This window comes from Salmonella sp. NW1250 (assembly GCF_051812965.1).
In the GTDB taxonomy this organism is placed as follows: domain Bacteria; phylum Pseudomonadota; class Gammaproteobacteria; order Enterobacterales; family Enterobacteriaceae; genus Salmonella; species Salmonella enterica.
On record NZ_JAMNDD010000011.1, the window covers coordinates 112733 to 158145 of the forward strand.

Below are 45413 nucleotides of genomic sequence, written 5' to 3' on the forward strand. Positions count from 1 at the left end.
TTCCACGCTTTATTATCTCGAATATGCAGGAGAATTCCTGCATAGCGGCCAACGAGACGTCGCCGATCAGCATCAAGAAACGCGCGCCAAAGTCGGTTAGTGAAAACCTGCTTAGTTTTGGACTCCCAAGACGTTTCCATGCGTGTTTCATCTGACTTTTCACCCTCAATGATTTCAGGGTTTGACTGCCAGCATTTACCAACAAGCTTTTCTACGGCACCGTGAGCTATACCACCGCGGCGGTAGAGCTTGTAAAGGTCATCGAAGGTTAATTCTTCTTTGAATCCGTATTCACACCAGGCTGAATTACGCTTAGCGTCCAAACCCATTGAAGGATTAAGTAGCCCCATGCGGGCGCGAGCAAGCCTGACGTCATTCAGCGCGTGATTGACGGCTAGTGTTAATTTGTCAGTCATGGATTGTCCGTTATGGTCGTTTAGGTGGTGGAGCAATTCCCCTGGCAGGATATTTGGTGGCACATGGCTGATAACCCGGCCCGCCTTTTCTTTTGCGTTCGCAGCCAGGGCATTTGCATTTGTTTTTCATGATTATTTCCCCCTAAGGCGCTTAGGAATCATCATCCCCATCGATTGAGGTTTGCGTTTGATATACCCGTCAAGACCGTATCGGATTCCATCCCAGCAGTGGTTGTACTTATCCTCGATAATCGGCAAGACTTCGCCAGTGATACGGTCTGTTTTGTACGAGTAAAGCCGCGCCTCTTTCGCTGTTTCTTTGCAGCGAGGATGGATGATGATCTTCTTAAATCCACGTAGGAAAGTGATGCCGTCCTCTACGCTACCCTGCCATTTCTGAGCAGCTGAGATGTTGAATCCCTGCCCTTTGATATGGCTGATAGTTTCTGGCCTGGAGTTGTCGGCTTTGATGGGCCATTTACGCGCTTCAGGGATACCGGGGAATTTCGCATCGTCAGTGACCTCCCAGTCCTCAAGCTGTTTCGGCGTGGCATCGGTTTTGCCTGCATAAAACTTCCACATATCGTCGAGCTCTACGCCATTGCCGTAGGCCTCGTATTCGATGTAGAGGTTGTTATCCAGAATGAACATGCGAATAAGCGTGCTGGGGTCTTTCGCGAATCCGAAGTCAGCACCGAACAGCAAGCGCTCTGATTTCCTCCATAGATTGTCTTCGAAGCTCTGCACGACGTATTTGTTAGCCAGCACCTGCTTATCTGAGTTTTCGAGGTAAGCCCCCTCCCATATCCACGCGTAATCTGCGTAATCAAGGTTTGCCAGGTCTTCCTGTCGCTCTTCCTCAAGCACCGCGGGGAACCATGGATTGTCAACATAGTTCATCTCGACAATAATTGAGCTTTTTGGGGGATTCTTTCTGAAAAGTTTGTCGGTGGCGCTGCCGTCCTTCTCCGGGTTCCACGTAACCCAGATTTCTGAGCCTTCTTCACGAACGGTCGGGCGAAGCTTTTTCCACGCAGTCGAAGAAACAGACTCGGCCTCGTCAACCCAGGCTACAAGAATTCGCGCTTTTGATTTGATGCTGTCTAGGTTATGGCGAAGACCGCAGAATACATAGCTGACCTTGCGGTTCTTTGTCCTGATGTATTTCTCTCCAATGTCGAAGTAATCGTCAAGCCACGCCACGGAGCGAATTGCCTGCTTTACCTCCTCCATGGAGGATTCTTCCAGCGAGTTCATGTATTCTCGAGCGCACAGGATAACTCCACTGATATTGGCTTCTGCCGCTTGATACGCTTTGACGGCAGTCATTAGTGCAAAAGTACGCGTCTTAGCAGATCCACGTCCACCGTGAGCACCACGATAACGGACTCCTTCTGTCGCGAATACAGGAACTAACTTGGCAGGTATCTGGAGGTCAACTTGGCTTTCCATTGGCTGGGTCAACTCCTACCAGGCGAATAGTGGTTGGCTTCGTTGCCATGGTTCCATCAGATGAGGTGTGATCGATAATCTGCTTATCAAGGCCGACCAGCTTAGCTTTGCCCATTGTCGCCGCTACAGCTGCAGATGATTGTGGCGTCTCGGCGCTTAAGGCTTTTTGTCTGGCCTCTTCCAGTTCAGCGAGGAGAGAATCGACGGTGACGTTATGGCGTTGCTTAATCTCGCCCCTCAATTCTTTTATCCTTAGGGCTATCTTAGGGTTATCCTGCAACTTACATGCTTGAACATGTACTGCCTCCGGCTTCATCTTGTCAGCAGCATACGCCGTCCGATAAGCCTCAGAAGCATTACCCGTTTCGATGTATGCCTGACAGAAAGCTTCTTGCTTAATTGTCAGACCTGTCATATTGGAATATTCCACTAGTTATTGAGTATCATGCCTACAGGCACACATAAAACATATTCTGCTTTATCGAGCCTTTACGATAGAAAGCTCTGTAAAACACTCTCGATTTCTTCTACCCCCGCATCGAGATGGCGAGCAATGAGGGATAAACCAGCCATCGAAAAAGCTGCAAACCCCGGTATGCATCGTTATTGATTATCATTGCACACTCACGCAGAAGGAGCTCCCATTAAGGGCTGCGGTCATTGTTAATGCGATGATACTGCGACGATACAACGCTGTTATTTACCCCACTTACTGGCTTGGGTTGTTTCGCGGTACTGCTGCTAATTGGTGACCTGGAATAAATTCCGGTTTCATTATCAATCCCACCCGTAGATGGGCTTTGTAATGGCTACTTCGCTTTTGATTCCGCTCGCTTACGCCGGCGCTCTTCTTTCCTCTCGGCTTTTGCCATGTCCATGAATGCCTGCATGATCGAGTTCCGCATCATGTAGCTAACAAAGTGATGATTGACACAGCCGTTGAGGCGCAGCTGCTCGCCAAACTCATCCACCGAGGCCAATGCTTCCATCATGCCCTTCTCACCTTTCATGAACTCTGAGAAGTCGCGCCCCGCTCTGGAGGCGCATTCAATGACACGATCACTCATCCCGGAAGCCCTGGGATCGTAATCTGCAGCTGGTTAGCCAGGGAGTTAATCTCGGCGACCAACACTGGCTTCGTATAGCGCCATGCCGCCAGCCCTTGTCCACAGAAGCTCGCCATATCTTTTTTCTGATCAAACTCATGACACTTCATATTGAGCTGCGCACTTAAGCTGTTCCGATGATGAAGCTCTCCGGTGAAGTAGTCATCGAGGACTTTATAGGCTGCATATTTAAATCCAGGGTTTAGCCATGCTGCGTAATCATAAGCAACGAACTTTCCGCCATAAGTTCCACCGTGCACACCGCGTTCCGTAAAAACCACAGATTCGTGGTTTTTCTCCAGCTCGGCTAAGAACTCTTTGGTCTGCTTGTTTCTCAGGTAGTGGTACGGCGATTCAGATTCACTTTTACCACTAGCTTTCCACATGTCAGTGAGGCAGATCATTCCTGATTCATCAACACGGATCGGTGTATTAAAAAGCGTGATTGCTTTCATAGCGTCTTTACCTTTTAGAAAGTGAGCCTGTCTCACAGAAAAGCCGCCCGAGAGAGGTCGCCACCTATAACGGCAATTCTCAGGCTCGCTTACTGAAAGGCTCTCGTTGATATGCGCGTGAGATGCGCGGTGAAATACCGATACAAAAACGCCCCGCATCGCGAGGCATTTTCCTGAAAGTCACTTGTCAAATTTCTATGCGAGGGAAATTATTTAAGGCATTGCGCCCTGATGTACTCCTGAAGCGTTCTCAGTGCTGTTTGGTCACTGATGATTCCGTCCCGGATACCGAGAACGTTTCGTCCAGCAACTGGAGAGAGTTCGACGGTGGCATCATTGCCCATGCCGGAGGCGCTGGAGGTTTCGGCTGAGGATGACACAGGGCATTTTCCTTTGACGAGCACCCGACCACCATTATCAAGCTTGCGCCGAAGAGCATCATTTTCAGCTTTCGCATCAGCGAGTTCCTTTGTATATCTTGCATCGAGGGCAGCAACGTCACGCTGGCGCCCCTGCATGTCGTCAATCGTCTCGTTCGCCAGTTTCAATTTATGGGTGGCGGTATCGCGCTGGCCTTTGTAGGTGATGGCGTTATCACGGTAATGATTAACAGCCCACCCCATTGAAACCAGCAGGCAAATAACCACAGCGCAGATGATTGCGGTTAACCGACTCATGACATCAACACCCCAACGGCCAGAAACCACGGCCACGCATCGTTGCCATTGAATGCGAGCAACGCTGCCATGAAAAAGCAAATCATGCTCATTGCTGCCCCCACAAACAGACTTCACGCTCAATCTCACGGCGAGTCATCAGCCCTTTCCATTGCTTACCGCCAGCGTATGTCCAGCGCCGTATCTGATCACATGCGCCTTTGATATCGCCCTGGTTTATTTTGCGAAGAAGCGTCGATGTTCTGAAATTGCCAGCACCCACGTTGTAGACGAACGAGTAAAGAGCGCCGCGCGTTGTTTCCGGTATATCGACTTTAATGTACGGGTTAATTTGTCTGGCGACCGTGGCAAGGTCTTTATTCAGGAGGGCTTTGCATTCTGCTTCGGTATACGTTTTACCGAGCATGATGTCTTTTCCGGTGTGTCCGTGACATACAGTCCATACACCAACAATATCTTTGTATGGTATGTAGCTGACACCTTCCAGACCATCATTACCAGTTGGCCCAGTAATCAGTGCAGAAGCTATTGCGATAGCCCCACCACCAACGGCTGCCAGTACGCTTTTTCGAAGGGTGCTGTTCATCAGATTTCCTTTGGTGCTTTCTGACCGAGTTCGGCGATAACCGTGGCTGTAGCTGATGGATTTCTGGAGTCGGTTTTATTCAAAATGTCCTGCAGTATCTTCGTTCGCTTCATTTGCTCACGCTTGTTGAGCCGGTAAGTCAGAACGCCGAGGATAATGCTGAACGCGACGCCAATGATGAAGCCCCAGTCCTGTAGAGAAAGACTGGCAAAGAAAGCCGCAAGACCAGCGCTACCGTATGAAGCATTGCTGTATCTTTCGTCCATCTTCATTTTCTCACCCCCTGAGTGCGGGGATCTGTTCAATTTAGGAATTAACGTGGTTGTTGAGTGAACAAATCCAGGATACGTTTATCAGTAACGTGGTTTGCTCGTTATTGCTTTCGCGAGGAAATCACTGGGGGTACTGTTGGTGCAGTATCCCCACCCATCGCATTTAACGGACATTAATGGATGCACTCATAAATGCATCCTGTAATGAGCATTCTTAATTTTGTTAATCTATAACCCAGGACTTATTGTTAACAATGCATGAAATTGTTGCTGTTGATACGCCGTATTGTTTAGCAATACCCGTTTTCGTCATTGATTTGCAGTCGCGTATTTCTTTCACCTGATCCATGGTTAGCTTTGCCCTGCCATTTTTCTCTCCTTTGGATGACATAAGGCTATTAGAAAACGCATGCAGAATATTCTGTTGTGCCGTTACCCACTATAGGTTAGATACGTTATTATCAGTCTTTATTCCATTCTTGTGGTTTACCTGTGGGCACAATTTTTTATTATCAATGAATGTTTCAGCTACCAATCTATGCACTTTATGTTTCTTTGCTACGCCTTCCGAGTAGAGGGATACCTGCAAATATCCATAACCATCTACATTCGGCTTAAGCCAGCGCCCTTTCCTTAACTTTCCGCCATCATCAACTCGAGAATGAGAATAAACTCGCCCATCAGTCGTTACAGCGTACTTACCTTCGTAACCTGCGATATCTTTTGCGCTTTCACTCAACATGAGCTACTCCTTTTCACGAAGCCCAGCCAAGCGCTGGGTTTTTCATTTGTGTAAAACGTCCTACCCCGTCGCCACGAATGAGCAAGGGTATCTGGATGTGTTCTGGTGATTGGTGATAGGGCGCTTTCAGAAATGTCGTGCTTAAAACGCAAAAAGCCCCGAGCTATTAACTCAGGGCTTCGAATGACTGCACTACTCCATCATTGGTTTCAGGTTAAACAAATATCGCCACTTTGTAAAGTGTTATTTTCTAGATAAATCCTATTTCGTAGAAAATATTTACTATCGAGTGACTTTGCTCAGCATCTGATTTGCATATTCCTCTTGTTTAATGCACTCACCTACCAGGCTTTCGAAGAAGTCCTTGTAAGACCTGCGCCATGTGGTTTCAGGAACATCAATCACCGTTGCGCAGATGTATTTTCGAACGCTATCAGGCAGCAGACGAGCATATCCACGCCCATTACAGCGTCCGCAGGTTTTATACGCAGGAACGCCACCTTGTAGAATAGTTTTCTCTTTGTCTACCACTACGCCTTTGCCATTGCATTGGCAAGCGTTGGTAAGCACCCCTTTCCCTTTGCATTTGCGGCACAGAACTTTAACCGTCTCTTTACGCTCTTCCAGATATGGTTTTCCGATGCTTTTCATCGTCATGACTTCAGCATCGATAAACTTCTTGCCACCACAGCAGTCACAGGTTCGCGTACTGGCAGCGCTACGTGAGTAATCAGCAAATGCGAATGTTGCGAGCACTTGCATTACCTTTGGCTTAATATCGTTTTCGAGCTTACGTAAGGCGGCAACCTTATCGCAGTGCTCAAGTGCATATTTGGTCAGCAGTTCAATAGCTTTCTCACGGTCATTGCTGCTGATTTCCATCTTCCCAAGAAACGCGCTGTAACCTAACGATGCGCGACTTTGAGTCATACCCATAGCTGCCATAACATCAGTGCCAGTTAACGTTTCTGAAGCTGTTGCGCGAGGGATATCGTTTATCTGAGTAGATTTTGCGAAGTGAAACTTCACTACATTTTCCAGATTCATGCAGCATCGCCTCCCGATGTCTTGTTCAATCCAAGCCGGTTCACCAGTTCGCGCTCTCGCTCATGCAGATAATCCATCGCCTTCTGGTGTTGCTCCGTCATCTCTCTGACGCTGCGCAATTCAGCCTCGTCACGTTCACGCTGCTGTTTCGCCTGGTTAATGCTGGTTATGCTGCACATTGAGATTCCCCCATGCGGAGTTGAATTCCGTCCTGATACCAGTCTGGCAATGTGAAATCGATGCGCCCTGTAACACCCTGCGCCCTTAGCTCCTGTAACCGCTTCAGTTCGCTCTTCATGTGCTGGTATAGCTCATCCATCTGCCAAGGCTTTAAGCGCACAGGAATGCACGCCAGACGCGCTACACGCTCTATTGTCATCTCCCCATAGACAATCTCCGCATGCGCGGTGAATTCGTATGGGTCTTCTTCAAGTTTTCGGTGACAGCCAATACAGTGGGCGAAGGCGTTATAGGGATGGTATCTGGTGGCTTTGTGCCGTCGGGATTTGAAGTGGGAGCAGTGGAGTTTTTGTCTTTCGTGATGGAATGATCGTCCGCAGTAATCGCATGTCCAGTCCGTTCGCTCCCTAACCAGTTGGGAGAAAACGTCATCAAACTTATCTCTCTTTAGCGCCATTTCTTCCACCTTTTGTCATTTTTTCAGCATATTCAGGCCAGTGCTTTTTAAGTATTCCGTAAGGAACTCTCAGGCTTATTCCATGTCGATTAGCCCAGTTAACCAGGCTGTTTCTGGTTCTTCCTATGGTGGATGCCATAACGTCAGCAGGGACTTTTCCGGCAACCCTGCGGATATAATCCTGCTCGTTTGGTGAATACATATTTGTGTTAGCCATCCTTATCTCCTGTCATATCTGAATGTGGATCGCGATATACCAGCCATTCGTTGACGCATTCTGCACAGGCGTAAATTTCATCAGGTGCCAGTTGCTTGTTACATCCTGCGCATAAGGCTCTCGCTATACTTTCCTGTTCGTAACTTCGATTTTGGTCAATCACCTTGTTTTCCTCGCACGTTCTCTAAGCCACCGGATATCCCACAGGTGAGCCGTGTAATTGAAGGTTTTTACGTCAGATTCTTTTGGGATTGGCTTGCGTTTATTTCTGGAGCGTTTCGTTGGAAGGTATTTGCAGTTTTCGCAGATTATGTCGGTGATACTTCGTCGCTGTCGTGCCATACGTCCTCCTTCGTCTCTGGAAGCGGGAAATTACCTAATGGCGACCGCTCACATCTGATACACCATTGGTGCCAATAAGGTTGATTTGGCCGGAATCGATAATCGTCTTTGCTTTCTCCGCAGCGGTAACATCGTTTCATGCAACTCTCCCTGTTCGTTGTGACCACTCGTACTCTCGCCGGGAATCATCACTCCATCGCACGTTACGTTCTGAGCCGAACCAGAACATAATTTCGATAAGCTCTGTCATGCTCGCCTTCCTCATCTTGCTGGTACGTACCCCAAGAAGAACAACACCGCCATCAATACCTGGTACACTTCTTTGCTCCAGCTTTTTAGTCTTGAGCCACAGCGCGGTGAAGATGTCTTTCCAGTCTTCCGGAGACAGTCGTTGACCATGCCAAAGCACCTGACGGGAGACGTCCTGAAGCATCGGCCACATACGGTCGTTCTGCGCTTTGGTTCGCTTAGGTTCTTTGACGTGGACTTCGTGGGGTGACTTGTCGTCGATTGGTAGTGAGAGAATGGCGTCTATGGCGTTATTTCTGATTGCTTCGTTGCGAAGCAGGAATAATTGCTTCACTTGCCCTCCTGCTCTTCTCCTTGCGCTTATCCGCGTAATACCGGTTTAATTCGTCAGACATCCTCTCTCCGATAAGCGGCCATGACTCAAACCTCGCATTCGCAAAATTCTCAAGCCATCTCGCAAAATCATCCAATTTATCTGCTAACCAATAAACAAAATCTGACAGCCATACTGCTGAAGCCAAAAAGATACGATGCGGATTAAGGATGAAAATAAGCGATATTTTCATTCCTCTTGATACTTTACTCATACTCACTCCTTCACTTTGATTCCAGCGGCGATGATGGCTCTCTCAACATCGCGCTCATATCTCATTGGTTGAAAGACTCCATCAATGAAATATTCGTCGTCAGCACATGCTGCCGGAATTTCAATTTCGATTGTCTTCCTGCCAGCCTGCCATCCCTTCCATGCTATGTGCAGCACATAATCCAGATAGCAGTTTCGCCTTTCATCCCATCTAAGGTCATCAGACGTGAACTGCATAACTTCTAGCGCCCATTGCTCGAAAGCCTTTCTTGATTCATCCATATTCCTCTCCATCAATGAACCTGCTCGCCATCGCTAACTTTCAGACGCATTGTTCCGTCTTCCCATTCGTGCAGATACTCCTTCTTGTTCTCGGCAGCCATAAAACCACGGGCATAAGACAGACAGTAATTCAATGGGCTTTCTCCGACCTTAGCCAACGCATCCATAGCATCACAAAATAATTTCTCTGCTTGTTTCTTTCTCATCATTTTTCTCCACCACAAATAAAAAGGCCTGCGATTACCAGCAGGCCTGTTATTAGCTCAGTGATGTAGATGGTCATCAGAATCCTCCTTTCTTCTTGGACTGCGGTTCCTCGCGTTCACGGCGTCGCATTTCAGCAGACTGTTGGTCTGTGTCATAAATAGCGCCATTTGCCTGAATGCAATACACCGTGCCGGTATTGCCATGGCGATTTAGACGAAGGATTAGTTCGGTTTCACCAGGCGGAACGCTGTCATCAAAAGCACCTTCACGATGGATACCAACCCAATAATCGCAATCCTGTTCAATCTGCCCTGTATCTCGGGAGTCGCTTGGTAATGGGCGTTTATTGGTTCGGCTTTCCAGTGCGCGGTTAAGCTGCGTCAGAAGCACAACAACGCAATCAAGCTCTTTGGAAAGGTTCTTCAGTCCCTTAGTAATCATGCCGTAAGCAAGGTCGTTACGATCGGCCTTTTCAGCGGTCATTAGTGTCAGGTAATCGACCAGAATCATGCCAACACATCCTTTTTCTCGCTTGATTCGACGGCTTTCGCTGATGATTTGAGCCAGAGATAATCCCGGCGTGTCGTCGATGTAAAGCAGGTCGATTTCACTCAAGCGATTGGCTGTTTCGATCGCCCTGTTGAAGTCACCATCGTAATCACCCTGATAGCCGTCATCAGCGTCATTTGTCGCCGGAAGGTAAAAAATATTCGGGTTAACACCTGACTTCTGTCCCACCAATTTTTCCAGTATCTGGTCACCTGGCATTTCAAGGCTGAACATCAGAGCGGGCTTTTTCTCATGCACTGCGCAGTTGATTGCCATCTGGCTGTATAGCGTCGTTTTCCCCATCTTAGGGCGAGCGCCAATGACAAACAAAGAGCCTTTCACCAGACCTTTCGGTGACAGCATCCTGTCCAGCGATGGGATCCCTGTGCTCATTCCTCGTTGTTCGCCTGACGGGTCAAATCGCTTCTCAAGGTCGCTAACCCAGTCTTCCATGACCTCACCAAATGAGCGAAGGCCGCGACGCGATCCGGTTTTTGCATGGTCTGTCAGTTGCGTGAAAATCGCCTGAATAGCTTCGTACTTCTGCGTTGCAGTCATTCCGTTGCGGGAATAGAGCAATTCCGTCGCTTCAGTCATGCGGTTGATGGCGTAGCGCTCCATTGCGGTTTCGCGAACCTGCATTGCATAGGCAACGATGTTTGCTGCGCTTGGCGTGTTCTTTGCGATATCAGCGATATAAGCAAAACCGCCAACTGACACCGTTAACGATTTACGCTCCAGTTCATCGAAAAGCGTCAGGCCATCTACTGGCTTTTGCTCCCGGTGCATTCTGGTTATTTCTTCGAAAAGGATTTTGTGTGGTCGGCTGTAAAATGAATCAGGCTTCAGCATCGCCAGAACTTTCTGGACGCGCTCACTACTGTCATCATCCAGAAGCAATCCACCAATCACCGCCTGCTCCGCCTCGATGCTATGTGGCGGCGCGTAAAAATTATCGGTCATCGTGTTCACCCTCACGAACTTTCAGGTAGGTATTATCGTTAAGCAGGAAATCAAATCCCTTTTTGTGCCAGACGGTTCCGCGTTGATGGTTTTGACGCTCTTCGAACATCCATCGGCAATTTTCGCCTACGTAACTCAAATAATTTCTCCAGTCCTGCATCGTGAACCCATGACCATCAAGCTGGCGGGTTATCACTCCGGCTTTTCGCCAGAAAGTTCGGATCTGGTTTTTACGTTTGTCATTCAGTGCGCGAACCCTGGAAGCTTCAGGAAGTAATTCGTGGTAAGCATCGACAACATCCTGACAACTGAGAGCTGATTTTTTCTTGTCAGGATTTTCGTCTGCTGCGGTACTCTCTAATACGTTAGTATTAGAGATATTATTTATATTATTGTTTATGGACAATCGTTGGACATCCGTTGGACAACATTTGCTGTGAGCCTCGTCATTACTGGTGTTTGCGTTGGACATCCGTTGGACATCCGTTGGACAATTTGGAGCCTGAAAATCATCATATTTCAACACTGTTATCAGGCTGAATTTTCTCCCTTTCGACTCGATACGAATCATTCCATTCCCTTCAAAAGAACGAAGCAAACTTTTTACTTTGTTATCCGGGATGAATGTTTCACTTACCAGTTTTGGCCGTCCGGTAATTAGCTGTCCTCGCTCAACCAACATCTCACCAATGTCGGTATTTACGACTGCCGGAGAGTGATTGGCTTTCAGTATCAGATGCAGGAAAAGATGCACAGCCTGAGAATCCTTGTATAGCTTGCTATCCATGAATTGGCGGTGAATCAAGGCAAACCCCTTACCGCCATTTGTACGCGGCTTCTGGAGCCTTCTGGCCTCTCTGGCTTCGGCTAGATTGGATATGTTACTCATGACCTTTCCTCTTCAGTATTAGCTTCACTTTTTCCAACTCAGCCCGAAATCGACCAGGCTGTTTGAAGCTGGATAAGAACCGATCACGTAGTATGTTTTTGTGTAATTTGTCCTGGTCAGGACTGAGTTGTTTTGTCATAATTACTCCTGTGGATTGATCCAGTCTTTCTACATCAGGCCTCGAAGAATTCGCCGTTCTTCGGGGCTTTTTCTTTTGTCAGGTAGGTAGCAAGTCGCCTGGTGAGCTCTGCCATTTCCTCGTCTTCGATTCCATACTCCAGAACCGCAAGCATCATGCTGACCTGAGAGAAGAAACCGTTCTTCCATCGGCTTACCTGGTATTCAGGAACACCCATAGCTTTAGCGAATGTCTTCTGGCCCATCATGGCTAACTTGTTGAGTAAAGTGGACTCAATGCGAGCCGCCTTCTTGCTTTTAGTTGCAACTACGTTCATTCAAAATATTCCTTAGAAATTAGATAGAGTTGGATTCGCAAATACACGCAAATCCGTTGGATAAATTTACCGCGTTGTCGGCGGTTCAGATTGGTAAAGAGCGGTACTGCTTATGCTGATTGGTTAGGCTTAGGGAAAAGCCATGGAAGATCTGGGCGAATTTGATATCCCTGCACCTTCCCACCCGTGGCTTTCACCACAGAAAAAACGTTTTGTGGCGAAACTTTCGCCTTGCCGTATAACCATTTCTGAACCGCTGCTTGACTAACACCGCATGCCTTAGCTAGCTCTTTCTGCGTTCCAACAATGGCAATAGCGGTTTTAATAACTTGGTTCATAAAACCACCTCCACTTTTTATAAAACCAATATACAACCAAGGTTGTTATTTTTCAAGTGCTGGGTTGTTTGCCATATAACAACTGAGGTTGTATTTTTGTAGGATGAACATGACTCTTTCACAGCGATTAAAGCTTTCTATGGAGAAGGCGAAGATTAATCAGGTGACCCTGGCCGAAAAGGTTGGGGTTTCGCAGGCTGCTATACAAAAACTGACCTCAGGGAAAGCTAAAAGCTCGAAGAGGATTGTTGAGATAGCTAGTGTGCTTGGTGTAAGACCGGAGTGGCTATCTGATGGCCGTGAGCCGATGTTCGTTGAAGAGAGTTATATGGCAAAAGGTGAGTCGGATAAGTTAGCAGAAGACGTGTTTAGAGTTGACGTACTCGACCTGACATTTAGCGCAGGACCGGGATCATTTATGATTTCTGAATTTGTTGAAGTCCTACATGCCATCGAATTCACCACCGAGCATGCGCGCTCACTATTCGGTAACCGCTCTCAGTCAGACGTAAAGGTAATGACCGTCGATGGTGATAGCATGTGCCCAACCATACAGTCTGGAGATCGGTTGTTCTTTGATGTTTCTGTTAGGCACTTCAAGGTAGATGGGGTATATGCGTTTGTCTTCGGGCAACACTTTCATGTCAAGCGCTTACAAATGCAGGGGCTTCAGTTGGCTGTATTGTCAGACAACCCAGCATATAAGGATTGGTATGTGACGGAAGATAATCAGGACCAGCTCTATATCATGGGAAAAGCGCTTATTCACGAATCGATAGTTTACAACAAACTGTAACAATGGCCTGATGAGATATTCGGGTGATGATGGATAAGGGATTAAGTGTGATGAATACAATCACGATTGATAGCGTGGATGCATTAGAGGGTGTTTTTCATCGCATCCAGTCGGGTGAAGAGATTCTGATAGAACAGTTAAAAATTGAGCTATTCGAATCTGTTAAATTTAAGATTTTCGGTGATGAAACACGCTACAATGGTACGCTTCCGGCATCTTTGGCTCAAGGCATCTGTGAGTTTCAGAATGAGATGTATAAGGTTTATACTCTAATTAAGTATAAAACCGATAACTTGCAAAGACTGGGCGCACAGGATAGAGAAGATTCGGAGATTGTATTCTCTATAAAGCCAGGCTGCACAGAGATCATCACAGCCCTGAAAGATTTAGCTGAAGCTTGTGGTAATGCATTTGATAAGGTGACACAAGGGATGAGCCCAACCCAAAAAACAACATGCTTCTTGTTCGCTGTTGCCCTATTCGGTGGGGCATGGGTTGGCACGTCTTATCTAAAATCTGAGGCTGAAATTGCAGTAAAGCAGGAAGAAACAAAGCAGCAAGAAGCTAAGATAAAATCGGAGAACGAAAGGCTTACCATTCTTAAGGATGGGATGCTTCAGGCCATGAGATCAAATGCTGGAGTAGATACTATCGAAAGAGCGGAGGGTATCCAAGAGCACGTTTCCAAGGCATATACCGGAGTGCTCAAATCAGTAAGCGATGCCGATAGAATTGAAATTGATGGTGCGACAAAGCTCAACCTTTCTCAAAAAGATGTGCATGAAATAATCAAAAACCCCATCGAGAAGGCCAAAAAAGAAGAGCGTAATCTGGAGTTAGTGATTGATAGTATCAAGCGTACCGCAGAAAAAATAACGTTAAGCTGTCGCGAACCATCCAGTGAAGAGAGCTTTCCGGTTTCAGTTGACACTTCGTTTATAGATGACAAAGATGAAATCGCTTTATTGTTTGACGCCATGAAAGAAAACAGAACAGTAAAGATATTAGGAAGCTACACGATACGAGCTGGCGTAATCGAAAATGGAAACGCATCAACTATAGCTCGCCCATAATCTCAACCCGGCCACCGCGCCGGGTTTTTACTGCCTGTCGAACCCTACGTAAACCATTCGCCAGCCAACGTAACTCATTGATAATTACGCCAACGTATAGCTATTTACTCCATTTGCCCGCCACCTTGTAACCACAAAGATATCTACTCTTTCGGCAGTGTCAGAACATCAATAGCCAGTTCTACGGCCAAGTCCACATCATCTTCCTGCCACAGTACCTGAATCATTTCTATCAAAGCTTCACGCGAAGGTTCGCGCTGCTCCACCAGTACCTGCATCAGCGCAGTACCGAGAACCTCAACCACCTGCGGGTGAAGCTCCGCAAAGAACTCATCCTCACTTTTCACACAGATTCCTCGCTCGTTTTTTGTTCAGAACAGTATGGCATAGAGGATTTATAAAAATAAATACCCTTAAAATACAACCACAAAAAACATTTTTTGATAAATATACAACCTTGGTTGTTGACATAAATACAACCTTGGTTTTATATTTACCCCATCAGCAGGACGCTGGTAGCCAAACGGAAAGGCAACGCTCTTTAACTTCGATGATGCGCTGACAAAGCGCGACAAGATACCAAACGAGATGGGTTTGGACTGGCGTGTGGTGGAGCTTAGGCCTAGCTGTACCGATCGGGCCGGACTGAGAAGCCACTTGAAATCAGGAAATTGAGACAGGTTCCTGCGCCAGTACCAAAGCCATTTCACATGAGGGTAAACAGATGCGTAAGCCAAAAACCACTACAAAAACAATTATTCATTTCACCTTAAAGCGTCGTCCTGAAGGCAACAGAAATGGAGACGAGCGAGGTCGTGTTTGGTTTCACAAATATTCGTTTTTAGATAAACCATTTTACCGGGCACCACGCCTGTTACGTCGTCTTTCTTTTAACTTCAACCAATAAAATATCTTTAGGGATCAATCATGACGGTAATCGTGTACGGGAAGTCAACGTTTGCAGGCAATGCTAAAACTCGCCGTCATGAACGGCGCAGAAAGCTAGCCATAGAGCGCGACACCATCTGCAATATCATCGATTCAATTTTTGGCTGCGATGCTCCTGATGCTTCTCAGGAGGTTAAATCGCATCGTGTTGACAGGGTAACAAAAGCAGTTTCACGTGCCGGGAACAAGGTTAAGCAAGAGAAAGTAGAGCGCAAGCAGAACCGAATTTACTACCACGATGCTAATCCGCTCGGAAATAAAATCCACGCCGTACAGAAGCAGCGCGGAAAATCAATTCCGGCTTATTACGATTGAGATGAGATATGGAAGACGAATTTGAAGAGTTCGAAGAGCATCCTCAGGATGTGATGGAACAATACCAGGACTACCAATATGACTACGACTATTGATACCAACCAATGGTGTAGTCGCTTTGTGAAATGCAAAGGCTGCAAGCTTGATGCTGAATGCATGGTGAAGCCTGAGGAAATGGCTCTGGTGAGAGAAGATGGAAAGATTGTCGATAAATGGGCAATTAGAACCACGGCAATGATTGCAAGAGAACTGGAAAAACTAAAGGCTACATAGTCGGTCTTCTTTTATCTCACTTCAAATATCTAATCAGGTCGCAATGCGGCCTTTTTTATTGCCAAAATTTAAGGAATAACAACATGAATTCAGCAGATTTATCGAAGATTCTTGAGTATGAGCCTTCTACAGGAGTTTTCCGGTGGAATAAATCTAAAGGAACAGCATTGGCTGGTGATGTCGCTGGTTCTGTCAATCATCACGGTTATCGAGAGATAACAATTGATGGAAAAAAACTACAAGCAAACAGGCTGGCATGGTTATTCGTTACTGGTAGGTTTCCTAATGGCGTAATTGATCACATAAACAGAGTCAGGGATGACAATAGATTCTCTAATCTAAGAGATATTTCAGTTGCTGAAAACAATCTAAACAAATCCATTAGGTTAGATAATAAATCTGGAACACCTGGAGTTAATTGGGATATTAAAAGAGAAAAGTGGAGAGTCACTGGACAGATCAATAGAAAGCAAAAGCATCTTGGGTATTTCAAAAACATTAATGATGCAATAGAGGTCAGAAGGATATTTTGCAGAAAATATCATTTAACAAGTAAAGAATATGCGTATGAAGTTACTGAGTAAGCGTATTTTTGGCAGCGAATAAGCACCTATAGCAGATTTACGAGTCTGCTATGTGAGCAATATCGCTCGTAACCAAGCGAGGACGACGACTCGTTCTGGTTAATCGAAAAATCATCCCTTGATGTTATTTGCCGCTCGCAGTCAGGGCGGCTTTTTTACCAGTATATCAATAGCGCTTCATATCGAGGCGTTTTCGCTATGCCAATAAATAAAAATGGAGAATCCCACGATGACATTTGCTATCGCGGGCGGTGCCGTCATGGGTATCGCACACCTTAATGAATCACTTTTAGAGCGTATCACCAGAAAATTACGGGCCGGATGGAAACGTCTCGGTGAAATTCTTAATCAGCCAGGAGTGCCACGCCATGACCATTACTCCTGTTAATGGAACAATTCTTGTTCAGCAAGGAAACAGGGAGTTCAACAAGCTATATGAGAAAGTATTTCCGGATACAAAACAGGGAATGTCTGATGCGTATACATGGGCTGCCGGAATAGCTCTTGGTTGGGATAAGTGGCAGGACGAAGAATGGGAGGCGCGTCATGTTGCATGATTTTGATGATGAAGAATTTATTGCTCTCAGTTCTCCTGAAATTGAGGAAGAAGTGGAGCAGCAAATTAACTTAGCCGCAGAACGGCAGAATCCGGTTATTAGCTGGGATGAATTTGCAGGGTATTACTCATGAATCTGGATCAGTTAGATGAGCCGTTCGCAGCTGAAGATATCGAATGGCGAATACAGCAAAGTGGTAAAACACGCGATGGCAAAGTGTGGGCTATGGTGCTGGCTTATGTCACAAACAGGGCAATCATGAAACGCCTGGACGATGTTTGCGGCAAAGTAGGATGGCGCAATGAATACCGCGATATTCCCAACAACGGTGGCGTTGAATGCGGCATATCAATCAAGATTGATTCCGAATGGGTAACTAAATGGGATGCTGCTGAAAACACACAGGTAGAAGCCGTCAAAGGTGGTCGCTCCGGCGCAATGAAGCGTGCTGCCGTTCAGTGGGGAATTGGTCGGTATCTGTATAACCTTGAGGAAGGTTTTGCGCAGATATCCAGTGATAAGAAACAAGGATGGCACAGGGCCAAACTGAAGGATGGAACAGGATTTTACTGGCTCCCTCCATCGCTGCCGGACTGGGCCATGCCAGCATCATGCAATCAACCATCACCAGAAAATACCAATCAGAAATCTCCATCGGTTGACTGCGAACAAATCCTGAAAGACTTCAGCGATTATGCAGCAACAGAAACTGACAAGAAAAAGCTAATTGAGAGATATCAGCATGACTGGCAATTATTGGCTGGTCACGATGATGCGCAGACAAAATGCGTTCAGGTAATGAATATCAGAATAAATGAGCTTAAACAGGTGGATTAATGAGAAGATTAAACATAACTCCAGCTGAGATGGAGTCAGTCTGCGGTCGCATGGTAGCTTGCCGTGCAGCAGAACATCTGGGCCTAAACATAAATCAGTTTTATTACATAGCAAAAAAACTGTCATTAAAAACGGCATTCGTTAAGCCAAGATGGAGCGACGACGAAGACAAAAGAATGCAGACGCTTATCTCATCAGGCTATACACAAAGAAATGTAGCAAAAATTCTCGGGCGAAGTGAAGAGTCGGTAAAAAGCAGGCTATCACGTTTACGAAAGAAATAACCCTATACGTACCACATTATTCGTATAACCTACCCTGGAGTAAATTATGCCAGCGCCTTTGTATGGTGCGGATGACCCGCGCCGCTGTTCCGGCAATTCCGTATCGGAGGTGCTGGATAAATTCAGAAAAAACTACGACCTGATAATGTCGCTACCGCAGGAAACGAAAGAGGAAAAGGAATTTCGCCACTGTATATGGCTTGCAGAGAAAGAAGAACGCGAGCGAATTTACCAGACATCCATCCGGCCATTCCGCAAAGCCACTTACACCCAATTCATTGAAATAGACCCGCGCCTTAAAAATTACCGTTCGCGTTACGGCGCTACCAGCAATAACTGAGGAATTCATCATGAGAGGTTTGTCCTACGACCCCGGAATCCTTCCATCGGAAATGATTATTCGACACCGCTTCAAGCCCATTAACGATATTCCACGCGAAGAAATGCTGGCGAGAAAGAGTTTTCCATCAGTGAATGAAAACAAATATCTGAATGCAATGTTGCGGAGTGGGAAGAAATGAAAGAAGTGAAAATATACACGATTGTCAGTGACCAGTTATCACCACCAATAACAGGAGAATCATTCTGTACTGACATGGTGCGTCATAGTGATTATGCGGAGCTTGAGGATAAATACGCGGCGTTGGCGGCGGATAACGATAAAGCAATGGAGTCACTTAAGCAGGCTGATGCAGTTGTTAAGTTGGCACACGAGAAGTTTTCGGCGCTGGCTTCGGAGAATGCGGCTCTGAAAAAATCAGAGGTCGAATTCAACGAATATTGTCGTCGCGAGTGCGAGGACGTTGGCGATACGTGGGTAGACGATTTCACTGAGACCCCGGCGACAGACGCCTTTCTGGCTGAGGTGCGGGCTAGTGCTCGTAACGAGGGCATCAACTATGCCGCCAGCCGCCTCGCTGCCGCATTCAATCACGGATTCCTCGATAAACCTGTATCAGAAGTTCTCGACGTGACACGCATGATTTTGTCGGCAAAAGAGGATTTAGCCAATGACCCACCGCCAGCGGATAACGGTTTGTCAGGTGAATACGCGGAGAAGGCGATAGAAGAATGGGCGGACCAAATTCGCAAAGGAGTGCAGTCATGAGCAACCCATTTTTTATCAAATGCCTCAAAGATACAGAAGGATGGTGGACTGAGGGCGAGATTTACGAAGCCTGCATGGTTGACGGTGGTTTTGTGATGTTTGGTGATGATAACGATCCTAACGAAAAAGAATGGAGCGCAACCCCTGTGGAATATCGTGAAGATGGTTCGATCCTTTATCAGATTGGTGGCATTGAGGGAGAGGTTTTATTCGAGGAGGCAGCCCAATGATCGCACTTAACAAACAGGAGCGTGCAGCATGACAGTGCATACAATTAAGCAATGCCGTCCTGACCAGAAAGAAACCGAGTATTTCTGGAAGTTGTTTCATGCGGCACAACGCAATGACGCTCGCTGGCACGGTAGTGAAAGCAGCATTATTGCTGATGAGCTATCCCGAACGGATTTAGATCGTAACCAAAAACTGTTTCTTCTGCGCGCCTGGCAAGTGCTTGTAGACGACAAAGGTGGATTCGGGCGCTTTATGGGTGCCTTTGATACTTACGTCTACAACATGCAGGACCCGGATGATGACTGCGTAGCGTGGAAGCCAGAACTTAGCAAACTGCTGTGTGACGGGCAATTGTTGGACGTGGTTATCGATGCTTATCAGTCTGCTCGGCAGCGCATAGCAGAACTGGAGGCGCGGACGGTCAACCTACCAAAGCGCAGCGTCGGTGAAGTCATGCACATGAGCGGATTTAGCCGTGATTATGCTGAGGGTTGGTGTGCTGGTAATGACAATGCGATACACGAAATACGCACCGCTGGCATCAAGGTTAAGGGGGAGTGAAATGACAAAAATACTCCGGAAGAATTATCCACGTCAAAGTCGGTTTAAAGAGGCTCTATTTTTCCTTCTCTTTCTTATTTTAATGGTTCCAGTATCACCGATATTCTTCATCTGGTTAGCAGGCGTACAGGCAGAAAAAATAGCCGAGTGGTATAGCTCCATCGTATGGGGGCCATTTAACAAACTGCACAACAAATTAAATCCGTACAGGGAGGACTAACCCATGATCTCTATCACCTGTAAGGGGACGTGGCTATGTGGCGAGGATTAAATCGCGGCGGCAGCCAGATGATTCTGACTTCCTACGAATACGATCCGGAAACTCAAAAATCTCAGTCTGTTTACCTTCTACGGCATCACAGCAAGGTTAAGAAGACCACGCTTGAACAGAAACTGACAGTTAAGAACGACGCCTTCGGGCGGTTTAAGCCTTTCGTTGAACTTGAAGATTTTCCGGAAGGGCTTAGCGAACGCGAAGCAATGCTGAAATTAGCTGACTGGCTGCACCGACTTAGTGTGGCTATCGAAGATAACTGGAGTACACCATGACTATTACCAAAGAACGCCTGCTCAAAATTCAGCATTGGCGCGAAACATATGGAGCTGATAGCAACGTTATGCTGCCGGCAGAAGAGGCGGAGGAGCTGGCGCGTATAGCGCTGGCAGCGCTCGAAGCGGAGAAAGGTGCCGACCCCATTGTGTTCACCGACGAACGAAATCTTCGTCACATTGCCAGGGGGCGAGAAACCTCTTTGATTTGGGGTAAACAAAACCAGGAGGTGGGAGATATCCCGCTCTATCGCCACGCCCAGCCTGTGCCGGTAGACAAAGAATTTATCCCTAAAAATCTGGACAAGGCGTTGGGTGTTGTTGGTGTTGCGTTACCTGAATCAAAGGAAGAGTTTAATTTCCAGATAGAGCGCTGGATACAGCGTCTCATTGACCGTGTTATTCGTTATGCCGACGAATTCAAAGAGCAGCCAGTGCCGGTAGTGCCGGAGGAGTGGACTATTCAGGATGCTGTGAAGTTTTGCAGGGAAACTGGAAGACAAGATGCTGGCTCAGCCATGGAGGCATGGAATGCCTGCCGCACCGCCATGCTCCAGGGTAGCCAACCTGTAAGTAATCGTGATGAGTTGCCATACGCACAGGTTAAGGCAGTCGCTGACCTGTACGCCCTGTGCTGGCAGTCGGGAGAAGTGGTTACTTATACGCCTGACCCAGAAAAGGCGACCATCTGGATAAATAACTACTCGGGAACTTGCGTTCAGGAATACGTGAAGCTTGAACGACTGCAAGAAGCGCTGGCAGGCAACTCTCCGGTAAGTCAGGGTGGTTGGATAAGCTGTAGTGAGCGAATGCCAGATAATGATGAATCTAAACCCATCGCAATTTTTACCGGAAAATGTCTGGGTCAGGGGATGTTCGTTGCTACATACGACGATGATGGGTTCTTTGACTATTGGGAGGGTATGGAAATTATCGGTGTAAGCCACTGGATGCCACTGCCAGCACCACCGCAGCAATAACAAACCTCGCACTCGCGGGGATTTTTTTCATATGAACTCGCTACGGCGGGTTTTGTTTTATGGAGTGAATGATGGTTCTTGTTATCGGTGCCACCTATCTTTGTCGCCGCGGGGATATTGATGACGTGGTTTACGCAGGTATAGCAATTTTCGGATTTATTGAGCTTCTTGTAGAGATTGCTCTTCTCGCTTCAGTATTAGGAAGGTAACCATGGAATCACACAGTCTCACACTCGATGAGGCCTGTGCATTTCTCAAGATATCCCTTCCTTCCAAGTTCGATTCCCAAACCGGAGATAAAACCTATGCGCGAATTACGCGACGACTCACTTGTTGACTTAAAGTTCATGATGGAGGATTCTGGCATGGGTAAAACGTTCATTTACTCAGAAATCAAGAAAGGTAAATTGCCTTCCCCGCACAAAATCGGCAGCGCATCCAGGTGGGTTTATGCCGACTATCAAAACTGGAAACGCAGCCACTTCTCACCCCTTCAAAATGTCTCATGAATTGCCTTTGTGGGCATAAATGCGGGCATAAAATTCTTCACTTCTGTAATTCATCATAAATCCCCTGCACTTACGACATTCATTAGGTGTCTGCAGGGGACACCATTGATACCCAGGACATTCTCTTCTTGCTGCATAACCTTTCGAGCGGTTCCCCTTTCATGTTGCTTTTATTGCCCCTATGCAATATCACCGGACATGCCATACGTTCAGCAAAAAGTCGTCATCGGCCGGTTATGACCGATGACATCCTGATGTGGTCTAGAAGCGGTACTGCAACCCCGCGGTAACCGTATAGTTATTATTAGCTATACCTGCGGCATCGCCACCAAAATACGCCGTATCACCGCTGGTTTTATCTATGATTTGCGTACCGCCCTTACCTTCTTCATATTTACTGTAAGCGAACTCAGCAAAGATTTTTGCATTACTGGTAATATAATATCCGGCGTCAATAGAAGCGCCATAATATCGTGAATTTTCCGTTTTTTCACGGAAGGTAAGTTTGCGCATGTAGTGTTCGTCATTATCATGCGCATTTACCCAGTCGCTGTATTTAAACAGTACATTACACTCAAAGTCATTAATACGATAATCACCCGCCAGCCCGATATAGGGCATTTCAAAACGCTGGCTATAACCTATGCCGCGCACGCCATGAGGAAAATTACCAATATATCGACCATTATCATAAATATAAGACCCGCCTCTTGCCGTCCAGCTAAAACGGGTTTCCTGATAGCCCGCTGTTACGCCCGCCTTGTAGTTATCGCCCTGCAATAACCAACCTTTCACGTTCAAATCGTATTCATTAGCATAGTTGGAGCTGGTGTCCGGATGAATTGAACGATCGGTCCAGCCAGGCTGCTCACTGCTCATCCAGTCATGGTCAACCATATGACCCGATCCCGACGCCAAAGACGTCCAGCCGCGGGCGTCCAGCGTCATGAACGAATAGGGTTCCCATGATAAATCCCCCTGCAACGTGGCGACATTTTTTATTTTCCAGTCCAGTTGACTCAGCTTCCGCCCGGTGTCGGTATCATAAACCAGCTCCCTGGATTTACCATTTAACACACCCACGGAAAGGGATGTCGTGACGCTATCAGGAGAGACGTCCGGAATAAATAAGGTAGACTCCGCATAAACCGACTCAGAAAATACGGCGATCATCATTACTGCAATAGCATGTTTTTTCATTTCTCTTGTCCTCATATTCAGATGTAATCTGGAGAGGTGATGAAGTTTTCATCTTGTCAAATCGTCGGACAAGAGTACATTTATTACGCCAGAGAACTTGACGCATTTTTACCTTATATTGAAGTTAAGAAATAGAATTTGATGCTCAGGTGAATAATAAGCAATCTATAATCATGATGGAATGATTTACCATTACGGTGATGTGACGTTATCTGGCTAACGACATCGTTGCTGTTGTTGTCAGCCAGATTGAAAGTAACTGTAATATCAGAATTTATAATGCTCTTTACTTAGACCATATTTTTTCATGCGCAGATAAAGTTTTTTACGGGGAATTTGCAGGTACTCCGCCACTTCATTAATTCGTCCCTGATGAATATTTAATGCTTCGGTAATAATTTGTCGCTCATACTCTTCAACGCGCCGGTCAAGCGGGGTCGGCTCCTGCAGAAGCAACTGCGGGTTGACCGTTTCCGCCAGCGGCAGCACGCCAACAGCGAAAAGCTCCGCCGCATTAGCCAGTTCACGCACATTGCTTGGCCAGGCGCGTCGCATTATTCCTTTCAGTAATTCCCCCGCTATTTCCGGCACTGGATGATTGAGTCGCAGGCAGGCTTTTCGAAGATAATGGCGAAATAACGGCTCGATATCATCCGGTCGCTGAGAAAGAGACTGGCAGGCGATTTGGGTCATGGCGAAACAGTAGTAAAGCTCGGCCGCAATCTGGTTAGCTGCCGCCTGCTCCACCAGCGAAGCGCTGCCAACGCCCACCAAACGAAAAGGCCGATGCTCCAGGCTTTGTAAACGCGCCAGATGGTGCTGCTGTTCGCGTGTCAGATATTCGGGATGACTCAACACCAGCGTACCTCCTTGCGCCTGGTCGATGAATGTCTCCAACTGCCCGGCATTCTCCGGCGTGAGTTCATAGCGTACAAACGGCCCTTTCGCGTTACGCCCCAGTTGATGGAGATAACGGGCGCCAGTCATACGTCCAGTGCCATGCTCACCGTAAAACCATACGGCAATGTCCGTTTCCGCCAGTTGTTGTAACCGTTGTCGAAACTGATTCATCCACTCGCTGCGCCCAATCAGTTCAACCTGTAACGTCTGCTGGCAATATTGCCGCCGTGCAATGACCGACCGGCGCTGGCGTAGCGCGTCTTCAATTAATATCAACAGCTTGCCCGGATCGACGGGTTTTTGCAGAAAATCCCAGGCGCCCTTTTTCACCGCATCAACCGCCATCGGTACATCGCCATGTCCGGTAATCAATAAGATTGGCAGTTGATCGTCATCCTGATGAAACAGCGTCATAAGATCGATACCGGAACACCCCGGCATACATACATCGCTCAAAACGATCCCCTCCCAATCCGCTTTTACCCACTCTTTGGCCTCGAAAGGATGGGTAAAGCCACGCACGCGGTAGCCTGCCTGCTCAAGCATTTGGGTATAGGCGTCAAGTACATCAACGTCATCATCAATCAGCAAAATAGAACATTCATCATTCAACATCATCGACATCCGTTACCGAGAATTGCAGCACCACGCAAGCGTTACGCGTCAGCGTCGACGCCAGACGCAGGTCGCCCTTCATTTGCGCCATCAGCGACACGCTAATCGACAGCCCAATACCCAACCCGACAGCTTTACTGGTGGTAAACGGCTTGAGTAAAGAGGGCAACAGCGCCACAGGCCAGCCAGGGCCGTTATCTGCAATATAAACCTCCAGCGCCTCTCCCTGCGTCTGCCATGTCACCGCGATCGCCGCATCATGCGAACAGGCGTCAAGCGCATTCGCCAGCACATTCACCAGAACCTGCTGAATACGCACTTCATCGCCGCTAACCCATACGGTGTCGGTTGGCAGTGAAAGCGCTCCCTGCCGGGATTGGTGACGCATGGCTAATAACTCCCATGCCGCCACGAAGGTTTGGCGCAGATCAACGGGATACAATGGCGTTTCCAGCTCCGCCCGGCGGGTAAACTGCCGCAGCGAACGGATAATGGCGTCAATCCGGTTAATGAGCCCTTCCGCTTTGGTGAGCGTATTTCTCGCCTGTCCGCTCTGACCTTCTTCAATCGCGCGTCCCGCCGTAAATAAATACATTGAAAGCGCATTCAGCGGCTGGTTAATTTCATGCGCCAGCGTGGTCATGGTCTGGCCGACTACCGCCAGTTTCGCCGTCTGAATCAACTCATCCTGCATGGCGCGCAGGTCGGCTTCTATCTCTTTGCGTTCGGCGACCTCTTGTTCAAGCTGCCTGCGTTGCATATTGAGCTGGCCCAGCGTATGACGTAGCAAACGGGCTATCCGTCCTAGCTCATCGCGCCCGTAAACCGGGATAGTCGAGTCGGTTCTCCCCAGCCCTATCTGTACCACAGCCTGATTAAGCGCGGTAAAACGCTTCACCAGTCGGGAACGGATAAAATAGTGGTTGAGTCCCCAGGCCAGTAGCAACGCCAGGAGCGTCGCCACTAAAATAAGCCCGCCGCTAACGCGAACAATCTGTTCCAGGCGTTGATTGAACGTCTGCATTTGCTGGTGACTACTACCTAACTGCGCCTCAAGCAGCGTGCGAAAGCGCCCTAGCGTAGCCTCTCTGGCGCGGCTGGCGTCCAGTAAGGCTTTTTGCGCCGCAACATAATCGCGCATGGTATCGGGCATCTTATTTTTTACCATCCCGATTTCCAATAGTTCGTCGATGGTTTGCCGCAGCGTGATCGTACTGGGCCAGTCATCGAGCGCACGAATATTCTCATCCGCCGTTTTTTTTAGGTTTTCCAGATAGCGAATATGGGTCTCCACCAGCATCCCGTCATTATTGCCAGACTTGAGCTCATTCAATCTGTCGCGCAGGTCGTCAACAATCTGATTTTCAATTCGCGCCAGGGTATATACCTGCTGCTGCTCGTTCTGCACCTCGCGCGAACGTTGCAAGTACTGCGCCGCGTCGCCCTGATTCGCCTCAATTTGATCGAGTAGCGTCCCCTGCTGCCAGGTAAAATCCTGTACCAGCGAATTTAGCTCCGTGGTGAAATCATCATGGAGCCAGTCAATGCGAGCGGAAAGCTCGCTGACTTTCTCCCGCACCAAAAACATGTTGTAGAGGGCGTTGTCCAGCTCCGCCAGCAAGGTCCGGCTATCCTGTAAAATGACGGCCAGTTGCCGGCGCTCAGCAAGCTGAAGCCCCTGACTGAGACGCTCAATCTTATCCAGATGCTGAATAATCTGCGTACGTAACTGCAAACGTACCGTCGTGTTCGGCGCCAGCAAAAATTCATTGAGTTGATCCACGGCCAGATTCAGGTTCCCCTCAATTAAAAAAGCGGAGTGGATGCGAGGAAAATATTCATCAAGCGAATAGCGAACCTGCGAACTTTGCTCATGCCAGGAATAAAGGCTGACCATACTGACAATCAGCGTCAGTAATGCGCCCGTTAAAAATGCGCCCCGTAAACTGTTGCTGATACTGAGCTGACGAAGCCGTTGCAATAATCTCCCCTTCATTTCAGCTCTTCCAGTTTGTGAATCGCCAGCCGCTGATTGTTCAGAAACCAGATCTGCCACTCCATCATTTTTTGTTCGGCAAAGCTTTTATTATCAAACTGCGCCAGCCAGGTTTCATCTTCGCTGCTTGCCGCATCCACCGGGACGCTGGTCAATAAAGCTCTGATTTCAGGTAAGGGGCGTTTAAGCCGCGTTTCTGCGCTGTGCAACGCTCGCCATGCATCTTTAAGCTGCGCAAGTCGAAAACTGATCGCGGTATCAAACATGCGTTGTACCAGTTGCTGACGCTTCAGGATCAGACGATAGTTCAACGGCGGCTGGGCCATCAAACGCTGTTGTTGCGCGGCGCGAGGATTATCGGCGCTAAGCGGTGCGACGGGATACTTACCGGTATTCGCGTCAGCCAGTATCCTTTGCCCTTTCGGACTTAATAAGTAATGAATAAAAGCACGCGCTTCGTCTGCATGACGGCTGTTTTTCAACACCGCGACGTAAGTGGGCGACACCGCAGAATACGGGAAATAGGTAAAAGTAAGATTAGGATCGTTAAGTAGCAAATTAGCATAGTTATCAATGACCGGCCCGGCAACGCCAAGCCCGCTTTTGATTTTATCCGCTACGCCGAAACTGCGAGAGGAAATCGTGACCAGATTACCCGAGATTGCCAGCAGCGTCGCCCACCCTGCCGTCCAGCCTTTTTGCTGCAACAGCGACTCCACCATCAAATGATTGGTGTCTGAGCGTGACGGACTGCTCATTAATAGAGCGCCCTGGTAACTGGGCAGGCCCATATCCTGCCAGTCGGCAGGCGGCGGAAGATGGCGCGCAGCGAGCGCTGAACGATTGATCAATAGCCCAAATCCGGATACCGCTACCGCCACTGAAGTTGAGCGGATAGAACGCGGCACCAGCTTCTGGCTGGCGGCAGGCGCGCTATCTAATAGCGCCAGCTTTTGGTGCTCCTGAAGGTGTTGCAACAGCATGGGGGATGACGTCAGGATCAGATCGACATTTTCCGCATTCGCCGTATCAAGTAATTGCTCTAAAGAACCGCTGGTACGGTTGAGCGTACGAATCATGACGGAACCCGGCTCCGTCTGCCAGCGCTGGATAATCCAGGCGGTCGCGCTGGGTGAAAAGGTCGTTGCCATCACCAGCTCGCGGCTGTACGCCTGGCAAGAACCGAACATCGCCGCCAGCCATAGCGTAAAAGCGCCCACTCTGGCGAAACGACCACAGCATGAGAAAAGTCGATTTGTGATCCCGTTCATAAATATCGATATCACATAAAGAAAATATTGAGACAAAACTTACCCTTTTATTTCTGTTGGCATCCAGAACAGCGTTATTTGAATAATAACGGGTCCGTCGCTCGAAAACATCAATAAAGCGTATCAGATTACTGGCAGCAAATTTGTTAATATCCGCACATGCTAACGATAAAACGGCCATGCCAATAATTAAAGTTTCACCACACCCTTCAGGATGGGTCAAAAATAACCTTTAAATTCACCCAATTGAGTCAATTTTGACACATTTCTTCGACTTGAATTTTATTGTCACTCCTTTCACTCTACCGACAAAACCTCCTGATGTTCATCTCACTATTAAATACAGGTGACTCCATGTTAACAATATTAAAAACAGGGCAATCGGCGCATAAAGTCCCACCGGAAAAAGTCCAGGCTACGTATGGTCGATATCGTATACAGGCATTGTTAAGCGTATTTCTGGGATATCTCGCTTACTATATAGTCAGAAACAACTTCACATTATCGACGCCTTATTTAAAAGAGCAATTGGATCTCAGCGCTACGCAAATCGGCCTGCTGAGTAGCTGTATGCTTATTGCTTACGGAATCAGTAAAGGCGTAATGAGCAGTCTGGCGGATAAAGCCAGCCCAAAAGTCTTCATGGCGTGCGGTCTGGTACTCTGCGCGATTGTTAACGTTGGGCTGGGATTCAGTAGCGCATTCTGGATATTTGCCGCTCTGGTGGTCTTCAATGGCCTTTTTCAGGGCATGGGCGTCGGCCCCTCGTTTATTACTATTGCAAACTGGTTCCCTCGTCGGGAACGCGGACGCGTAGGCGCCTTCTGGAATATCTCGCATAACGTTGGCGGCGGGATCGTCGCGCCTATCGTCGGTGCGGCTTTTGCGATATTGGGCAACGAACACTGGCAAAGCGCCAGTTATATCGTTCCGGCCTGCGTCGCCGTCATTTTTGCCTTAATTGTTCTGGTCTTGGGAAAAGGTTCGCCACGCGAAGAAGGTCTTCCCTCCCTGGAACAGATGATGCCGGAAGAAAAAGTCGTACTGAAAACGAAGAATACGGCAAAAGCGCCGGAAAATATGAGCGCATGGCAAATCTTCTGTACTTATGTGCTGCGCAATAAAAATGCCTGGTATATTTCGCTGGTGGATGTCTTCGTCTATATGGTGCGGTTTGGCATGATTAGCTGGTTGCCTATCTATCTGTTGACAGTAAAACACTTTTCAAAAGAACAGATGAGCGTCGCGTTTCTCTTTTTCGAGTGGGCGGCGATTCCCTCCACGCTACTGGCAGGCTGGCTGTCAGATAAACTGTTTAAGGGCCGCAGAATGCCGTTAGCCATGATTTGCATGGCGCTGATTTTTGTCTGTCTGATCGGATACTGGAAAAGTGAATCTTTGCTGATGGTAACGATTTTCGCCGCCATTGTAGGTTGTCTGATTTACGTCCCGCAGTTCCTCGCGTCCGTACAGACAATGGAGATAGTCCCCAGCTTTGCCGTAGGTTCCGCCGTCGGTTTACGTGGGTTCATGAGCTATATTTTCGGCGCCTCGTTGGGCACCAGCCTGTTTGGCGTCATGGTGGATAAACTGGGCTGGTACGGCGGATTTTATCTTCTGATGGGCGGTATTGTGTGCTGCATTCTATTCTGTTACCTCTCCCATCGCGGCGCGCTGGAACTAGAACGTCAGCGCCAGAATGCGTTACATAATCAGGACTCGCTGCAGCTTGCGGACGCGCAATAAACGATTAGCCTTCCCGGGGAACAGAAGCGCCGACATTGTCGGCGCTATCTATTCGCTGACATCGTATATACCCAAAATAATTCGAGTTGCTTAAAGGCGGCAAGGGAGTGAGTCCCCAGGAGCATAGATAACGATGTGACTGGGGTGAGCGACAAATCTGCCGGGAGCAGATTTGAACGTCGCGTGCGACGGCCCGTCAGAGCGAGGCCCATCGATGGGCCGAGTAATCCATAGCCAACACATCAGCAACTTGAAGTATGAAGGGTATGTACTGACTAACGCTTACCGTAACCCACCATAAAGCGAATAATTAACCCACATGCCGGTGCGAGAAAAAGCAATAATCCGCTAACGATGTCATCGCCATCCTGCAGCCATACATTGAGTAAATAAATCAGCGCGGCAAGGATAACCATTCCCGTAAAAGAAGAAACCGCAGAAAAAGCCCCCATCACCTGACCGATATAGCCACTCACGGCAAGTATACTTATTGCAAGAAATGTCCATAAATAGATCATCTATAATACCTCCTGTCTATGGCAAGGCTTCCATATAGCCTTACGGTCCCTCTCACTTCTCCTTTAAGATAAACCTTATCAGCACGTCATTTCCATAACATTTATCTCACATTTTATTTTTCTAATCATTTTTCAATGACCTTCGTCTGAAATAAAATTATTACTGTAAAAACAATGCATTAAAAATAATGATTAGCTTATTTTTGCTACGGAAGAAATATTTACGCTTCTTGATAAAGAATTTCTGGGCGCGAGTAAATAACTGGTGGTACATTAGCCTGCCTGGCGTTCATGCCCTCGTGGTTTAGTACTGACTTAGTTTTACACTCCTTACGGGAACCATTGTCGTACATGATGGCCTAACTATACGTAAATCATTCAAGTTACCCTGATGAGCTTACTCAAGTAAGTGCTTCGGATAAGCGAACGCAACTTGAAGGATGATGCGTATTTCAGAGTGTACCGCTGCGGATAATGACTCTTCTGCGATACATTATTTTCGTATCTACAGAAGGTATTTTATGTTTCCTCAAAGCAAATTTTCACGCGCGTTTTTGCACCCGCGCTACTGGCTGACGTGGTTTGGCGTTGGCGTCCTCTGGTTACTGGTGCAGCTTCCCTACCCGGTTTTGCGTTTTTTGGGCACCCGCACCGGTAAGCTGGCGCGCCCCTTCCTGAAGCGACGTGAGTCGATCGCTCAGAAAAATATTGAGCTCTGTTTTCCGACCCTCTCCCGGGAAGAAAGGGAAAAACTGATCGCCGAGAATTTCCACTCTCTTGGCATGGCGCTGCTTGAAACGGGCATGGCCTGGTTCTGGCCTGATAGCCGGGTTCGCAAATGGTTTGATGTGGACGGGCTGGACAACCTTACCCGTGTGCAGGCGCAAAATCGCGGTGTAATGGTCGTTGGCGTGCATTTTATGTCGCTGGAATTGGGAGGCCGTGTAATGGGTCTCTGCCAGCCGATGATGGCGACCTATCGTCCGCATAACAATCCGCTCATGGAGTGGGTGCAGACGCGCGGTCGTATGCGCTCAAATAAAGCGATGATCGGCAGAAACAATCTGCGCGGCATTGTGGGCGCGCTAAAAAAAGGGGAAGCCGTTTGGTTTGCTCCCGACCAGGACTACGGCCCTAAAGGCAGCTCCTTTGCGCCATTTTTCGCGGTTGAAAACGTCGCCACCACCAACGGCACCTATGTACTGTCCAGGCTGTCTGGCGCCGCCATGTTGACCGTTACAATGGTAAGGAAATCCGATAACTCGGGTTATCGTCTGTATATTACCCCTGAAATGGAAGGTTACCCGGCAGATGAAAATCAAGCCGCTGCCTATATGAATAAAATTATTGAGAAAGAGATCATGCGCGCCCCGGAGCAATATCTCTGGATTCATCGCCGTTTCAAGACTCGCCCGTTGGGGGAAGCGTCACTCTACATCTGAAAAAGGCCGCAAGGCCTTTTATTTTGTCATTTCGCATTGCCATAATATTCATATCGTAAATTACTCATTCCTGCTTTCAGCGATAAGTCTCCTGTTTACAGGCGATTTTTACTGTGTCAGCGGCGTCGCTCAATAGCGATTCATCACTGTCAGAAATTAAACTGTCGCCGATTCCCGACACTTGTAAGTTACTAAAAGTAAATAAGAAAATGCCTCTTGTTTCACCTCATTTTTAGGCGTACATTAGCGCCGTCTGGAGCGATGACGCGCAGAATTCTGAGGTGATGCAGGCGGTCGAAACACGAATAATTCTCAATTTCGTGTTGTCCGGCATCAACTCTCTATAATCAGGTAAGTGTAAGTTCATTTAGGCGTACGACAGGTACGCGGAGAGATGAAACGTGAAATATTTCTTTATGGGCATTTCATTTATGGTCATCGTTTGGGCCGGTACTTTCGCCCTGATGATTTAAAAGTACAATGCAAAGAAAAACAGGAGCCATGGGGCTCCTGTTTGCTTTTCTACTCCGTGCTCGCTTCAACGGGTTTTGGATGTGACGGCAGCACGCCATCGGCGCGGAACATCGCTTTAATCCCTCTAACGGCCTGGCGAATGCGGTCGCGATTCTCTATTAATGCAAAGCGTACATGGGTGTCGCCATAGTCACCAAAGCCTATCCCTGGAGAAACGCAAACCTTCGCCTCATTCAGCAGCTTCTTGGCAAACTCAAGCGATCCCATCGCCGCATATTGCTCCGGGATTTTCGCCCAGACGTACATTGAGGCTTTCGGCATTTCAACCATCCAGCCCGCCTCATGCAACCCCTTCACCAGCACATCGCGACGACGTTTATACTGCTCGGCGATATCGCGCACGCACTGCTGATCGCCTTCCAGAGCGGCGATAGCCGCCACCTGAAGCGGGGTAAAGGTGCCATAATCGTGATAACTTTTAATGCGCGCCAGCGCGCTGACCAAGGTTTTATTGCCCACCATAAACCCAATACGCCAGCCCGCCATATTATAGCTTTTCGACAGTGTGAAAAATTCGACCGCCACGTCGCGCGCGCCGGGCACCTGCATAATGGATGGCGCTTTCCAGCCGTCGTACACGATATCGGCATACGCCAGATCGTGCACCACCAGCACATCATAACGTTTAGCCAGAGCGACCACTTTTTCAAAAAATTCCAGTTCGACGCACTGGGCCGTAGGGTTAGATGGAAAACCCAAAATCATCATTTTCGGTTTCGGATAACTTTCGCGAATAGCACGCTCCAGCTCGTTGAAGAAATCCACCCCCTCTACCAATGGAACCGAACGCACCTGCGCCCCGGCGATAACGGCGCCATAGATATGAATTGGGTAACTGGGGTTCGGCACCAGAACCGTATCGCCATGATCCAGCGTCGCCAGCATTAAATGCGCCAGCCCCTCTTTGGAACCGATGGTCACAATCGCTTCGGTTTCCGGATCGATATCGACATCATAACGTTCCTGATACCAGTGAGAAATCGCGCGGCGTAAACGCGGTATGCCGCGGGACGTGGAATAACCGTGCGTATCCGGACGCTGCGCGACGGTGCAAAGTTTTTCGACAATGTGGGGAGGGGTTGCGCCATCAGGATTACCCATACTGAAATCAATAATATCTTCGCCGCGCCGACGCGCAGCCATTTTGAGTTCAGCGGTGATGTTAAAAACATAGGGCGGAAGGCGATCGATACGCGTAAAGCGACGTTCAGGGCGGAAGTCAGCCATAATATCCTCAGATTAACGTTAGCGCCCGGACCGTCCGAGCGACGCTGCCACGATGGTGGCTCCTTTAGAAAATAGCCTGAAAATTTTCTTCCTGTCGAGAGGCTAATGAAAATATTTTTTAGCGACGAAAAAAGAGGAACAAGCGTAAAAATTTACCTTTTAAGCATGTCAGTTATAGCATCAAACAAATCATATTATTAACAACTTGATATCATTGAATTTACCTAATGTGATACAGCCGACGATAATTTCCTGTCAATAAACCTTATCTCAAATAATCCCCTTTTGATTTTGTGGTTTTTCCTCTTTAATCAAAACCCTTACTAACGCTAATGGTATTCAATCATGTCATATTGCGGTGTTTTTCAGGGACATTTCCCCGAAAATGAGGATCCTTTCCAGCAAGATGCCGCGATAAAACCGTAAATAAGGCAGCGAACCGGATACGTATAGTAAAATAAATCCCTGTTTTCGCCTGACTAACCGCCATGACGTGATGACTCAACGCGCTGGTGTTTGATCTTTCGCTCAGCAAGAGTAAAGTGAAATAATTCAGACAGTTGAAGCATTCATGCACAGGAAAGGCAATGAAAAAAAACCGCGTGAGACACGCGGTTTGAGACTGACAAGAGAATGTTTAATTGCCTGATGACGCTGCGCTCATCAGGCCTACAGATGACACACTTTTGTAGGCCGGATAAGGCGTTTATGCCACCATCTGGCTTATAGAATATGACCTAATGTCTGGCGCAGATGCGCGCCGGAACCTAACAAGCCAGGGTTATCATGGACAATCAGATAGACCGGAATACCGTGTACATAATCTTTAAAGCGGCCTTTATCTTCAAAGCCACCACGGAAGCCGGACGCTTTAAAAAATTCCAGGAAGCGCGGGACAATACCGCCAGCGATATAAACGCCGCCAAATGTCCCCATGGTTAACGCCAGGTCGCCGCCAAATCGCCCCATGATGACGCAAAAGAGCGACAACGCGCGGCGACAATCGATACAGCTATCCGCCAGGGCGCGTTCGGTAATATCTTTCGGGCGCAGATTTTCCGGCAAACGGTTGTCGGACTTAACAATCGCCCGGTAAAGATTCACCAGCCCCGGGCCAGACAGCACGCGCTCGGCGGAAACGTGGCCAATTTCGGCGCGCAATATTTCCAGAATCATAGCTTCTTCTTCGCTATTAGGCGCAAAATCGACATGCCCGCCTTCGCCCGGAAGGCTAATCCAACGCTTATCCACATGCACCAGATGCGCCACGCCCAAGCCGGTTCCCGCGCCATACACCGCAATAGGTTTGCCGTCTACCGGTTCGCCGCCGCCGAACTGAATTAAATGCTCTTTTTTCAGCATCGGGATCGCCATCGACACGGCGGTGAAATCGTTGATGATTTCCAGATGGCTAAAGCCGAGATTTTTTTTCATTTCCGCAATAGAAAAAGCCCAGGTATGGTTAGTCATCGCTACCCAGTCACCGGTAATCGGGCAGGCTATGGCGATACAACCATCTTCCACGCTGACGCTATGCTCATCGAGATAAACGCGCACCACGGCCTCAAGACTGGGATAATCCAGGCCGGAATACGTTTTGGCCTGCGAGATTTCTCCACTGGCGATATCACACAGGGCAAGACGCGCATTCGTGCCGCCTACATCTCCTACTAAAGCATACTTTGTCATTCTTCTACTGCTCCGCTAAAGTCAAAATAAGTCTTTGTCACACTGTAAATTCATGGGGGCATAACAACAACGGCCATCAGGCTGACTGCCTATAAATATAGATCTTCATCACAGAATTACTTTCTTGTTTCAGCACCAATTGCAGCAATGCCGTCGGGCAGGCTGTGCAAAATAGGTATACGACCCCGTGTAAGGAAGAGATTATGTTCCACCCGCGTGCCCGAACGATGCTGCTGCTGTCGCTCCCCGCGCTGATTATTGGCGTAGCGTCAAGCCTGGTTTTAATCGCGGCGATGAAAGTCGCGTCGGTTTTTCAGCAATTTCTTTGGCAACGACTGCCCACCAGCATCGGCATCGCTTATGATTCGCCGTTCTGGATAGTGGGTATGCTCACGCTAACCGGGATCGTGGTGGGTTTGATTATCCGTTACAGTCCCGGACACGCTGGCCCCGATCCGGCCATCGAACCGTTAATCAGTATGCCGGTCTCGCCATCTGCGCTGCCCGGGCTGCTTCTCGCCTTAATCATCGGCCTTGCTGGTGGGGTAAGTTTGGGGCCAGAGCATCCGATAATGACAATAAATATCGCGCTGGCGGCGGCTTTCGGCTCCCGCCTGTTTCCGCGTATCACGGCGTTAGACTGGACGATTCTGGCCTCAGCGGGCACCATCGGCGCGCTGTTCGGCACGCCCGTCGCCGCAGCGCTGATTTTTTCGCAAACGCTTAGCGGCTCTAACGATATTCCCATGTGGGATCGCCTGTTTGCGCCGTTAATGGCGGCAGCGGCGGGGTCACTCACCACCAGCCTGTTCTTTCATCCGCATTTTTCGTTACCCATCGCCCATTACACGCAGATGCGGCTGGTGGACATTGCCAGCGGAGCGATCGTCGCGGCAATCGCCATTGCCGCCGGGATGGTCGCCGTCTGGTGCCTTCCGCGTCTGCATGAGTTGCTGCACCGACTGAAAAATCCGGTCCTGATTCTCGGCATTGGCGGTTTTATACTGGGTATTCTGGGCGTCATTGGCGGGCCGCTTACCCTGTTTAAAGGCCTGGACGAAATGCAACAAATGGCGTTTAGCCAGACGTTGGGCGCGGGAGATTATTTTACCTTAGCCGTCGTCAAACTCGCCGCGCTGGTCATCGCGGCGGCGAGCGGCTTTCGCGGCGGGCGCATTTTTCCGGCTGTGTTTATCGGCGCGGCGCTGGGGCTCATGCTCCATGCCCATGTTGAGGCCGTACCCGCGGCGATTACCGTCTCCTGCGCGATTCTTGGCTTAGTGCTGGTAGTGACGCGCGACGGCTGGCTCAGTCTGTTTATGGCGGCAGTCGTCGTACCGGATACCAATCTGCTGCCGCTGCTCTGCATTGTGATGCTCCCCGCCTGGCTATTGCTGGCGGGAAAACCGTTGCTGGCCGCCAACCGTCACGAACCCTAATCCGGCGCAGCGGGGGCCATTATCCCCCGTTGCGGGCTTCCAGCGCCCGGGTCACGGTACGCAGTAATTCCGGCAGATCGGCTTTTGGCAACATCACTTCAATAAATGACAGACGTTGTGGGCGCGCCAACCGTTCGAGGACCTCTGCCAGTTGGATAGCCTGCGTCACCCGCCAGCACTCCGCCTGTTGCGCCGCGTTTAGCGCCGGTGGTATCTGCGTCCAGTTCCAGCTCGCGATGTCGTTATACCGCTGGGCCGCGCCGTGAATGGCGCGCTCTACGGTATAGCCGTCATTGTTGAGCAGCAGGATGACCGGCGCCTGCCCGTCGCGTAACATCGAGCCCATCTCCTGAATCGTGAGCTGCGCCGCGCCATCGCCAATAATCAGAATTACCCGCCGATCGGGGCAGGCGGTTTGCGCGCCAAACGCGGCGGGCAAGGAATAGCCGATAGACCCCCACAGCGGCTGAACCACAACTTCCGCGCCGTCAGGAAGCGACAGCGCGGCAGCGCCAAAGGCGGCGGTCCCCTGGTCGACAAGGACAATATCGCCCGGTTTGAGATACTGCTGTAAGGTTTGCCAGAAGCTTTCCTGGGTCAGTTCTCCCTTATCAATCCGCACTGGCTGTCCGGCGGAACGCGTCGGCGGCGGCGCAAAAGCGCATTCAAGGCACAGTTCGCGCAGCGTAGACACCACCTGCGCCATCGGGAGGTTGAACCAGGTTTCGCCGATGCGCGACGCGTAAGGCTGAATCTCCAGCGTGCGTTCCGCCGGCAATTGTTGAGTAAATCCGGCCGTAAGGGTATCGACAAAACGGGTGCCGACGCAGATAACCCTATCGGCGTCCTCTATGGCCTGACGCACTTCTTTGCTGCTGGCGCCTGCGCTATAGGTGCCAACGAAGTTCGGGTGCTGTTCATCAAAAAGCCCCTTCCCCATCAGTAGTGTCGCATGAGCGATGGGCGTTTCCGCCATCCAGCGCTGCAACAGTGGTCGTAAACCAAAACGCCCGGCAAGAAAGTCGGCCAAGAGCGCAATGCGCCGACTGTTCATCAGGCACTGACGGGCGTGGTAACGAAAAGCCGTCTCCACGCCGCTTTGCGCTTCATGCACGGGCAACGCCAGCGCCTGCGTAGGCGGGATGGCCGTTTTTTTCGCCACGTCGGCGGGCAACATGATGTATCCTGGCCTGCGTGCGGCAAACATTTCACCCAATACGCGGTCAATCTCGAAGCAGGCGTTCTGTTCATCCAATATTGCGCTGGCAGCGGATATCGCCTGACTCATGCGATAAAAATGACGAAAATCGCCGTCACCGAGGGTATGGTGCATCAATTCGCCACGCTGCTGCGCAGCGCTACAGGGCGCGCCGACGATATGCAAGACCGGGACATATTCCGCGTAACTGCCCGCGATACCGTTAATAGCGCTAAGTTCTCCCACGCCAAAGGTGGTGAGTAGCGCTCCAGCGCCCGACATGCGCGCATAACCGTCCGCGGCATAAGCGGCGTTCAGCTCATTGGCGCATCCCACCCAACGCAAGGTCGGGTGGTCAATCACATGGTCGAGAAACTGCAAGTTATAATCGCCCGGTACGCCAAAAAGATGGCCAATGCCGCATCCTGCCAGTCTGTCCAGCAAATAGTCGGCCACGGTATAGGGGTTTTGCATGACAGCTTTCCTTCTGACGTTGACATTATGTTGAGTATTAAGGAATGGCGATGGCTGTCCAGCACGACGGGGATGAAAGCCTGGAAAACAATGTTTACAGCGACGAACAGTAAAAGCCGGATACCGCCTGGCGAGTGTAACTCGTATACACTATTTATTCACGCCACAGGGGGAAAGGTCATGATTTATCAGCCCGATGAAAATCGTTATCACACAATGGAGTATCGTCGCTGCGGGCGCAGCGGCGTCAAACTTCCCGCTATTTCGCTGGGGTTATGGCACAACTTCGGCGATGCGACACGGGTAGAAAATAGCCGGGCGCTGCTGCAACGCGCGTTCGATCTGGGCATTACCCACTTTGATCTCGCCAATAATTATGGGCCGCCGCCGGGCTCCGCAGAATGCAATTTTGGCCGCATTCTGCAGGAAGATTTTTTACCGTGGCGTGATGAATTGATCATCTCCACCAAAGCGGGCTACACCATGTGGGATGGCCCTTATGGCGACTGGGGTTCACGGAAATACCTTATCGCCAGCCTCGATCAAAGCCTGAAACGTATGGGGCTGGAGTATGTCGATATCTTTTATCACCATCGTCCCGATCCCGAAACGCCGCTTAAAGAGACGATGAAAGCGTTAGATCACCTTGTGCGCCAGGGCAAAGCGTTGTACGTAGGGATCTCTAACTATCCTGCCGATCTGGCCAGACAAGCTATCGATATTCTGGAGGATCTCGGCACGCCTTGCCTGATTCATCAGCCTAAATATTCGCTTTTTGAGCGTTGGGTAGAGGACGGGCTGCTGGCGCTGTTGCAGGAAAAGGGCGTCGGTAGTATTGCCTTCTCGCCGCTGGCGGGCGGGCAGCTCACTGACCGTTATTTGAATGGCATTCCGGAAGATTCCCGCGCGGCGAGCGGAAGCCGTTTCCTTAAACCAGAACAGATTACCGCCGACAAACTGGAAAAAGTTCGCCGGTTGAATGAACTGGCCGCGCAACGGGGCCAAAAATTGTCTCAGATGGCGCTCGCCTGGGTGCTGCGTAACGATAACGTTACCTCGGTACTGATTGGCGCCAGCAAACCGTCGCAAATCGAAGACGCCGTAGGAATGCTGGCCAATCGCCGTTTTTCGGCGGCGGAATGTGCAGAAATTGACGCTATTCTGGAGGGCCGGTTTTAGCAAAAAATGCTCTCCTTCATGATTTAAGAGTTAAGGCGATGAAACAAATCTTTACTGCTTTGTAATATTGCATTAACAGGCCGGCGACGGCTCGATCGTGAAGGAGAGAAAGTATGTTCAGGTCACTGATTCTGGCGGCAGCCTTGCTGGCTTTTACACCGCTTGCCGCGAATGCGGGCGAAATCACCCTGTTGCCCTCAATAAAATTACAGATTGGCGATCGCGATGATTACGGTAACTACTGGGACGGTGGTCGCTGGCGCGACCGTGATTACTGGCACAACCATTATGAATGGCGTAAAAATCGCTGGTGGCGCCATGACAACGGCTATCATCGCGGCTGGGATAAGCGTAAAGCGTATGAACGCGGTTATCGGGAAGGCTGGCGCGATCGCGACGATCATCGCGGGCGAGGCCGGGGTCACAAACATCATCACTAAGCCTCCTGCTGAATAACAGCCCGATGACGCCCACGCATCGGGCCTGCTATCTTTCTGTCTTTATGACAACCCCATCACCGTTCCAACCAGCAACCAAATATTCAGGGCGACGACCAGCACGACAATTATCCAGCCAATCTGTTTTACCCGCCGCGTGTTCACCAGCTCGCCCATTAGCGTAGCGTTACTGGTGAAAATCAGGAGCGGCACCAGCGCCAGCGCAATACCAAAACTCAGCAGCACCTGGCTCATCACCAGAATTCGGGTAGGGTCAAGCCCCATCAAAATCACAATAAATGAGGGCAGCATGGTAATGGTGCGCCGTACCCACAGCGGAATGTGAAAACGGACAAACCCTTGCATCACCACCTGCCCCGCCAGAGTCCCTACCACAGTGGAGGAAAGCCCTGCCGCTACCAGACTAAGACCAAACACCGTTGCCGCCGCATGGCTTAGTAACGGTTCCAGCGTCAGGTATGCCTGATCGAGGTCGGCGATGCCGGTGTGGCCGCTAAAATGAAACGCCGCCGCGGCGGTCGCCATCATTGCCAGATTGACAAAACCGGCAATCGTCATAGCAATAGCGACATCCCATTTCGTTGCTGAGTACCGTTGTTGCCGCGTTCCGCCGTGCAGATGCTGTGTTAATGACGAGTGCAGATAAATCACGTGCGGCATAATCGTCGCGCCAAGCACGCCGGCGGCTAAGAATACGGCTTCCGGGTTCGGTAGCGCCGGGATAACCATTCCTTTGCCGAGCTGCGCCATATCAGGCTGAGAGAAAAACAGTTCCACAATGTAAGCGGCGGCGACAAAAAGCAGTAAACCGCCGATGACTTTTTCAAGCGGTTTTTGACCGCGGCGTTGTAACATTAAAATCAGAAACGTCGCGATACCGGTCAATACCGCGCCCTGTAGTAAAGAGACGCCCAGGATCAGCTTAAAACCTATTGCCGCGCCGATAAATTCAGCTAAATCGGTGGCCATCGCGATGATTTCCGCCTGTACCCAGTAAAACCAGACTACCGGGCGCGGATAATGGTCGCGAATTTGCTCCGCCAGGTTCTTGCCCGTGGCGATTCCGAGTTTTGCCGAGAGGATTTGAATCAGCATCGCCATCAGGTTCGCCCAGACCACCACCCAGAGTAGCTGGTAGCCAAAGCTGGCGCCGGCCTGAATATTGGTCGCGAAGTTACCAGGATCGATATAACCAATCGCGGCAATGAACGCAGGTCCCATTAATGCGAGCCTTAGCTTGCGCGCCGCCCGTCCGCTGCTATTCTCTACGCGATTGTCAGTCATCTTTTGCCTCAAAAACATAGCCTTTGCTATGTTTCATGCTATGTTTATTGATAATGATTATCAAGTGCATTTCAATGGGTACGGGTGATTACTTTGATAGTGTGAAACGATAGACCGATACGATGACGACCTGTATCAGAACAGTTTGGCTTAACATTACAAGATTAGCACACTGATATAACTTTTCATTTTCATATTCAGTACAGTAAAAGTGTATTACAGATCACTAATTTTGAATCTCGTCACAGGTCCTTATTATAGTGTGTGTTGGATCTCGTTTTCTTTACGGCTGTTGCATAGAATGTGCACGAAAATTAAACCTGCCTCATATTTGGAGCAAATATGGACCGCGTCCTTCATTTTGTCCTGGCGCTTGCCGTTGTTGCGGTACTCGCACTGCTGGTTAGCAGCGACCGTAAAAAAATTCGCATTCGTTACGTCATTCAGTTACTTGTTATCGAAGTATTACTGGCCTGGTTCTTCCTGAACTCGGATGTTGGCCTTGGCTTCGTAAAAGGTTTCTCCGAGATGTTTGAAAAACTGCTCGGATTTGCCAACGAAGGGACAAACTTCGTCTTTGGCAGTATGAACGATCAAGGTTTGGCGTTCTTCTTCCTGAAAGTATTGTGCCCGATCGTCTTTATTTCCGCGTTGATCGGTATTCTTCAGCATATCCGCGTTCTGCCAGTGGTCATCCGCGCTATTGGTTTCCTGTTGTCCAAAGTAAACGGTATGGGCAAACTGGAGTCTTTTAACGCCGTCAGCTCGCTGATCCTCGGCCAGTCTGAGAACTTTATCGCTTATAAAGATATCCTCGGCAAAATGTCCCGTAACCGCATGTACACCATGGCGGCGACCGCAATGTCTACCGTTTCCATGTCTATCGTGGGCGCGTATATGACCATGCTGGACCCTAAATATGTGGTCGCAGCGCTGGTTCTGAACATGTTCAGCACCTTTATCGTTCTGTCGCTGATCAACCCCTATGTCGTTGATGCCAGCGAAGAAAATATTCAGATGTCGAACCTGCATGAAGGCCAAAGTTTCTTCGAAATGCTGGGCGAGTACATTCTGGCAGGTTTTAAAGTGGCGATTATCGTCGCGGCGATGCTGATCGGCTTCATCGCGCTGATCGCGGCGCTGAACGCGCTGTTCGCAACGGTTACCGGTTGGTTCGGCTACAGCATCTCCTTCCAGGGCATTCTGGGTTACATCTTCTACCCGGTCGCATGGGTAATGGGCGTACCGTCCAGTGAAGCGCTGCAGGTAGGAAGTATCATGGCGACCAAACTGGTTTCCAACGAATTCGTGGCGATGATGGATCTGCAGAAAATCGCCTCTACCCTCTCTCCACGCGCTGAAGGCATTATCTCCGTCTTCCTGGTGTCCTTCGCGAACTTCTCTTCCATCGGTATTATTGCGGGTGCGATTAAAGGCCTGAACGAAGAGCAAGGCAACGTGGTTTCCCGTTTTGGTCTGAAACTGGTTTACGGTTCTACGCTGGTGAGCGTACTGTCCGCCTCTATCGCGGCGCTGGTACTGTAAGTCTGCGTTTAATGTAGAAACCGGGGAGCTATCCCCGGTTTTTTTATGCCGCTTATTTGCCTAACGGGCGCGGGCGGCCAATCAGATATCCCTGCAAACTGTGTACGCCAAGCTGCAATAGCAGATCGCGCTGCGCAGGCGTTTCAACAAACTCAGCCACGACGCTCAACGATTTCGCTTTCGCTAAATCAGTGATGGATTTCACGATCATCGCATCCAGGGAGTCCGTCAGAATATCTTTTACGAAACAACCGTCGATTTTAATGATGTCCGCCTTGAGGCGTTTTAGCCGTTCATAGTTTGCATAACCGGTGCCGAAATCATCAATGGCGATTTTTAGGCCAAACTTACGCAGCTGGTTGATATTGTGCATACTGATTTCGGAATGAGAGAAGGCCTGTTCTTCAGTAATTTCGATGATGACCGAAGCAGGCGGGACGCCATAGCGTTTAAAAAGCTGCATAATGCGCGACGCCGTCTCTTTTTGCAGCAGCGTCAGCGGCATCAAATTAACCGAGAAACGCGCCCCCTGCTCCGCCGAAGGATGCGCGGACAACCATTGCAGGAGCGTTTCCATCACCTGCATATCAAACCGTACGCTCAGGTTAAACTGGGCGATAAGCGGAATGAACTGATTGGGCATCATGATACCGTCGTCGCACCGAAGCCGCGTCAGAATCTCGTCATACCCTTTTCCCTGCGCGTCGCGAATGGGTTGCGCATACAAAACCAGCGCGCCGCGCTCCAGCGCCTGGCGGATTTTCTGCAACCGCAGCACCCGTTCCGTCGTCTGCCCGGAAGCGGCTTCAATACTCTGGGTCAGTGCAAGCACCCGACGGTGCGAGCAGGATTGCTCCGCAAGCCAGCTTAATTGCCCCAACAGCGGTTGCAAGGTTTCCTGGCGACCATCGAATGTTCCCCACGATGCGCCGTATTCCATGTCCAGACCGGTATTGTTCCAGTAAATTTTGCGGTTATTAAGCACATTGAGCATATATTGCAAGCGGGCTTCCGTCTCCGGTCCCGTCAGCACCAGCAATAATTCACTGCCCGGCAGATGGAAAATTTTCTCCTTTTCCAGCAGCAGCGGCTGCAACACGCGAAACACCTCGCGTTCGCAATGTACACGCATCTGCATACCGTAATGACGGCTCAGAAATTCCAGGTTTTCCATGCGTAGATAACACACGCTTTGCCCGGCATCCTGTAAAAGAAACTGCTCCAGCGCGCGCAGGTTAGGCAGTTGCGTCAACGGATCGGTTAATGCCTGCGAGTGCCATTGTCGATTCAACCATTCGCTACGCTGATTAATCCGCGCCATGTACAACAAACAAATACTAAAAGAAATGAGAACTGAAAGGATAAATGCCAGCGAATATTCTGAGCCCACGCCCTGCAGAAAATTGCGGTTATAGCTAAGCAGGAATAGCGCAGTGAGAGCCCAACTAAAATTCAACAGCGGATAGCTGATTTTCCCCACGCCGATGGTAAATCCAATGAACAGGACTGGCACCAGATAGCCAGCAATATACTTTGTCTCGAAAGGCGTACACAGCACCGCTAATAGCGTCGCCAGAGTGGCAAACCAGAGAAGCGTAAACAGGCGTTTTTCTTTGGCGAGATAAGGAGCGACATCCCTCCGCCAGAAAATACGAATATAGTGCGGGCTGACTATCATCCGCAGCGGATAATAGAAAAAGAGGGTAAAAATAAGCGCGGCAGAAATCAGACTCAATAAATCAACAATCGAGAAAATAGCGGTGCCGGTGCCAAAGAAGGTAGAGATGGTCACCGGGAAAGCCAGGTAGTGCCCCGCCAGATGCATACTGATTTTTATGCCAAACGGCGTCATTAACCCTAACCAGAAAACGCGTAGCCAGATGCCTTGGTTGGGTATTCCGTAGCGCCAGCGCGCGCCCAGCTGCCAGCGTACGATAGCGCAAACCAGCAACACGGGAAACGTCTGGCAAAATAGCAGCACCATCGCCTGTGGCAGAGGTAAATGAAAATTCCATTCATTAGTCAACATCATTCCGCCTACCATCGGCGCGACGCCACGGCGGCCAAATAAAAACAGCACGGAAAACATGACGCAGAGCGGTAGCCAGGCCAGAAAGATATAGCTGGAATCAATTGTGGCGCGGGGAGAAATGAGACGAGATAGCAGAATAGCCGGAACGGTCAGGCAGAAGGCCAGTAAGAATATTTTTATATTTTTTAATACGTTACACTTATCCGGCATTGCTTTAATGCTCACATCATTATATAAGGCGCATGAATAATAAGTATATTCGCATTATGAAGCAATCTAACAAAAGCTCATATTGACCGCAAAAGCAGCGGCAAACAAACGCACCTGAAGAGCAGATCAGACGCCATGAATTTTGTGACAAAAAGCAAAAACCCCCGCTTTTCAGCGAGGGTTTGAATGTTGGTGGAGCTAAGCGGGATCGAACCGCTGACCTCTTGCATGCCATGCAAGCGCTCTCCCAGCTGAGCTATAGCCCCATAGTGCTTTTACGTATACGCCAAATTTATCGGGAGTAAATTTGGTGGAGCTAAGCGGGATCGAACCGCTGACCTCTTGCATGCCATGCAAGCGCTCTCCCAGCTGAGCTATAGCCCC

The 45413-nt window shown here is 49.1% G+C and carries 63 protein-coding genes and 2 tRNA genes (1 of these 65 cut by a window edge); 27 read left to right on the forward strand and 38 right to left on the reverse strand.

All coding sequences use genetic code 11. The features are described from left to right. From NBA72_RS18430 to NBA72_RS18545, 24 genes are all read right to left on the reverse strand, one after another. Positions 1-416, reverse strand: the beginning of a protein-coding gene (locus tag NBA72_RS18430; protein WP_020838511.1) for an anti-CBASS protein Acb1 family protein. 937 nt of this gene lie to the left of the window's left edge; 416 of the gene's 1353 nt are visible here — the first part of the coding sequence; the start codon lies at positions 414-416; its stop codon lies beyond the left edge, outside the window. Positions 417-548: 132 nt separating this feature from the next. Next, on the reverse strand, positions 549-1868 hold the full coding sequence (locus NBA72_RS18435; RefSeq protein ID WP_000445802.1) for a PBSX family phage terminase large subunit: 1320 nt from the start codon (positions 1866-1868) through the stop codon (positions 549-551). Continuing rightward, positions 1852-2283 (reverse strand): terminase small subunit, encoded by a 432-nt coding sequence (locus NBA72_RS18440; RefSeq protein ID WP_000147264.1) that lies wholly within the window; start codon positions 2281-2283, stop codon positions 1852-1854. The genes NBA72_RS18435 and NBA72_RS18440 overlap by 17 nt, the downstream gene beginning before the upstream one ends. A 394-nt stretch (positions 2284-2677) precedes the next feature. Continuing rightward, the gene (locus tag NBA72_RS18445) at positions 2678-2935 is read right to left on the reverse strand and encodes a hypothetical protein (protein WP_001283924.1); all 258 of its coding nucleotides are present in this window, start codon (positions 2933-2935) and stop codon (positions 2678-2680) included. Further along, complete coding sequence (locus tag NBA72_RS18450; RefSeq protein WP_001530409.1) at positions 2932-3429, reverse strand: KilA-N domain-containing protein; 498 nt, start codon at positions 3427-3429, stop codon at positions 2932-2934. Before NBA72_RS18450 ends, NBA72_RS18445 begins: the two co-directional genes overlap by 4 nt. Positions 3430-3638: 209 nt before the next feature. After that, complete coding sequence (locus tag NBA72_RS18455; protein ID WP_023253534.1) at positions 3639-4106, reverse strand: lysis protein; 468 nt, start codon at positions 4104-4106, stop codon at positions 3639-3641. Between the two features lie 88 nt (positions 4107-4194). Beyond that, positions 4195-4692 carry a lysozyme gene (locus NBA72_RS18460; protein ID WP_001089360.1) on the reverse strand — a complete coding sequence of 166 codons (498 nt, stop codon included), beginning with the start codon at positions 4690-4692 and terminating at the stop codon, positions 4195-4197. Then, positions 4692-4964: a hypothetical protein gene (locus NBA72_RS18465; protein ID WP_000781414.1), complete on the reverse strand. Its 273-nt coding sequence runs from the start codon at positions 4962-4964 to the stop codon at positions 4692-4694. Before NBA72_RS18465 ends, NBA72_RS18460 begins: the two co-directional genes overlap by 1 nt. A 439-nt stretch (positions 4965-5403) precedes the next feature. Beyond that, positions 5404-5706 carry an NUMOD4 domain-containing protein gene (locus NBA72_RS18470; RefSeq protein ID WP_023253535.1) on the reverse strand — a complete coding sequence of 101 codons (303 nt, stop codon included), beginning with the start codon at positions 5704-5706 and terminating at the stop codon, positions 5404-5406. A 282-nt stretch (positions 5707-5988) separates the two neighbouring features. Further along, the gene (locus tag NBA72_RS18475) at positions 5989-6753 is read right to left on the reverse strand and encodes an antitermination protein (RefSeq protein ID WP_020838507.1); all 765 of its coding nucleotides are present in this window, start codon (positions 6751-6753) and stop codon (positions 5989-5991) included. After that, complete coding sequence (locus NBA72_RS18480) at positions 6750-6932, reverse strand: hypothetical protein (protein WP_020898880.1); 183 nt, start codon at positions 6930-6932, stop codon at positions 6750-6752. Before NBA72_RS18480 ends, NBA72_RS18475 begins: the two co-directional genes overlap by 4 nt. Positions 6933-7370: 438 nt before the next feature. Continuing rightward, positions 7371-7607: a hypothetical protein gene (locus NBA72_RS18485; protein WP_001749499.1), complete on the reverse strand. Its 237-nt coding sequence runs from the start codon at positions 7605-7607 to the stop codon at positions 7371-7373. Further along, positions 7600-7770, reverse strand: a complete 171-nt coding sequence (locus NBA72_RS18490; RefSeq protein WP_020898882.1) for a protein NinF — start codon at positions 7768-7770, stop codon at positions 7600-7602. Before NBA72_RS18490 ends, NBA72_RS18485 begins: the two co-directional genes overlap by 8 nt. Further along, complete coding sequence (locus NBA72_RS18495; RefSeq protein ID WP_000113771.1) at positions 7767-7949, reverse strand: NinE family protein; 183 nt, start codon at positions 7947-7949, stop codon at positions 7767-7769. Before NBA72_RS18495 ends, NBA72_RS18490 begins: the two co-directional genes overlap by 4 nt. Next, entirely contained in the window at positions 7916-8089 is a 174-nt protein-coding gene (gene ninD, locus NBA72_RS18500) for a protein NinD (RefSeq protein ID WP_024142973.1), read from the reverse strand. The genes NBA72_RS18495 and ninD overlap by 34 nt, the downstream gene beginning before the upstream one ends. Next, positions 8086-8532, reverse strand: coding sequence for a recombination protein NinB (locus NBA72_RS18505; RefSeq protein ID WP_000811304.1), 447 nt, complete (start codon positions 8530-8532; stop codon positions 8086-8088). The genes ninD and NBA72_RS18505 overlap by 4 nt, the downstream gene beginning before the upstream one ends. Then, entirely contained in the window at positions 8489-8785 is a 297-nt protein-coding gene (locus NBA72_RS18510; RefSeq protein WP_000049339.1) for a hypothetical protein, read from the reverse strand. Before NBA72_RS18510 ends, NBA72_RS18505 begins: the two co-directional genes overlap by 44 nt. A 2-nt stretch (positions 8786-8787) precedes the next feature. Further along, positions 8788-9066, reverse strand: coding sequence for a hypothetical protein (locus tag NBA72_RS18515; RefSeq protein WP_020838501.1), 279 nt, complete (start codon positions 9064-9066; stop codon positions 8788-8790). 11 nt (positions 9067-9077) lie between these two features. Then, positions 9078-9275, reverse strand: coding sequence for a hypothetical protein (locus NBA72_RS18520; protein ID WP_001541881.1), 198 nt, complete (start codon positions 9273-9275; stop codon positions 9078-9080). Between the two features lie 73 nt (positions 9276-9348). Further along, positions 9349-10785: a DnaB-like helicase C-terminal domain-containing protein gene (locus NBA72_RS18525; RefSeq protein WP_208664055.1), complete on the reverse strand. Its 1437-nt coding sequence runs from the start codon at positions 10783-10785 to the stop codon at positions 9349-9351. Next, positions 10775-11674 (reverse strand): DNA replication protein, encoded by a 900-nt coding sequence (locus tag NBA72_RS18530; RefSeq protein WP_208664056.1) that lies wholly within the window; start codon positions 11672-11674, stop codon positions 10775-10777. Before NBA72_RS18530 ends, NBA72_RS18525 begins: the two co-directional genes overlap by 11 nt. Further along, a complete protein-coding gene (locus tag NBA72_RS18535; RefSeq protein WP_208664057.1) occupies positions 11667-11813 on the reverse strand; it encodes a DUF2740 family protein in 147 nt (48 codons plus the stop codon). Before NBA72_RS18535 ends, NBA72_RS18530 begins: the two co-directional genes overlap by 8 nt. 34 nt (positions 11814-11847) lie before the next feature. Continuing rightward, complete coding sequence (locus NBA72_RS18540) at positions 11848-12129, reverse strand: CII family transcriptional regulator (RefSeq protein WP_001103492.1); 282 nt, start codon at positions 12127-12129, stop codon at positions 11848-11850. Positions 12130-12239: 110 nt separating this feature from the next. Further along, positions 12240-12467 carry a transcriptional regulator gene (locus NBA72_RS18545; RefSeq protein WP_058803883.1) on the reverse strand — a complete coding sequence of 76 codons (228 nt, stop codon included), beginning with the start codon at positions 12465-12467 and terminating at the stop codon, positions 12240-12242. Between the two features lie 109 nt (positions 12468-12576). On the opposite strand from NBA72_RS18545, the gene NBA72_RS18550 reads away from it, so the two are divergent. Continuing rightward, positions 12577-13263, forward strand: coding sequence for an XRE family transcriptional regulator (locus NBA72_RS18550; RefSeq protein ID WP_058803881.1), 687 nt, complete (start codon positions 12577-12579; stop codon positions 13261-13263). A 50-nt stretch (positions 13264-13313) separates the two neighbouring features. Further along, positions 13314-14336 (forward strand): hypothetical protein, encoded by a 1023-nt coding sequence (locus NBA72_RS18555; protein WP_439005013.1) that lies wholly within the window; start codon positions 13314-13316, stop codon positions 14334-14336. Positions 14337-14479: 143 nt separating this feature from the next. Here NBA72_RS18555 and NBA72_RS18560 read toward each other — a convergent pair whose 3' ends face one another. After that, entirely contained in the window at positions 14480-14683 is a 204-nt protein-coding gene (locus tag NBA72_RS18560) for a hypothetical protein (RefSeq protein WP_438257199.1), read from the reverse strand. A gap of 377 nt (positions 14684-15060) precedes the next feature. Here NBA72_RS18560 and NBA72_RS18565 point away from each other — a divergent pair, with 377 nt between their 5' ends. The 18 genes from NBA72_RS18565 (at position 15061) to NBA72_RS18650 (ending at position 22072) form a co-directional block, all read left to right on the forward strand. Next, complete coding sequence (locus NBA72_RS18565; protein WP_125866875.1) at positions 15061-15243, forward strand: hypothetical protein; 183 nt, start codon at positions 15061-15063, stop codon at positions 15241-15243. Positions 15244-15263: 20 nt separating this feature from the next. Beyond that, positions 15264-15599 (forward strand): hypothetical protein, encoded by a 336-nt coding sequence (locus tag NBA72_RS18570; protein WP_000216184.1) that lies wholly within the window; start codon positions 15264-15266, stop codon positions 15597-15599. 78 nt (positions 15600-15677) lie between these two features. Continuing rightward, positions 15678-15872 carry an antirestriction Ral family protein gene (locus NBA72_RS18575; RefSeq protein ID WP_000213981.1) on the forward strand — a complete coding sequence of 65 codons (195 nt, stop codon included), beginning with the start codon at positions 15678-15680 and terminating at the stop codon, positions 15870-15872. An 83-nt stretch (positions 15873-15955) separates the two neighbouring features. Further along, on the forward strand, positions 15956-16456 hold the full coding sequence (locus NBA72_RS18580; RefSeq protein WP_020838489.1) for an HNH endonuclease signature motif containing protein: 501 nt from the start codon (positions 15956-15958) through the stop codon (positions 16454-16456). 229 nt (positions 16457-16685) lie between these two features. Next, a complete protein-coding gene (locus NBA72_RS18585) occupies positions 16686-16844 on the forward strand; it encodes a protease FtsH-inhibitory lysogeny factor CIII (RefSeq protein ID WP_000141640.1) in 159 nt (52 codons plus the stop codon). Continuing rightward, complete coding sequence (locus NBA72_RS18590) at positions 16825-17013, forward strand: DUF5444 family protein (protein WP_000156731.1); 189 nt, start codon at positions 16825-16827, stop codon at positions 17011-17013. The genes NBA72_RS18585 and NBA72_RS18590 overlap by 20 nt, the downstream gene beginning before the upstream one ends. Then, complete coding sequence (locus NBA72_RS18595) at positions 17003-17146, forward strand: hypothetical protein (RefSeq protein WP_000902091.1); 144 nt, start codon at positions 17003-17005, stop codon at positions 17144-17146. The genes NBA72_RS18590 and NBA72_RS18595 overlap by 11 nt, the downstream gene beginning before the upstream one ends. Further along, positions 17143-17850 carry a Rad52/Rad22 family DNA repair protein gene (locus NBA72_RS18600; RefSeq protein ID WP_016049834.1) on the forward strand — a complete coding sequence of 236 codons (708 nt, stop codon included), beginning with the start codon at positions 17143-17145 and terminating at the stop codon, positions 17848-17850. Before NBA72_RS18595 ends, NBA72_RS18600 begins: the two co-directional genes overlap by 4 nt. A 330-nt stretch (positions 17851-18180) precedes the next feature. Further along, the gene (locus tag NBA72_RS18605; RefSeq protein WP_016049833.1) at positions 18181-18474 is read left to right on the forward strand and encodes a phage anti-RecBCD protein; all 294 of its coding nucleotides are present in this window, start codon (positions 18181-18183) and stop codon (positions 18472-18474) included. Between the two features lie 10 nt (positions 18475-18484). Beyond that, the gene (locus tag NBA72_RS18610) at positions 18485-18655 is read left to right on the forward strand and encodes a DUF2737 family protein (protein WP_001214770.1); all 171 of its coding nucleotides are present in this window, start codon (positions 18485-18487) and stop codon (positions 18653-18655) included. Beyond that, positions 18652-19242: a hypothetical protein gene (locus NBA72_RS18615; protein ID WP_020838482.1), complete on the forward strand. Its 591-nt coding sequence runs from the start codon at positions 18652-18654 to the stop codon at positions 19240-19242. Before NBA72_RS18610 ends, NBA72_RS18615 begins: the two co-directional genes overlap by 4 nt. Continuing rightward, a complete protein-coding gene (locus NBA72_RS18620) occupies positions 19239-19472 on the forward strand; it encodes a hypothetical protein (protein ID WP_020838481.1) in 234 nt (77 codons plus the stop codon). Before NBA72_RS18615 ends, NBA72_RS18620 begins: the two co-directional genes overlap by 4 nt. Before the next feature lie 28 nt (positions 19473-19500). Then, on the forward strand, positions 19501-20034 hold the full coding sequence (locus NBA72_RS18625) for a hypothetical protein (protein ID WP_079987446.1): 534 nt from the start codon (positions 19501-19503) through the stop codon (positions 20032-20034). A 1-nt stretch (position 20035) separates the two neighbouring features. After that, on the forward strand, positions 20036-20254 hold the full coding sequence (locus tag NBA72_RS18630) for a DUF4014 family protein (protein WP_001659056.1): 219 nt from the start codon (positions 20036-20038) through the stop codon (positions 20252-20254). 35 nt (positions 20255-20289) lie between these two features. Beyond that, positions 20290-20583, forward strand: a complete 294-nt coding sequence (locus NBA72_RS18635; protein WP_000267994.1) for a hypothetical protein — start codon at positions 20290-20292, stop codon at positions 20581-20583. Next, positions 20580-21563, forward strand: a complete 984-nt coding sequence (locus tag NBA72_RS18640; RefSeq protein ID WP_079987444.1) for a DUF551 domain-containing protein — start codon at positions 20580-20582, stop codon at positions 21561-21563. Before NBA72_RS18635 ends, NBA72_RS18640 begins: the two co-directional genes overlap by 4 nt. Before the next feature lie 68 nt (positions 21564-21631). Continuing rightward, entirely contained in the window at positions 21632-21772 is a 141-nt protein-coding gene (locus tag NBA72_RS18645) for a hypothetical protein (protein ID WP_153246670.1), read from the forward strand. Between the two features lie 96 nt (positions 21773-21868). Then, a complete protein-coding gene (locus NBA72_RS18650) occupies positions 21869-22072 on the forward strand; it encodes a helix-turn-helix transcriptional regulator (RefSeq protein WP_001208732.1) in 204 nt (67 codons plus the stop codon). A 261-nt stretch (positions 22073-22333) separates the two neighbouring features. Here NBA72_RS18650 and pgtE read toward each other — a convergent pair whose 3' ends face one another. From pgtE to pgtC, 4 genes are all read right to left on the reverse strand, one after another. After that, a complete protein-coding gene (gene pgtE / locus NBA72_RS18655) occupies positions 22334-23272 on the reverse strand; it encodes an omptin family outer membrane protease PgtE (protein WP_042948405.1) in 939 nt (312 codons plus the stop codon). A 267-nt stretch (positions 23273-23539) separates the two neighbouring features. Continuing rightward, complete coding sequence (gene pgtA, locus NBA72_RS18660) at positions 23540-24787, reverse strand: two-component system response regulator PgtA (RefSeq protein WP_000930843.1); 1248 nt, start codon at positions 24785-24787, stop codon at positions 23540-23542. Continuing rightward, on the reverse strand, positions 24777-26783 hold the full coding sequence (pgtB, locus tag NBA72_RS18665) for a two-component system sensor histidine kinase PgtB (RefSeq protein ID WP_439005012.1): 2007 nt from the start codon (positions 26781-26783) through the stop codon (positions 24777-24779). Before pgtB ends, pgtA begins: the two co-directional genes overlap by 11 nt. After that, positions 26780-27973 (reverse strand): phosphoglycerate transport regulator PgtC, encoded by a 1194-nt coding sequence (pgtC, locus tag NBA72_RS18670; protein WP_000467985.1) that lies wholly within the window; start codon positions 27971-27973, stop codon positions 26780-26782. Before pgtC ends, pgtB begins: the two co-directional genes overlap by 4 nt. 435 nt (positions 27974-28408) lie before the next feature. On the opposite strand from pgtC, the gene pgtP reads away from it, so the two are divergent. Further along, the gene (gene pgtP, locus NBA72_RS18675; RefSeq protein WP_000955739.1) at positions 28409-29800 is read left to right on the forward strand and encodes a phosphoglycerate transporter PgtP; all 1392 of its coding nucleotides are present in this window, start codon (positions 28409-28411) and stop codon (positions 29798-29800) included. Positions 29801-30075: 275 nt separating this feature from the next. On the opposite strand, the gene NBA72_RS18680 is transcribed toward pgtP, so the two are convergent. After that, positions 30076-30318, reverse strand: a complete 243-nt coding sequence (locus NBA72_RS18680) for a YfdY family protein (protein ID WP_000639889.1) — start codon at positions 30316-30318, stop codon at positions 30076-30078. A gap of 521 nt (positions 30319-30839) precedes the next feature. On the opposite strand from NBA72_RS18680, the gene lpxP reads away from it, so the two are divergent. Both lpxP and ypdK read left to right on the forward strand, forming a co-directional pair. Then, entirely contained in the window at positions 30840-31760 is a 921-nt protein-coding gene (gene lpxP, locus NBA72_RS18685; RefSeq protein WP_042948401.1) for a kdo(2)-lipid IV(A) palmitoleoyltransferase, read from the forward strand. Positions 31761-32161: 401 nt separating this feature from the next. Then, a complete protein-coding gene (gene ypdK, locus NBA72_RS18690) occupies positions 32162-32233 on the forward strand; it encodes a membrane protein YpdK (protein ID WP_010723117.1) in 72 nt (23 codons plus the stop codon). 49 nt (positions 32234-32282) lie between these two features. On the opposite strand, the gene alaC is transcribed toward ypdK, so the two are convergent. After that, complete coding sequence (alaC, locus tag NBA72_RS18695; protein WP_000763118.1) at positions 32283-33521, reverse strand: alanine transaminase; 1239 nt, start codon at positions 33519-33521, stop codon at positions 32283-32285. Between the two features lie 723 nt (positions 33522-34244). Continuing rightward, positions 34245-35210 carry a glucokinase gene (gene glk, locus NBA72_RS18700; protein ID WP_000170380.1) on the reverse strand — a complete coding sequence of 322 codons (966 nt, stop codon included), beginning with the start codon at positions 35208-35210 and terminating at the stop codon, positions 34245-34247. A 203-nt stretch (positions 35211-35413) separates the two neighbouring features. Between glk and NBA72_RS18705 the strand changes: the two genes are divergently transcribed. Further along, a complete protein-coding gene (locus NBA72_RS18705; protein WP_000468920.1) occupies positions 35414-36649 on the forward strand; it encodes an ion channel protein in 1236 nt (411 codons plus the stop codon). Between the two features lie 19 nt (positions 36650-36668). Here the strand turns inward: NBA72_RS18705 and NBA72_RS18710 are convergent, their stop codons facing one another. After that, a complete protein-coding gene (locus NBA72_RS18710) occupies positions 36669-38321 on the reverse strand; it encodes an alpha-keto acid decarboxylase family protein (RefSeq protein ID WP_042948398.1) in 1653 nt (550 codons plus the stop codon). 180 nt (positions 38322-38501) lie between these two features. On the opposite strand from NBA72_RS18710, the gene mgrA reads away from it, so the two are divergent. Beyond that, entirely contained in the window at positions 38502-39500 is a 999-nt protein-coding gene (gene mgrA, locus NBA72_RS18715) for an L-glyceraldehyde 3-phosphate reductase (RefSeq protein ID WP_042948396.1), read from the forward strand. Between the two features lie 113 nt (positions 39501-39613). Next, on the forward strand, positions 39614-39940 hold the full coding sequence (gene ypeC, locus NBA72_RS18720; protein ID WP_000490091.1) for a DUF2502 domain-containing protein YpeC: 327 nt from the start codon (positions 39614-39616) through the stop codon (positions 39938-39940). A 60-nt stretch (positions 39941-40000) separates the two neighbouring features. On the opposite strand, the gene NBA72_RS18725 is transcribed toward ypeC, so the two are convergent. Further along, positions 40001-41242 (reverse strand): Nramp family divalent metal transporter, encoded by a 1242-nt coding sequence (locus NBA72_RS18725; RefSeq protein WP_000131734.1) that lies wholly within the window; start codon positions 41240-41242, stop codon positions 40001-40003. After that, positions 41235-41312 carry a hypothetical protein gene (locus tag NBA72_RS18730; protein WP_418144572.1) on the reverse strand — a complete coding sequence of 26 codons (78 nt, stop codon included), beginning with the start codon at positions 41310-41312 and terminating at the stop codon, positions 41235-41237. The genes NBA72_RS18725 and NBA72_RS18730 overlap by 8 nt, the downstream gene beginning before the upstream one ends. A 272-nt stretch (positions 41313-41584) precedes the next feature. Between NBA72_RS18730 and nupC the strand changes: the two genes are divergently transcribed. Next, positions 41585-42787 carry a nucleoside permease NupC gene (nupC, locus tag NBA72_RS18735; protein WP_000376347.1) on the forward strand — a complete coding sequence of 401 codons (1203 nt, stop codon included), beginning with the start codon at positions 41585-41587 and terminating at the stop codon, positions 42785-42787. A 52-nt stretch (positions 42788-42839) separates the two neighbouring features. Here the strand turns inward: nupC and NBA72_RS18740 are convergent, their stop codons facing one another. The 3 genes from NBA72_RS18740 to NBA72_RS18750 all read right to left on the reverse strand — a co-directional run bounded on the left by NBA72_RS18740 (position 42840) and on the right by NBA72_RS18750 (position 45413). Further along, complete coding sequence (locus tag NBA72_RS18740; protein WP_042948394.1) at positions 42840-45029, reverse strand: EAL domain-containing protein; 2190 nt, start codon at positions 45027-45029, stop codon at positions 42840-42842. 190 nt (positions 45030-45219) lie between these two features. Beyond that, a tRNA-Ala gene (locus NBA72_RS18745) sits at positions 45220-45295 on the reverse strand. Between the two features lie 42 nt (positions 45296-45337). Next, positions 45338-45413 (reverse strand) — tRNA-Ala (locus tag NBA72_RS18750).

Bases quoted from the DNA above. Each gene is read 5' to 3' on its own strand.
- NBA72_RS18435 (WP_000445802.1), bottom strand. From the start codon at position 1,868: ATGGAAAGCCAAGTTGACCTCCAGATACCTGCCAAGTTAGTTCCTGTA.
- NBA72_RS18440 (WP_000147264.1), bottom strand. From the start codon at position 2,283: ATGACAGGTCTGACAATTAAGCAAGAAGCTTTCTGTCAGGCATACATC.
- NBA72_RS18445 (WP_001283924.1), bottom strand. From the start codon at position 2,935: ATGAGTGATCGTGTCATTGAATGCGCCTCCAGAGCGGGGCGCGACTTC.
- NBA72_RS18450 (WP_001530409.1), bottom strand. From the start codon at position 3,429: ATGAAAGCAATCACGCTTTTTAATACACCGATCCGTGTTGATGAATCA.
- NBA72_RS18455 (WP_023253534.1), bottom strand. From the start codon at position 4,106: ATGAGTCGGTTAACCGCAATCATCTGCGCTGTGGTTATTTGCCTGCTG.
- NBA72_RS18460 (WP_001089360.1), bottom strand. From the start codon at position 4,692: ATGAACAGCACCCTTCGAAAAAGCGTACTGGCAGCCGTTGGTGGTGGG.
- NBA72_RS18465 (WP_000781414.1), bottom strand. From the start codon at position 4,964: ATGAAGATGGACGAAAGATACAGCAATGCTTCATACGGTAGCGCTGGT.
- NBA72_RS18470 (WP_023253535.1), bottom strand. From the start codon at position 5,706: ATGTTGAGTGAAAGCGCAAAAGATATCGCAGGTTACGAAGGTAAGTAC.
- NBA72_RS18475 (WP_020838507.1), bottom strand. From the start codon at position 6,753: ATGAATCTGGAAAATGTAGTGAAGTTTCACTTCGCAAAATCTACTCAG.
- NBA72_RS18480 (WP_020898880.1), bottom strand. From the start codon at position 6,932: ATGTGCAGCATAACCAGCATTAACCAGGCGAAACAGCAGCGTGAACGT.
- NBA72_RS18485 (WP_001749499.1), bottom strand. From the start codon at position 7,607: ATGGCTAACACAAATATGTATTCACCAAACGAGCAGGATTATATCCGC.
- NBA72_RS18495 (WP_000113771.1), bottom strand. From the start codon at position 7,949: ATGGCACGACAGCGACGAAGTATCACCGACATAATCTGCGAAAACTGC.
- ninD (WP_024142973.1), bottom strand. From the start codon at position 8,089: ATGAAACGATGTTACCGCTGCGGAGAAAGCAAAGACGATTATCGATTC.
- NBA72_RS18510 (WP_000049339.1), bottom strand. From the start codon at position 8,785: ATGAGTAAAGTATCAAGAGGAATGAAAATATCGCTTATTTTCATCCTT.
- NBA72_RS18515 (WP_020838501.1), bottom strand. From the start codon at position 9,066: ATGGATGAATCAAGAAAGGCTTTCGAGCAATGGGCGCTAGAAGTTATG.
- NBA72_RS18520 (WP_001541881.1), bottom strand. From the start codon at position 9,275: ATGATGAGAAAGAAACAAGCAGAGAAATTATTTTGTGATGCTATGGAT.
- NBA72_RS18525 (WP_208664055.1), bottom strand. From the start codon at position 10,785: ATGACCGATAATTTTTACGCGCCGCCACATAGCATCGAGGCGGAGCAG.
- NBA72_RS18530 (WP_208664056.1), bottom strand. From the start codon at position 11,674: ATGAGTAACATATCCAATCTAGCCGAAGCCAGAGAGGCCAGAAGGCTC.
- NBA72_RS18535 (WP_208664057.1), bottom strand. From the start codon at position 11,813: ATGACAAAACAACTCAGTCCTGACCAGGACAAATTACACAAAAACATA.
- NBA72_RS18540 (WP_001103492.1), bottom strand. From the start codon at position 12,129: ATGAACGTAGTTGCAACTAAAAGCAAGAAGGCGGCTCGCATTGAGTCC.
- NBA72_RS18545 (WP_058803883.1), bottom strand. From the start codon at position 12,467: ATGAACCAAGTTATTAAAACCGCTATTGCCATTGTTGGAACGCAGAAA.
- NBA72_RS18550 (WP_058803881.1), top strand. From the start codon at position 12,577: ATGACTCTTTCACAGCGATTAAAGCTTTCTATGGAGAAGGCGAAGATT.
- NBA72_RS18555 (WP_439005013.1), top strand. From the start codon at position 13,314: ATGAATACAATCACGATTGATAGCGTGGATGCATTAGAGGGTGTTTTT.
- NBA72_RS18565 (WP_125866875.1), top strand. From the start codon at position 15,061: ATGCGTAAGCCAAAAACCACTACAAAAACAATTATTCATTTCACCTTA.
- NBA72_RS18570 (WP_000216184.1), top strand. From the start codon at position 15,264: ATGACGGTAATCGTGTACGGGAAGTCAACGTTTGCAGGCAATGCTAAA.
- NBA72_RS18575 (WP_000213981.1), top strand. From the start codon at position 15,678: ATGACTACGACTATTGATACCAACCAATGGTGTAGTCGCTTTGTGAAA.
- NBA72_RS18580 (WP_020838489.1), top strand. From the start codon at position 15,956: ATGAATTCAGCAGATTTATCGAAGATTCTTGAGTATGAGCCTTCTACA.
- NBA72_RS18585 (WP_000141640.1), top strand. From the start codon at position 16,686: ATGACATTTGCTATCGCGGGCGGTGCCGTCATGGGTATCGCACACCTT.
- NBA72_RS18590 (WP_000156731.1), top strand. From the start codon at position 16,825: ATGACCATTACTCCTGTTAATGGAACAATTCTTGTTCAGCAAGGAAAC.
- NBA72_RS18595 (WP_000902091.1), top strand. From the start codon at position 17,003: ATGTTGCATGATTTTGATGATGAAGAATTTATTGCTCTCAGTTCTCCT.
- NBA72_RS18600 (WP_016049834.1), top strand. From the start codon at position 17,143: ATGAATCTGGATCAGTTAGATGAGCCGTTCGCAGCTGAAGATATCGAA.
- NBA72_RS18605 (WP_016049833.1), top strand. From the start codon at position 18,181: ATGCCAGCGCCTTTGTATGGTGCGGATGACCCGCGCCGCTGTTCCGGC.
- NBA72_RS18610 (WP_001214770.1), top strand. From the start codon at position 18,485: ATGAGAGGTTTGTCCTACGACCCCGGAATCCTTCCATCGGAAATGATT.
- NBA72_RS18615 (WP_020838482.1), top strand. From the start codon at position 18,652: ATGAAAGAAGTGAAAATATACACGATTGTCAGTGACCAGTTATCACCA.
- NBA72_RS18620 (WP_020838481.1), top strand. From the start codon at position 19,239: ATGAGCAACCCATTTTTTATCAAATGCCTCAAAGATACAGAAGGATGG.
- NBA72_RS18625 (WP_079987446.1), top strand. From the start codon at position 19,501: ATGACAGTGCATACAATTAAGCAATGCCGTCCTGACCAGAAAGAAACC.
- NBA72_RS18630 (WP_001659056.1), top strand. From the start codon at position 20,036: ATGACAAAAATACTCCGGAAGAATTATCCACGTCAAAGTCGGTTTAAA.
- NBA72_RS18635 (WP_000267994.1), top strand. From the start codon at position 20,290: ATGTGGCGAGGATTAAATCGCGGCGGCAGCCAGATGATTCTGACTTCC.
- NBA72_RS18640 (WP_079987444.1), top strand. From the start codon at position 20,580: ATGACTATTACCAAAGAACGCCTGCTCAAAATTCAGCATTGGCGCGAA.
- NBA72_RS18645 (WP_153246670.1), top strand. From the start codon at position 21,632: ATGATGGTTCTTGTTATCGGTGCCACCTATCTTTGTCGCCGCGGGGAT.
- NBA72_RS18650 (WP_001208732.1), top strand. From the start codon at position 21,869: ATGCGCGAATTACGCGACGACTCACTTGTTGACTTAAAGTTCATGATG.
- pgtE (WP_042948405.1), bottom strand. From the start codon at position 23,272: ATGAAAAAACATGCTATTGCAGTAATGATGATCGCCGTATTTTCTGAG.
- pgtA (WP_000930843.1), bottom strand. From the start codon at position 24,787: ATGTTGAATGATGAATGTTCTATTTTGCTGATTGATGATGACGTTGAT.
- pgtB (WP_439005012.1), bottom strand. From the start codon at position 26,783: ATGAAGGGGAGATTATTGCAACGGCTTCGTCAGCTCAGTATCAGCAAC.
- pgtC (WP_000467985.1), bottom strand. From the start codon at position 27,973: ATGTTCGGTTCTTGCCAGGCGTACAGCCGCGAGCTGGTGATGGCAACG.
- pgtP (WP_000955739.1), top strand. From the start codon at position 28,409: ATGTTAACAATATTAAAAACAGGGCAATCGGCGCATAAAGTCCCACCG.
- NBA72_RS18680 (WP_000639889.1), bottom strand. From the start codon at position 30,318: ATGATCTATTTATGGACATTTCTTGCAATAAGTATACTTGCCGTGAGT.
- lpxP (WP_042948401.1), top strand. From the start codon at position 30,840: ATGTTTCCTCAAAGCAAATTTTCACGCGCGTTTTTGCACCCGCGCTAC.
- alaC (WP_000763118.1), bottom strand. From the start codon at position 33,521: ATGGCTGACTTCCGCCCTGAACGTCGCTTTACGCGTATCGATCGCCTT.
- glk (WP_000170380.1), bottom strand. From the start codon at position 35,210: ATGACAAAGTATGCTTTAGTAGGAGATGTAGGCGGCACGAATGCGCGT.
- NBA72_RS18705 (WP_000468920.1), top strand. From the start codon at position 35,414: ATGTTCCACCCGCGTGCCCGAACGATGCTGCTGCTGTCGCTCCCCGCG.
- NBA72_RS18710 (WP_042948398.1), bottom strand. From the start codon at position 38,321: ATGCAAAACCCCTATACCGTGGCCGACTATTTGCTGGACAGACTGGCA.
- mgrA (WP_042948396.1), top strand. From the start codon at position 38,502: ATGATTTATCAGCCCGATGAAAATCGTTATCACACAATGGAGTATCGT.
- ypeC (WP_000490091.1), top strand. From the start codon at position 39,614: ATGTTCAGGTCACTGATTCTGGCGGCAGCCTTGCTGGCTTTTACACCG.
- NBA72_RS18725 (WP_000131734.1), bottom strand. From the start codon at position 41,242: ATGACTGACAATCGCGTAGAGAATAGCAGCGGACGGGCGGCGCGCAAG.
- NBA72_RS18730 (WP_418144572.1), bottom strand. From the start codon at position 41,312: ATGCACTTGATAATCATTATCAATAAACATAGCATGAAACATAGCAAA.
- nupC (WP_000376347.1), top strand. From the start codon at position 41,585: ATGGACCGCGTCCTTCATTTTGTCCTGGCGCTTGCCGTTGTTGCGGTA.
- NBA72_RS18740 (WP_042948394.1), bottom strand. From the start codon at position 45,029: ATGCCGGATAAGTGTAACGTATTAAAAAATATAAAAATATTCTTACTG.